Consider the following 57671-nt stretch of genomic DNA (forward strand, 5'->3'; position numbering starts at 1 on the left):
GTGCCGAAACTTTTTGTAAGTTATTGATAAAAAAGACGAGAAATTTATAGAAATCTCTTGTTTTTTCGGCACGTTTTTAGCGGTTCAAGCCTTTTAGATACTCACTTTTCTAGATTTTGCATAAAAAAATCTCTTTAAGGCTACAAGCGGTCGGTTTCGGCACGTTTTTTGCAAATGTATTATGTCGCTGCTGCACAAACTGCTTTTTCATCAAACCGTAGGGGGCATATATGCCCATACGGTAGTAATTGCTATTCTTGAACTACGCAGTGTGTTCCTAATCTATGAAGCCATTTTAGCTTTACGCAACAACGATATAATGTCGTAAATTTTGCTAACTGACCGCCTGTTCGGTTAAAAATAATCGGCTAACGGTTTATTGAGCTGCTGATTAAGCAGCACTAAGAGTTTAATGCGGGCTTTTTGACCGCTTAAACCGGTGGTAAAAATCACACCTTGTTGTTTGAGTTGCTTGCCGCCGCCGAGGTAGTCATACACATCTTGGGTTACGCCGTTAAAGGCGCGGGAAACTAGCACCACCGGAATGTTGGCATTTAAGAGCGCTGCCACGCCGGCTAGGCACGTTGGCGGTAAATTGCCCGCCCCAAGCGCTTCAATTACCACACCGTCGCATTGGCTCAACGCCAACTGTTCAAGCAGGAAACTGTCCATTCCGACATAGGCTTTGACTAACTGAACGTTGGCTTTTTCGATTTTAGCGATCGGATAGCGTTCGTATTGGTCAAGATGCTGAAAATAAATGACCCGATTTTTTGCCACTAAACCGCAAGGACCGAAGGTCGGCGTTTGAAAGGTCGCCACATTGGTGGTATGGGTTTTGGTAACAAATTTAGCATTATGGATTTCATCGTTCATCACTACCATAACGCCTTTGCCTTGGCTTTCGGGGCTGAGTGCGACCAAAATCGCACTTTGCAGGTTGATCAAACCGTCCGCGCCTAATTCATTACTGGAACGCATCGCCCCGGTCAGCACCACCGGCACATCAACATTCAAGGCAAGATCCAGGAAATAAGCCGTTTCCTCTAAGGTATCTGTACCGTGCGTAATCACTACGCCGTCAAAGCCTTGCTCGTTTACGCCTTTTTCAATACGGGCTTTGAGTAACTGCCAATGGCTTTGGGTAATGTGTGGAGAGGGCACGTTGAGCAACGCCTCTTGATAAAGCTCGGCAGGGTGGCTAAGTTTTTCAAGGGCGGCGAGTAGCGGATTTTTGGCTGAAGGCGACACTTTGCCGTCTTCGCCTTCGCTCATAGAAATTGTGCCACCGGTATGTAAAATAAGCAGTTTTTTATTCATATTGCTGAAATGTGAAGTTACAAGCGGGCAGTTCCAAGCCATTTTTTTACGAAATGCTACCGCAGTGGGGTAAACCTCTACGCATTAGCGATGACATATCTGTGTTTATAGATCATCGCATTTTGCACATTATCCGTTGCAACTGACCGCTTGTCGCAAGTTAATCACGGGGATCGGGATTATCTAATACGCTTTGCGTTTGTGCTTGACGGAACTGGTGGAGCTTTTGCGCTAATTCCGGCTGAAATGCCGCTAAAATTTGAGCCGCTAATAAGCCTGCGTTTGCAGCCCCCGCCGGCCCGATTGCCAGTGTGCCGACCGGAATCCCTTTCGGCATTTGGACAATCGAGTAGAGGCTGTCCACACCGCTGAGCATTGAACTTTTTACCGGTACGCCCAGCACCGGTACGATCGTTTTGGCGGCAATCATTCCCGGTAAGTGCGCTGCGCCGCCTGCACCGGCGATAATCACTTTATAGCCGTTTTTTTCGGCATTTTCAGCAAACGAAAAGAGTTTATCGGGGGTACGATGTGCAGATACCACTTCCGTATGATAGGGTAAACCAAATTGTTCAAGGATATTTACCGCTTCGGACATTGTTGCCCAGTCGCTTTTTGACCCCATTACAATCGCAATTTCAGGTTTTGTCGTCATTTTTTAACCTTTCAGGTATGTTCGAAAAAATCGGTTGAAAGCATAGCATAAAAGGCAAACGGTTGCTTTAAAAAATTATGTGAGCCGATTAACATTTCTCTTGGGGAAAAATGGACAAAAAAGGCGGTTTTTGTTATCTTGCCACTTAAATTTATCTACAAATTTTCAACATTTTTGAAGGTTTGGGTAAAAGCCTTTAAAAATCAATTAGATAAAATGAAGCTTTAGATAAGGATAGAGATGAGATATTTGTCCTTTCATCGTTTTTTTGATCTAAAACAAGGTATGTAAACCTGTTTGTGTTTAAAGTTTCAGCGGTTGGCAAAATTATTTACAATTTTGTAATGTTTTATTCACTCATAAAAGTAAAGGAAAAAGCTATGTCAGAAATTTTACGTAATGATGTAGATCCAATCGAAACTAACGATTGGTTGCTTTCAATTGATTCATTAATTCGTGAAGAGGGCGTAGAAAGAGCGCAATACATTATCGAGCAAGTGATGCAGCAAGCTCGTGGTCAAGGTGTTGCGGTTCAATCAGGCACTACAACAGATTATGTAAATACGATTTCTGTTGCCGAACAACCGGCATATCCGGGCGATTTAAATCTTGAACGCCGTATCCGTTCGGCTGTACGTTGGAATGCGATTGCAGCGGTATTGCGTAGCCAGAAAAAAGATTTAGATTTGGGCGGTCATATTTCAACCTACCAATCCGCAGCGACAATGTATGAAGTGTGCTTCAACCATTTCTTCAAAGCGGCAACCGAGAAAAACGGCGGTGATTTAGTCTTTTTCCAAGGTCACGCAGCACCGGGTATGTACGGTCGCGCTTATTTAGAGGGTCGTATTACCGAAGAGCAAATGGATAATTTCCGTCAAGAAGTGCACGGTAAAGGGATCTCATCTTACCCTCACCCGAAATTGATGCCTGAATTTTGGCAGTTTTCGACCGTTTCAATGGGGTTAGGGCCGGTAAATGCCATTTATCAAGCCCGCTTCTTGAAATACTTAGAACATCGTGGCTTAAAAGATACTTCAGATCAAAAAGTCTATGCGTTCTTAGGGGACGGCGAAATGGACGAGATCGAATCAAAAGGGGCATTATCCTTTGCCGGCCGTGAGAAATTAAATAACCTCATTTTTACTATCAGTTGTAACCTACAACGTTTAGACGGACCGGTAAACGGTAACGGTAAGATCGTTCAAGAGCTTGAAGGTCTGTTTAACGGTGCGGGTTGGGAAGTCATCAAAGTATTGTGGAGCAGCAAATGGGATAAACTCTTTGCGAAAGACACAACGGGCAAATTAACCCAGTTGATGATGGAAGTGGTGGACGGTGATTACCTCACCTTCAAATCGAAAGACGGTGCTTATGTGCGCGAACACTTCTTTGGTCGTTATCCTGAAACGGCGGCATTAGTTGCGGATATGACGGATGATGAAATTTGGGCGTTGAGCCGTGGTGGCCACGATCCGATGAAAATGTATGCGGCATACACAAGAGCGCAAAAATCTGATAAACCGGTGGTGATCTTAGCGCAAATGGTGAAAGGTTATAAAATTCCGGAAGCAGAAAGTAAAAATACGGCTCACCAATCGAAAAAAATGTCAATCGAAAGCCTAAAAGGTTTCCGTGATTACTTTGAATTGCCATTAACGGACGAGCAAGTCGAGAATTTAGAATACGTTAAATTCCCTGAAGGCAGCCCTGAATATAATTATTTACACGGTCAGCGTAAAGCTTTAAACGGTTATTTACCTGCACGTTCACCAAAATTCACTACTGAATATCAAGTGCCTGCGTTATCTGAATTTAGCGCATTATTAGAGGCTCAACCACGTGGCATTTCAACCACAATGGCATTCACCCGTGTTTTAAATACCTTATTAAAAGATAAAAATATCGGCAAAACCATTGTGCCGATTATTGCGGACGAAGCACGTACATTCGGTATGGAAGGTTTATTCCGCCAAATCGGGATTTATAACCCGTTCGGTCAAAACTATGTGCCGTCAGATCGTGATTTAGTGGCATACTACCGTGAAGCGAAAGACGGTCAAGTGCTACAAGAAGGGATCAATGAATTAGGGGCAACGGCATCTTGGGTTGCAGCGGCAACATCTTATTCTGTAAACAACCAGCCGATGATTCCGTTCTTCATCTACTACTCAATGTTTGGTTTCCAACGTGTAGGCGATATGATGTGGTTAGCTGGCGACCAATTAGCCCGTGGCTTTATGATCGGTGGTACGTCAGGTCGTACAACCCTCAACGGTGAAGGGTTACAGCACGAAGACGGACACAGCCATATTCAAGCAGGGGTTATTCCAAACTGTGTTACTTTTGATCCGGCATTTGCCTTTGAGGTGGCAGTGATTATACAAGACGGTATTGAGCGTATGTACGGTGAGAAACAAGAAGACGTATTCTACTATATCACCACATTGAACGAAATCTACGATCAACCGGCAATGCCTGAAGGGGCGAAAGAAGGTATCCGTAAAGGTATATATAAATTTGAAACCGTAGAAGGTAAAGGCAAAGGCTCAGTTCAGCTATTAAGTTCAGGGGCGATTATGCGTCATGTGCGTGAAGCGGCGCAAATCCTTGCGAACGACTACGGCATTACATCTGATGTGTATAGTGTAACATCATTCAACGAAGTGGCGCGTGATGGTGCGGATGTTGCCCGTTGGAACTTATTACACCCGACTGAAACGCCGAAAGTGCCTTATGTTGCACAAGTAATGAACGGCAATCCGGTAGTGGCTGCGACAGACTATATGAAACTCTACGCCGATCAAATCCGTGCGTTCTTACCAACTACAAACTACCACGTGTTAGGTACAGACGGCTTCGGTCGTTCAGACAGCCGTGCCAACTTGCGTGAACACTTTGAGGTAGATGCCCGTTACGTTGTGGTGGCAGCCTTAGCGCAGCTAGCAAAAGAGGGTACGGTTGAGACCAAAGTGGTCGCAGAAGCCATTGCGAAATTCGGCTTAAATGTAGATCGCATCAACCCATTATACGCATAATTAAAATCCCCCCCTTACCCCTTTGGCAACAGAGGGGTAACTTACAGAGGAAAACAAAATGTCAAAACAAATTCAAGTGCCGGATATTGGCAGCGATGAAGTTACCGTAACCGAAGTAATGGTGAAAGTGGGCGACACCATTACCGTTGATCAATCTATTATCAATGTAGAAGGCGATAAAGCCTCAATGGAAGTGCCAGCACCGGAAGCCGGCGTGGTTAAAGAAATTTTAGTGAATGTTGGTGATAAAGTCTCTACCGGTTCACCAATGTTGGTATTAGACGCAGAAGGAGCGGCTCCTGCTCCGGCAGCCGAAGCGGCACAGCCGCAAGCGGTTGCTTCTGCACCAAGTTCTGCAACTGCCGTTGTTGATGTGAACGTGCCCGATATTGGTAGCGATGAAGTCAATGTAACCGAAATTATGGTGAAAGTGGGCGATAAAGTTGAAGTTGACCAATCGATCATCAATGTCGAAGGTGATAAAGCCTCAATGGAAGTCCCTGCACCAATCGCGGGTGTAGTAAAAGAGATTTTAATCAATGTCGGCGATAAAGTGGCGACCGGTAAATTGATTATGAAATTTGAAGTGGCTGGCGCAACACCTGCAACGGCAGAAGTAGCAGCATCGGCAGTAGCGGCTTCAGCACCTGTGGCTGCTTCCTTACAAGATGTGAATGTACCGGATATCGGCGGTGATGAAGTTAATGTAACCGAAATTATGGTGAAAGTAGGCGATAAAGTTGAAGTTGACCAATCGATCATCAATGTCGAAGGTGATAAAGCGTCAATGGAAGTGCCAGCACCAATCGCCGGTGTGGTAAAAGAGATTTTAATCAATGTTGGCGATAAAGTTACGACCGGTAAATTGATTATGAAATTTGAAGTGGCGGGAGCGGTACCGGCTGTGACTGCGTCAGCGCCTGTTGCGGAAGCAGCACCTGCACCAGCAGGTAATGTGTCCGGCTTAAGCCAAGATCAAGTAGCGGCAAGTGCGACCTATGCCCACGCAACACCGGTTATTCGCCGCCTAGCCCGTGAATTTGGGGTAAACCTTGATAAAGTAAAAGGTTCTGGCCGTAAAGGGCGTATTGTTAAAGAAGATATTCAAGCCTATGTGAAAAATGCGGTACAGGTGTTTGAGGAAGTGAAATCCGGCAAAGCACCTGCAGGTTCAGCTGTGGCAAATGGCGCAGGCTTAGGCTTGTTACCGTGGCCGAAAGTCGATTTCAGCAAATTTGGTGAAACCGAAGAAGTCGAGTTAGGTCGTATCCAGAAAATTTCCGGTGCGAACTTGCATCGTAACTGGGTAATGATCCCGCACGTTACCCAATGGGATAAAGCCGATATTACCGCGCTTGAGCAATTCCGTAAGGATCAAAACGCACTACTGGAAAAAACCAAACAAGATGTTAAGGTAACGCCGTTAGTCTTCATTATGAAAGCGGTGGCGAAAGCGTTAGAAGAGTTCCCACGTTTCAATAGCTCATTGTCTGAAGACGGTCAGCGTTTAACCTTGAAAAAATACGTCAATATCGGTGTCGCGGTCGATACACCGAACGGCTTAGTGGTGCCGGTATTTAAAAATGTAAACAAAAAAGGCATTATCGAACTTTCCCGTGAATTATCGGAAATTTCGAAAAAAGCCCGTGCGGGTAAACTAACCGCATCGGATATGCAAGGCGGTTGTTTCACCATTTCCAGCCTCGGCGGTATCGGCGGTACACACTTTACGCCGATTGTAAATGCACCGGAAGTGGCTATCTTAGGTGTGTCTAAGTCTGAAATGACACCGGTGTGGAACGGTAAAGAATTTACCCCTCGCTTAATGTTACCATTATCACTTTCTTACGATCACCGTGTGATTGATGGGGCAGACGGGGCAAGATTTATTACCTACATCAACGGGGTACTTTCGGATATTCGCCGTTTAGTAATGTAATCGCAAGCGGTGGGATACTTGCAAATTTTTGCAAAAATCTCACCGCTTATTGTTAATTCTGTGATCTCTATCTCGTTATCAGAATGTTAAAAATGCTAAAATGGCAACGTTTAAACGAGATGAACTCTTCCAGAGGTAAAAATGAGCAAAGAAATTAAAACCCAAGTGGTTGTACTTGGTGCCGGTCCGGCAGGTTATTCAGCGGCATTTCGTTGTGCCGATTTAGGCTTAGAAACGGTTCTTGTTGAGCGTTATTCTACCCTTGGCGGTGTATGCTTGAATGTGGGTTGTATCCCGTCAAAAGCGTTGCTACACGTGGCGAAAATCATTGAAGAAGCCAAACACGCCGAGCATAACGGTATTACATTTGGCGAGCCTAAAATTGATTTAGACAAAGTGCGTGCCGGTAAAGAAGCAGTGGTGGCAAAATTAACCGGTGGATTAGCCGGTATGGCGAAAGCCCGCAAAGTAACTGTTGTAGAGGGTTTAGCGGCATTTACCGATCCGCACACCTTAGTTGCCCGTGATCGTGATGGCAATCCGACCACAATCAAATTTGATAATGCGATTATTGCGGCAGGTTCCCGCCCAATCCAATTACCGTTTATTCCGCACGAAGATCCGCGTATTTGGGACTCAACCGATGCATTAAAACTAAAAGAAGTACCGAAAAAATTACTCATTATGGGCGGCGGTATTATCGGGCTTGAAATGGGAACGGTTTACGAAGCATTAGGTTCGGAAGTGGAAGTGGTTGAAATGTTTGACCAAGTGATTCCTGCTGCGGATAAAGATGTCGTTCAAATCTTCACAAAACGCATTGAGAAAAAATTCAAATTAATGCTTGAAACAAAAGTTACCGCCGTTGAAGCGAAAGACGATGGTATCTATGTTTCAATGGAAGGCAAAGCCTGTAACGACACAAAACGTTATGATGCGGTGCTAGTGGCGATTGGTCGTGTACCTAACGGCAAATTGCTTGATGCGGGCAAAGCAGGCGTTGAAGTGGATGAGCGTGGCTTTATCAATGTCGATAAGCAAATGCGTACCAATGTTCCGCACATTTTTGCGATCGGCGATATTGTCGGTCAGCCGATGTTAGCGCATAAAGGTGTTCACGAAGGACACGTTGCGGCGGAAGTGATTGCGGGTAAAAAACACTATTTCGATCCGAAAGTGATCCCATCTATCGCCTATACAGAGCCGGAAGTGGCGTGGGTAGGTAAAACCGAGAAAGAGTGTAAGCAAGAAGGCTTAAACTACGAAGTGGCGAAATTCCCTTGGGCAGCATCAGGTCGTGCGATTGCTTCCGAATGTGCGGACGGTATGACGAAGCTAATCTTCGATAAAGACACTCATCGTATTCTCGGTGGAGCGATTGTCGGTACAAACGGCGGTGAATTGCTCGGTGAAATCGGCTTGGCGATTGAAATGGGTTGCGATGCGGAAGATATCGCACTGACGATTCACGCTCACCCGACCTTGCACGAGTCGGTAGGTTTAGCGGCGGAAGTATTTGAAGGTTCAATCACCGATTTACCAAATCCAAAAGCGAAGAAAAAATAATTCTGCACTACTAAAAAGGCTACCTTAGGGTAGCCTTTGTTTTAGCCAAATGTCTTTTAAGCTTGTTCTTGCGAGATGTGTTACCTTCATTGAGCTAGTGAAGAACCTTGTAATAGATTTATTACCTCACTGTAATCCTGTATTGTTTAATATTTGTCTGATTTGTTCTTCGCTAATATAGTAATAATTTATAAATCTGAAAAAGATATAGCACTATAAAATGCTTATTTCTTAGGTTTTGGGTGAGACTTTTTAGTCTTATTTTGAACATTAGGCGGATTTATCGGGTAAAAACGTATTATCCATAAAATCAGAATACCACCGAAGATAGGAAATAAGCCGATTAATGATAATAATATTTTCGTAGCGAATGTTTGTTCCCCTCGCCAAATTGGAATGAGGACTATCACCGAGAAAAGCAGAGAGACAAGTAATAGGGTATAAAGCCATTCTGGGCTTATCGGAAGGATTTTTGCACTGCCATTGTTAAAAGCGTGCCTAGCGTAAGCAAGGTTGCGGTGAGACATTATTTATTCAATCTTCTGTGTAATCCTATTTACAGTATCGGATTATTAAAATCAAGGTAATAAAAATCCCCCCAACAGGGAGGATTTTTCCATCATAAATTAGAACGCTACGCTTTCTTTTAAGCTGACGGTGAGATTAAACACAAGATTATCCGCAGAACCGTCTTTGCTGTCCAGACAGAAGTAGCCCTCACGCTCAAACTGGTAACCTTGTTCGGCTTTTGCATTGGCAAGGCTGACTTCCACAAAACCGTGCTTCACTACCAAGGAATTTGGATTGACAACCGCACAAATATCTTCCTCTGCGCCCGGATTTGCGACAGTGAACAGGCGATCGTAGAGACGAAATTCCGCCGGTTTGTTGTGTGAGGCGGAAACCCAATGAATGACGCCTTTCACCTTGCGACCGTCCGCCGGATTTTTGCCTAAGGTCTCCGGATCGTATGTGCAGAAAATGGTGGTGATCCGACCGCTTGCATCTTTTTCCACCCGCTCGGCTTTAATCACATAAGCATTACGTAGGCGCACTTCTTTACCTAACACTAAGCGTTTATATTGTTTGTTGGCTTCTTCACGGAAATCGGCTTCATCAATATAAAGTTCACGGGTAAACGGCAGTTGGCGTGTGCCGAGTTCTTCACGGTTAGGGTGATTTGGTGCGTTGAGCCACTCTTCGCCTTGGAAGTTTTCAATCACGACTTTTACCGGATTGATAACCGCCATTGCCCGTGGTGCGTTAGTGTTGAGATCATCACGAATACAGGCTTCAAGCGCACTGTATTCCACCACGTTATCCTGTTTAGTAACCCCGATTCTGCGGGCAAACTCACGCAAGGAGGCAGGGGTATAACCGCGGCGGCGTAAGCCGGAAATGGTCGGCATACGCGGGTCGTTCCAGCCGTCCACAATACCGTCTTGCACTAATTTTAACAGTTTACGTTTAGAGGTGAGCGTGCCTTCTAAATTGAGGCGTGAAAATTCATACTGATGTGGCAGCGGGCGTTCAATGCTGATATTTTCCAACACCCAGTCGTATAAACGGCGGTTATCTTGGAACTCAAGGGTACAGAGTGAGTGGGTGATCCGCTCGATCGCATCGGAAATACAGTGGGTAAAATCGTACATCGGGTAGATGCACCATTTATCGCCGGTTTGGTGGTGGCTGGCAAATTTAATCCGATATAAGACCGGATCACGCATTACCATAAACGGCGATGCCATATCAATTTTAGCTCGCAGGCTGGCTTTGCCTTCTGCAAATTCACCGTTTTTCATTTTCTCAAATAACGCCAAATTTTCTTCAACACTGCGATCACGGTAAGGGCTGTTTTTGCCGGCTTCGGTTAATGTGCCACGGTATTCGCGCATCTCTTCCGGCGAGAGCTCGTCCACATACGCCAAGCCTTTTTTGATCAATTCAATCGCATAGCCGTAAAGTTGGTCGAAATAGTCGGAGGCATAGCGCAATTCTGCCCATTTAAACCCAAGCCATTCCACATCTTGTTTAATGGATTCAACATATTCCACATCTTCTTTGACCGGATTGGTATCATCAAACCGTAAATTACATAACCCTTGGTAATCTTCCGCAATGCCGAAATTTAAGCAGATGGATTTTGCGTGGCCAATGTGTAAATAGCCGTTCGGTTCAGGCGGGAAACGGGTATAAACGTTTTGGTGTTTTCCGGCAGCTAAATCTTCATCAATAATATGGGTAATAAAATTGGCACGCATATCGGCGTGTTCAGGGGTCAATATCTCTGAATTGCTCATAGGGATTCCATTATCAGTAAAAATAACTCGCTATTCTACACGGTATTCGGCTTAACTTCAAAAGGTTAGCCGTACGGATAACATTGACGAGATAAGGTTTAGGCAATACAATGCCGTCCCGCACACTGCTTGCCGAGACAAGCGGTTACGTTATCCTGAATTTTTGCAACTCACCTCAAAAGGAAGCCAATATGAAACGATCCCTCTCCATTGAATTTTCTCGTGTTACTGAAGCCGCTGCACTTGCCGCTTTTGCTTGGCTGGGCAGAGGCAATAAAAATGCTGCCGATGATGCCGCCGTTAAAGCAATACGTTTTCTGCTCAATCAAATGGAAATTCAAGGGGAAGTCGTGATTGGCGAAGGGGAAATCGACCAAGCGCCGATGCTTTACATTGGCGAGAAAATCGGACTGTTCCGCCCTGAAGATGAAGAAGTCAGTATTGCTGTTGATCCGATTGACGGCACACGAATGACGGCAATGGGGCAGGCAAATGCGCTGTCCGTATTGGCTGCGGGCGGTAAAAACACCTTTTTACAAGCCCCCGATATGTATATGGAAAAATTGGTGGTCGGCAATGAAGCGAAAGGAATGATCGATCTCAATTTGCCGATTGAACAAAATCTGCGTCGTGTCGCATCGAAAAAGGGCAAATTGCTGTCGCAACTGACGGTTGCAGTGTTGGATAAACCCCGTCATCACGCAGTGATCGCTGAAATGCAGCAGTTAGGGGTCAGAGTAATGGCCATTCCCGACGGTGATGTGGCAGCAGCGGTGCAATGTTGTTTACCGGAAGGCGATTTAGATCTGCTTTATGGCATTGGCGGTGCGCCGGAAGGGGTTATTGCAGCGGCTGCCGTAAGAGCGTTAGGCGGTGATATGCAGGCACGATTGATCCCCCGTAATCAGGTAAAAGGCAATACGCTGGAGAATTTTGCGTTTGCGGAAAAAGAGATTGCCCGCTGTGAAGCCTTAAATGTGCCGATAAATACCGTCTTAAAATTGGAAGATCTGGTACGGGACGATAATCTCGTCTTTTCGGCAACGGGCATTACCAACGGCGATTTGCTCAAAGGTATTCAGCGTAAAGGTAACCTGGCAACAACGGAAACTTTGTTGATTCGGGGACGTTCCCGCACGATTCGTAAAATCCAATCTTCCCACTATCTCGATCGCAAAGACGCGGATTTATATCAGTTGATAAATGCTTAAAAAGACAGCAACTGTGATCTAAATCACAAAAAACAGTTGCATACTTTTTTTTAGTCTTTATAATGCACCACATCAGACGCGGGGTGGAGCAGCTTGGTAGCTCGTCGGGCTCATAACCCGAAGGTCGTTGGTTCAAATCCGGCCCCCGCAACCAGTTTTAAGGCTCATCGTTCTGTTTAGGACGGTGAGTTTTGTTTTATCCAAATTTCTTTTTTGCAGAAAATGGCATAAAACAAACCGCTTGAAAGCCTCAACTGTGTTTGGGGCTTTTTTGTGGCTCATAGTCAGCTTTGTTGTTTTAAGAGGACTTTTGAAGTCCTTTTTTTATATCTGTTAAATGGAGGTTTGCTTGGCAACTTTAGAACAAAAATTACAAACTCTGGTACAAGATTCCATTGACGCAATGGGATTTGAGCTAGTAGGGATTGAATGTCAGCGTGCCGGTCGTTTTATGACGGTTCGCCTTTATATTGATAAAGAAGGCGGCGTAACCATTGAGGATTGTAGCGATGTCAGCCGTCAGGTCAGTGCTATTTTTGATGTCGAAGATCCGATTGCGGATAAATATAATCTTGAGGTGTCATCACCGGGGTTAGATCGCCCGCTATTTACATTGGCGCACTATCAACGCTTTATCGGGCGTGAAGTGGTAATTCATTTACGCCTACCGATGTTTGATCGCCGCAAATGGCAAGGGGAGCTGGTCGGCGTTGAAGGGGAGTTTATCAGTCTTAATGTCGAAGGCAACGTACAAACCTTTGCTTTTAGTAACATTCAAAAAGCCAATTTAATTCCAGTTTTTAATTTCTAAGGATATTAAACGAATGAGTAAAGAGATTTTATTAGCCGCTGAAGCGGTATCAAATGAAAAATTATTGCCGAAAGAAGCGATTTTTGAAGCACTCGAAACCGCACTTGCCATTTCAACCAAAAAGCGTGCAGCGGCGGATCGGGAAGATCGCAAAGCAAGCAGCGGCATTGATATTGATGTGCGAGTGGTGATCGACCGTAAAACCGGTGAATTTACCACCTTTCGCCGCTGGTTAGTGGTGGAGAAAGTGAATAGCCACACCCGCGAAATTACGTTGGAAGCGGCGCAATTTGAAGATCCGAATATTCAACTCGGTGATTTTATTGAAGATGAAATTGAGTCCATTGCGTTCGACCGTATTACAATGCAAACGGCTCGCCAAGTCATCAGCACGAAAATTCGTGAAGCCGAACGCAATAAAATGATCGATGAGTTTCGCTCGGAAGAAGGCAAAATTGTTACAGCGACAGTGAAAAAAGTCTCCCGTGAAAGCATTATTTTAGAATTAGCCGGCAAGAGTGAAATTAAAGCGGAAGCGGTGATTTACCGTGAAGATATGTTGCCACGCGAGAATTTCCGTCCGGGCGACCGCGTGCGCGGCGTGTTATACCAAATTAAGCCGGAATCAAAAGGGACGCAATTATTCGTTACCCGTGCGAAGCCGGTGATGTTGGAAGAGTTGTTCAAATTGGAAGTGCCGGAAATCGGGGAAGAACTGATTGAAATCAAAGGCGCAGCACGTGATCCGGGTTCAAGAGCCAAAATTGCGGTGAAAAGCAACGATAAACGTATCGATCCCGTTGGCGCGTGCGTGGGTATGCGGGGCGCTCGTGTACAAGCGATCAGTAATGAATTAGGCGGCGAGCGGGTTGATATTGTATTGTGGGACGATAATCCGGCACAATTTGTGATCAATGCAATGGCACCGGCGGACGTGAGTTCGATTGTAGTCGATGAAGATAATCACTCAATGGATCTGGCAGTGGAAGCGACAGCCCTTGCTCAAGCGATTGGGCGTAACGGTCAAAACGTACGTTTAGCGACCCAATTAACCGGTTGGACGTTAAATGTAATGACCACCGAAGAGTTAGAGAAAAAACATCAAGCCGAAGATAACAAAGTGATCAATTTATTCATCAACAGCTTAGAAATTGATGAAGAATTTGCGCAATTACTGATTGATGAAGGCTTTACCAGCCTTGAAGAGCTAGCGTATGTGCCAATGGATGAATTGACGGCGATTGACGGCTTAGAAGACGAAGATTTAGTCGAAGAACTGCAAACCCGTGCGAAAAATGTATTAACCGCACAGGCGTTAGCCGAAGAAGAAGCCTTAAAACAGGCGGATATTGAAGAGCAATTATTAAACCTTGAAGGAATGGATCGCCACATCGCCTTCAAACTTGCCGAAAAACAGATTACCACCCTTGAAGAGCTTGCAGAACAGGGGGTGGACGACTTGGCCGATATTGAAGAACTGAGTGCGGAAAAAGCCGGTGAATTGATTATGGCGGCACGTCAAATCTGTTGGTTTAGTTAAGCAGTAGGGAGAACAGAGAATGAGTGATAACGAAATTAAATTAGATGCGCCGAAAAAGCTCAGTTTGCAGCGTCGTACCAAAACAACGGTGAGCGGCACAACCGCGGGCGGTAAAGCGAAAGCGGTGCAGGTTGAAGTGCGTAAATCCCGTAAAGTCGATACGGAAGCTGCTAAAAAAGCAGCGGAAGAAGCTAAATTAAAAGCTAAAGCAGAGGCGGAAGCAAAAGAGAGAGCGGAAAAAGAAGCCGCAGAGAAAGCCGCTCAAGCGGAAGCTGAGGCAAAAGCGAAAGCCGAAGCCGAAAAACAGGCACAACAAGCGGCCGAATCAGCGAAGAAAATTGCACCGCCGGTAATGCCGAATAAAGCAAAAATGGACAAACCGAAAGCAGACGCGGCTAAACCTGCGGTGAAAGTGGAAAAAGTCGTGGATGCGGAAAAAGAGGCGAAGAAAAAAGAAGAGGCCGAATTACGCCGTAAACAAGACGAATTAGCTCGCCAAAAAGCCGAAATGGACGCAAAACGTGCCGCAGAAAATGCCCGCCGTTTAGCTGAAATTGAGCGTGAGGAAAGCCAATCGTACAGTGATGATTTCGAAGATGACCGCTTTACCTCCAGTTATGCCCGTGAAGCAGAGCGTGATTCCGAACGTCGCAGCGAAGGCAACCGTAGCCGCAGTAGCAAGCCGGCGGTAGCCAAAGCGAAAAAAGGCGGCAGAGATGAAGAGAGCGGCAGCAAAAACGAACGCCAGTCTGATCGCCGTAATCAAAAAGATTTGAAAGGTAAGGGCAAGCATAAATCGGGCAAAAAAGGCAGTGCATTACAGCAAGGCTTTACCAAACCCGCCGCACCGGTCAGCCGCGATGTCGTGATTGGGGAAACCATTACCGTTGCCGATTTGGCAAATAAAATGGCAGTGAAAGCAACTGAAATCATCAAAACAATGATGAAGATGGGCGAAATGGTAACAATCAACCAAGTGATCGACCAAGAAACCGCACAACTGGTTGCCGAAGAAATGGGGCATAAAGTTATTCTGCGTAAAGAAAACGAGTTAGAAGAAGCGGTATTGGGCGATCGTGATACCGATGCGGAAAAAGTAACCCGCGCACCGGTGGTAACGATTATGGGACACGTTGACCACGGTAAAACCTCCTTACTTGACTATATCCGTAAAGCGAAAGTGGCAGCAGGCGAAGCGGGCGGGATTACCCAGCATATCGGTGCTTACCACGTTGAAACCGATGACGGTAAGATGATTACCTTCTTGGATACGCCGGGACACGCCGCCTTTACCTCAATGCGCGCCCGTGGTGCGAAAGCAACGGATATCGTGGTGCTGGTAGTCGCAGCTGATGACGGTGTAATGCCACAAACTATTGAAGCGATTCAACACGCCAAAGCGGCAAATGTGCCGTTAGTGGTGGCGGTAAACAAAATCGATAAACCGGAAGCGAATCCGGATCGTGTTGAAACAGAATTGTTACAACACGATGTGGTGGCAGAAAAATTTGGTGGTGAAGCACAATTTGTTTACGTTTCGGCGAAAAAAGGCACGGGCGTTGATGAGCTATTAGACGCTATTCTGTTGCAATCGGAAGTCTTAGAGCTTACCGCAGTGAAAGAAGGAATGGCAACCGGCGTAGTGATTGAATCTTACCTTGACAAAGGTCGTGGGCCGGTTGCGACAATCTTGGTGCAATCCGGTACGCTGAATAAAGGCGATATTGTTTTATGTGGCTTTGAGTACGGTCGTGTGCGTGCAATGCGTGATGAAAACGGCAAAGAGATCGAGGCTGCCGGCCCGTCTATTCCGGTCGAAGTGTTAGGCTTATCCGGTGTGCCGGCCGCCGGTGATGAAGCAACCGTTGTGCGTGATGAGAAAAAAGCCCGTGAGGTTGCTCTCTATCGTCAAGGCAAATTCCGTGAAGTGAAATTGGCACGTCAGCAAAAAGCGAAATTGGAAAATATGTTTACCAATATGGCAGAGGGCGATGTCGCAGAGTTGAACGTAATCGTGAAAGCGGACGTTCAAGGCTCGGTGGAAGCGATTGTTCAAGCGTTACACGAACTCTCAACGGACGAAGTCAAAGTCAAAGTGGTTGGTTCAGGCGTAGGCGGAATTACCGAAACCGATGCGACCCTTGCCGCAGCCTCCAATGCGATTGTGGTCGGCTTTAACGTGCGTGCCGATGCCTCTGCCCGCCGCATCATTGAAAATGAAAATATTGATCTGCGTTATTATTCCATTATTTATGAACTGCTTAACGAGATCAAAGCGGCAATGAGCGGTATGTTACAGCCTGAATTTAAACAAGAGATTATCGGCTTGGCAGAAGTGCGTGATGTATTCCGTCATCCGAAATTTGGTGCAATCGCCGGCTGTATGGTTACCGAAGGCTTGGTGAAACGGAATAACCCAATTCGTGTATTACGTGACAACGTAGTGATTTTTGAGGGCGAACTCGAATCGCTACGTCGCTTTAAAGATGACGTAGGCGAAGTGCGTAACGGTATGGAATGCGGTATTGGTGTGAAAAACTACAATGACGTCAAAGTCGGCGACCAAATCGAAGTCTTTGAAGTGGTGGAAATCAAACGCACGATTTAATTCAGCGTGCTAATGTCAGTAAGGCGAGCCTTTTGGGGTTCGCCTTTTTATTGTCAAAATCTCCCCCAACTCCTCTTTTTCAAAGAGGGGAGTTCGCTTTTTTCTAAAGGCTAATTTCCTACTCTTTTGTAAAGAGGACGGAGCAAGTCCCCCTTTGAAAAAGGGGGATTTAGGGGGATTTCAAAAATCAGGAACAGACGAGATTTTAAAACCCAATCCCATAAAACGGACGCAAGCATTGCGTCCTTAAAATTCAGAGGGGTCATAAATAGCTGGAGCAAAAACACTAAAAAATAATGCTGTTTTTGGAGTGATATTAAGAGGGCGGTTAGCCCTCTTTTTTATCCTAAAACAAGCGGGCTGTTCAGTGCTATTTTTTGCAAATTAACCGTTGTTATCATTAAAACGTAAGAGAAAGGTTATGATTTTTATCAACTTTTTTGTTGGAGTAACAGTAGTGTAACATTTGAGCGAAAGGATTTTGATCTGTATCAAATAAGGCGAATTTGTTCAAAATCTCGGGTAAAAATTCAGTAAAATAGGCTTGGAATTTATAATTATTTTGTTTTTAAAAATTATTCAAGCGATGTATTTTGAACGTATTTTTGCGCATAATCGTACGCATTTAACGGCGATTGAAGCCTTTCTCTCGGAAAATCAATTAAGCCTCGACACTCAAATCGAAGTGTTTGTGGTGGCGTATAATCATCAAGATCAGATTATTGCCTGCGGCGGTTTAGCCGGCAATATTATCAAATGTGTGGCGATTGCACCGGCTTGCCGTGGTGAAGGCGTTGCCCTGACTCTTGCCACTGAGTTAATCAATCTTGCCTATGAATTAGAGCGACCAAATCTGTTTATTTACACCAAACCCGAATACGAAGCCTTATTTAAAGCGTGCGGTTTTTATACGATTGCTGATGCTCGTCCGAATGTGGTACTGCTTGAGAACAGTGCAAATCGTTTAAAAAAACAGTGCGAAAAATGGCGGGCAATGGCGGTGAAAGGGGAGAAAATCGGTGCAATCGTGATGAATGCCAACCCGTTTACCCTTGGGCATCGCTATTTAATCGAACAAGCACTCGCACAGTGCGACCATCTGCATTTATTTGTGGTGGGCGAAAATGCCTCCCAACTCTCTTATCAAGACCGCTTTGATCTCGTGAAACAGGGCATCAGCGATCTCTCCCGTATTACCTTGCATCAAGGCTCGGACTATATTATTTCCCGTGCGACCTTTCCTCACTATTTTTTAAAAGATAAAGGCTTGGCGGACGATCTTTATTTGGAATTGGATCTCAAAATTTTCCGCCAATACATCGCCCCTGCATTAAATATTACCCACCGTTTTGTCGGCACAGAGCCGTTATGTCAGGTAACGGCGGCATATAACCACAAAATGCACCAATGGCTCGACAGTAGCAAGTTAGCCAGCCCTAAAATTCAAGTGGTGGAATTGGCTCGTAAGCAGTACCAAGATCAGCCGATTTCCGCCTCAAAAGTGCGGAAATTGTGGGGGGAGCAGAATTGGTCGGAACTTGCCCATTATGTATTGGAAAGTACCTTCCGCTACCTTGAACAAAATGCGCCGTCATTGGCAAGCAAAGGGTATCAAATGCAGAAATTCTGCCCTCGCTTGCGTGAAATGGCTGCCCGCAGCGGACACCATCTTCCCCAATAAACCCCTTTCTATTTTGAGCGATAAAGGAAACTTATGAAGATTAGCAAAATTGCATTAGCCGGCACATTGGAGTCGAGCGATGCACTGGTGCGTATCGCACCGTCGGACAGTGTTGAAATTGAAATCAACAGTTCGGTAGGCAAACAGTTTAGTGATGCAATTCTCGCCACCGTGCAAGCGGTGCTTTCCGAGCTAAATATTACCAAAGTGCAAGTAAATATTGAGGACAAAGGCGCACTCGACTGCGTACTGCGGGCAAGACTAAAAGCGGCACTGTTACGGGCAAGCGACGAAGCGGTCGAATGGGAGAAAATGCTATGAAATTAAGACGCAGTATGTTGTTTGTGCCGGGTTCAAATGCGGCGATGATCAGCAACAGTTTTATCTACCAACCCGATGCGATTATGTTCGATTTGGAAGATGCGGTGGCGTTGAAGGAAAAAGATAGCGCCAGAATGTTGGTCGCACACGCACTGCAACACCCGCTTTATCAGGCAATGGAAACGGTTGTGCGGGTCAATCCCCTTGATTCCGAATTTGGCTTAGCCGATCTCAATGCGGTTGTGCGTGCCGGTGTTGATGTGGTGAGAATGCCGAAAACCGATACGGCAGATGACGTGATCGCAATGGATAACGCCATTACCGAGATTGAACAACGCTGCGGGCGGACAATCGGTAGCACCAAATTACTGGCAGCGATTGAATCGCCCCTCGGCATTACGCAGGCAAACCAAATTGCGTTTGCCTCGCCACGTTTAATCGGTATTGCATTAGGGGCAGAAGATTATGTGCGTAATCTCAAAACCGAACGCTCGGCGGACGGCATTGAGTTACTGTTTGCCCGTTGCAGCATTTTACAAGCAGCACGAGCCGCCGGCATTCAAGCCTTCGATACCGTATATTCCAACGCCAATAATGAAGAGGGCTTTTTGCAAGAGGCTCGCTTGATCAAACAACTTGGTTTTGACGGTAAGTCGTTAATTAACCCACGCCAGATCGAGCTGATCCACAATTTATTTGCTCCGACTCAAAAAGAGGTCGATCACGCCCTCAAAATCATCAATGCGGCACAAGTGGCAGAGGAACAAGGCTTAGGGGTAGTCTCTTTAAACGGCAAAATGATTGATGCACCGATTATTGAACGGGCAAGATTAGTATTGGAACGGTCAAAATCCGGTATTCGTGAGGAGTAACAGAAATGAAAACGAGAGAACAACGCATTGCGGATTTTGCAAAAAACGGCACGGATCTCACCGCTTACCAAGCAATCCCGAAAGCCGAAGCACTCTTAAAAACCCGCAAAGATCGCAAATTGTGCCAAACTTTAGAGGAAGCGATAAGCCGAAGCGGTTTGAAAGACGGAATGACTGTGTCTTTCCACCACGCATTCCGTGGCGGCGATTTTATCGTCAATATGGTAATGGCGAAAATTGCCGAAATGGGCTTTAAGGATTTGATTTTAGCGTCTAGCTCCCTGATCGATACCCACGCGCCGTTGATTGAACATATCAAAAACGGTGTGGTGCGCAAAATCTATTCGTCAGGATTACGAGGTGAGCTTGCCGATGAAATTTCTAAAGGATTGATGAGCGAACCAGTGAATATCCATTCTCACGGCGGGCGGGTGCATTTAGTCAAAAGCGGTGAAATCAAGATTGATGTTGCGTTTTTAGGCGTGCCGGCGTGCGATGAATTTGGTAATGCCAACGGTTTTAGCGGCAAAAGCAAATGCGGTTCGCTCGGCTATGCCAAAGTGGATGCCGAGTTTGCCGACAAAGTGGTGCTATTGACGGAAGAGTTGGTTGCCTATCCACATCATCCAGCCAGTATTGCACAGGATCAGGTCGATCTTATAGTACAGGTCGAGCAAGTAGGCGACCCGAAAAAAATTGGCGGCGGGGCAACCCGAATGACGACTAACCCTCGTGAATTATTGATCGCCCGCAAAGCCGCCGATGTGATTTTCGCCTCCGGCTACTTTAAAGACGGCTTTTCATTGCAAACCGGTTCAGGCGGGGCAGCACTGGCGGTAACGCGTTTTCTTGAAGATAAAATGCGGGCTAAAAATATCACTGCCTCATTTGCGTTAGGCGGCATCACCGCCAGTATGGTGGCATTGCACGAAGCGGGGCTTATCAAAAAACTGATTGATGTGCAGAGTTTCGATAAAGATGCGGCGGAATCGCTGGAACGCAATCCGAATCACCTTGAAGTGTCGGCAAATCAATATGCTAATTTCAGCTCGAAGGGCGCATCGGTCGAGCGTTTGGACGTGGTGATTTTAAGCGCATTAGAAATCGATACCCAATTTAACGTCAATGTACTCACAGGTTCGGACGGCGTTATCCGTGGCGCATCGGGCGGGCATTGTGATACGGCGGCATCGGCGCAGGTGGCGATTATCGTTGCGCCACTGGTGCGGGGACGGATTCCAACCGTGGTGGACAATGTGATTACCTGCGTAACACCAGGCGAAAATATTGATGTGCTGGTTACGGATCACGGCGTGGCGGTTAATCCGAAACGACCGGATTTAATTGAGGCATTGACCCAAGCGAAGATCCCCTTATTCACCATTGAACAATTATGTGAACGGGCATATCAACTGACCGGTAAGCCGAAACCGATCGCCTTCACCGACAGACCGGTGGCAGTGGTGCGTTATCGGGACGGTTCAATCATTGATACAGTTTACCAAGTGGCAGAGTAGCGGACGGCAAGCGGTATGATCTCGGCAGATTTTTGCAAAACCGTTTCGCTGGCGGGAGCAACCGTCAGCCTTGACGCGTTACTTGCCGCCCGTGAGCAGAGGGCAGCGTTGCAGCAGCAATGCATTGCGGATTTCCGTCTGCCCGTATTGTCGGTAACGTTACTGGCAGTCGGCGCAGTGAAGAAAAACGGCTTGCTTGATACGATTTTTGCACACTGTTTGCAGGAATTAACCGCTTGTTTCGCCAAGCTAGGCGTTACGCCACGAGCCGAATTTATCCGCCCGCTGACCACAGGACACGAAGCGTTATTTGTTCTGCCTATCGCCGCCGATACACTCAAGCAGGCGATGATGATGTTGGAAGCACGTTCGCCGCTGAGTCGCCTATGGGATCTGGACGTATTTGACGAACAGGGCAGACTATTGAGCCGTAGCGACTTTGGCGGTTCGCCCCGCCGTTGTTTAGTCTGCGAGCGAGATGCCAAGATCTGTGCCAGAGAGCGAACCCATTCTACCGAGGCGATTTTAGCGGAAATGCAGAAACGGGTATTGGCGGAAACTATTGCCGATTTAGCCCGCCAAGCCTTGCTGGACGAAGTTTACCTGACCCCAAAGCCGGGCTTGGTTGATCGCCGAAATAACGGCTCGCACCGTGATATGAACGTGCAAACATTCGAGCGGAGCGCCGAAGCCCTTCGCCCCTATTTTGCCGACTGTGTTCGGATCGGCTTGGATCGTCTCGATCTCCCGCCGTTGCAACTTTTCGCGACAATCCGACCGCTTGGGCAACAAGCCGAGCAGACAATGTGGCGGGCAACGGGCGGGGTGAACACCCATAAAGGCGCTATTTTTGCATTCGGCTTAGTCTGTACGGCACTAGGGCGTTTACTCGGGCAAGGTCATTACTGTGCGGAGAATTGGCTGACGCAGTTATGCGATGGTGTGGCAGAGATGACGAAGGGCGTTTGTCGAGAATTGGAGATGACGGCTGAAAATCAGCCGCTTACCGCAGGGATGCGACTTTTTCGGCAATTCGGATTAACCGGCGCACGAGGTGAAGCAGCACAGGGTTTTCCTCTCGTGCGGCAGGCTTGGACATTTTGGCAAAATTTACCGAACATTGACGATGAACACCGTTTGCGGCTAACGCTGCTATTTCTGATGGCTCATAACCAAGATACCAACGTAGTGCACCGTGGCGGTTTAGCTGGCTTGACCTTTGTGCAACAGCAAGCGCAGCAGATTTTAGCCGATACTCAACGGCAGGATAAAGAGACTCTCATTGCAAAATTAACGGCATTCGATACCGCTTGCATTCAGCGGAATTTAAGCAGCGGCGGCAGTGCGGATCTGCTCGGTTTAACTTGGTTTTTTATTTTATTGGACAGAATTTTATTCACTTTTTAGAGGTTATTTTATGGCTTTATCGAAAGTCCAAAAATTAGCGATACTGGTTGCCATTCCGGTGATCGTGTTTTTATTGCCAGCACCAGAGGGGCTTTCTCTGATTGCGTGGCGTTTATTCGGTTTATATTTAGCGACCATTGTGGGATTGGTGCTGAAACCCTACGGTGAGCCGGTGATTTTATTAGCAGCGGTGGCAGCTTCGGCGGCGGTAATCGGCAATACGGACGGGGCGACCACATTGGTGAAAGTCAGCCAAACCTTAGCCGGTTATCAATCCGGTACAACTTGGCTAATCTTTACCGCCTTTACGTTAAGTTCCGCTTTTGTGATTACCGGATTAGGCAAACGGATTGCTTACCATATGATTGCGGCAATGGGCAGTACGACCTTACGTTTAGGTTATGTTACGATGTTTTTGGATCTGCTGTTATCGCCGGCAACGCCGTCTAATACGGCCCGTGCAGGGGGAATCGTGTTCCCGATTATCAACAGTGTAGCGGTGGCATTGGGGTCTGATCCGGAACAAAGCCCAAAAAAAGCAGGGCGTTATTTGCTATTGAATGTGTATATGGTGGTGAAAACCACGAGTTACATTTTCCTCACCGCAATGGCACCGAATGCGTTGGCGTTATCGCTAATGGCACCGATTTTGGGCTTTAATCTCAACTGGGTACAGTGGTTTTTAGCCGCCTCTGTGCCGGGGTTACTCTGCTTACTTTTAATCCCGCTCGTCTGCTACTTCATCTGCCCACCAGAAATGAAAACCGTTGATAACAAAGAGATAGCCCGCAAAGGCTTGGAGGAACTTGGGCCGATGACCTTCCGTGAAAAAGCGTTAGCCGTGTTGTTCGTGGTTGCATTACTGTGCTGGATTTTTGCCGATGTGTTGAATGTGAACGCAACTACCGTAGCGTTAGCGATAATGGTGCTGTGCATTGTGTTAAACATTGTTTCTTGGGACGATGTCCGCAAAAACAAAGCCGGCTGGGATACGCTAATTTGGTACGGCGGGATCATCGGAATGTCGGGTATTTTAGATAAAGCCGGCTTCTTCAAATGGTTGGCTGATGTATTGGGACAAGCGTTAAATTTCGGCGATCACGGCAATATTGCCTTATTAGCAATTTTGGTGGCAAGTGTCGCAGTGCGTTACTTATTTGCTTCTGGCGGCGCTTATGTGGCAGCGATGGTGCCGGTATTTGCAACTGTCGGTAAAGTAACCGGTGCGCCTGTCGAACTGCTGGCACTAGGACTGCTATTCTCTAATTCCTACGGTGGCTCGGTAACGCACTATGGCGGCGGCCCCGGCCCTATTACCTTTGGTGCAGGCTATAACGACATCAAATCGTGGTGGACAGCCGGCGCAATCGTTGCCTTCGGCAGCTTGATTATCCACTGCACATTAGGCATTGTTTGGTGGGAATTACTCTTTAGCCTCGATTGGTTACCGCTCGCCAAATAACAGATTAAAGGTTGAAAGGCACACTTAAACGTGTGCTTTTTTATCGTTATCGGTATTTAAAAATGATTAGGTTTTGGTGGAGAGTGCGGTGAAGTAAGGCGGTGGTATTGCGTTCGTTCAAATGCCTCTCGTTGCGCTTGATCTTGTTTCATTTTTTGTTGAGTGAGGCGCATTTTGCCGATAGCGTCTTTATCTGCTATGGCATCTGTGATTTGGCTATTCAGTCCGGTGGACGGTTCGCTGCTACAAGCGGTCAGAAAGAGCGGAAAAATGGCAAACAGGCGTTTCATATTTCTTCCTTTTAGGCTGATAAAAAATGGCTGATTGTATCTGTATCAGCCATTTTCGTTAAGGGTTAAAGAACTTTAACAATCGCTTCACAAAGGGCATCAATGTTATCATTTGTGATACCGGCGACATTGATTCTGCCGGAACGTACCGCATAGATCGCAAATTCATCTTTAAGGCGATCGACTTGCTCAGGGGTTAAGCCGCTGAATGAGAACATTCCGTTTTGGGCAATGATAAAATCAAAGTTTTGGGTTGCCCCTTTTTCTTTGAGAAGTTGAACGAATTTTGCCCGCATTTCTTTAATGCGATTACGCATTTCGGTAAGCTCGTCAATCCAAGAGGCTTTGAGTTGCGGATCGGCTAATACGGTTGCAACGGCACTTGCCCCGTGAGATGACGGGTTAGAGTAGAGCACACGGATAATCGATTTTACTTGGCTGAACGCGTTATTTGCCACTTCGGCATTCTCGGCAACTAACGTAAACGCCCCGACACGCTCGTTGTATAATCCGAAGTTTTTGGAGTAAGAGCTGGCAACCAACACTTCAGCGTGGTTTTGAACGAAAGTCCGTAAGCCGTAGGCATCTTCTTCTAAGCCGTTAGCAAAGCCTTGATAGGCGAAATCAAAGAGCGGCAGCCAACCTTTTTCCGCCGACATTTTCGCAAGGGTTTGCCATTGTTCAGGAGTCGGGTCGATACCGGTCGGGTTATGGCAACAGCCGTGGAATAAGACCACATCGCCTTTGTCGGCTTGGCTTAAATCGGCAATCAGATTGTCCCAATCCAATGCTTTAGTCTCTTTATTGTAGTAACGATATTCTTTGATGTTGATCCCGACGGCGTTAAAAATAGCATTGTGGTTTGGCCACGTTGGGGTTGAAATCCAGACATTTTGCGCGTTGGTTTGCCGTTTGATAAATTCGGCGGCAATGCGTAATGCTCCTGTTCCGCCCAAACTTTGAGCGGTTTTCGCCCGTCCTTGTTTAATTACATCCGCCCCTTCGCCGAAAAGTAAGGCTTGGGTTTGAGTGTTAAAATCGGCGATACCGTCAATGGTGAGGTAGTTTTTGGTCTTTTCATCGGCAAGTAAACGGGTTTCCGCTTCTTTTACCGCTTTAACAATCGGCGTTTGCCCGTTGGCATCTTTATACACGCCGATACCTAAATTGATTTTCTCAGCACGACTTTCTGCTTTAAACGCTTCACCTAAACCGAGAATCGGATCAGCCGGTGCCGCTTGGATATGGTTAAACATAGACATTGTGTTCCTCATAACTGTGGAGTGTAGAAAAATGGTGAATTTATACGGCGATTTTGGCTTTTTAGCAAGGGGCAAGCGGTCGGATCGGGCAGAAATTTTGTAAAAATGTGAGTTAGTTATCAGAGCAGTTACCGATTTACGCTTTTTTCTATTAAATCAACGCATTTTATGCTTTAATAGACGCAATTTTCTCAACACAAAATTAGGTGTAAAAATGAGCTGGATTGAAAAAATTTTAGGAAAAACCTCGTCTTCAAGCAGCGGAAAATCAAAAATTCCGGAAGGCGTTTGGACGAAATGCACACATTGCGAGCAGGTATTGTATAGCGAAGAATTAAAACGCAATATGCAGGTTTGTCCGAAATGCGATCACCATATGCGTATTGATGTACGTTCACGTTTATTGAATTTACTGGATACGGATACCGCCGAAGAGTTAGCCGCTGATCTTGAGCCGCAAGATGTGTTGAAATTCCGTGATTTAAAGAAATATAAAGATCGGTTAAGCGCTGCTCAAAAACAGACCGGCGAAAAAGATGCCTTTTTGGTGATGTCCGGTAAATTATTAGATATGCCGGTGGTTGTCGGGGCGTTTAATTTTGAATTTATGGGCGGATCGATGGGATCGGTTGTCGGGGCAAAATTCGTGAAAGCGGCTGAAAAAGCCCTTGAAGATAATATCCCGTTTATCTGTTTTTCCGCATCGGGCGGGGCGAGAATGCAGGAGGCATTGTTTTCACTGATGCAAATGGCGAAAACCAGTGCAATTTTAGCCAAAATGCGTGAAAAGGGTGTGCCGTTTATTTCGGTATTGACCGATCCGACCCTAGGCGGTGTATCAGCCAGTTTGGCAATGTTGGGCGATATTAACATTGCCGAGCCAAAAGCGCTTATCGGCTTTGCCGGCCCTCGTGTGATTGAGCAAACCGTGAGGGAAAAATTGCCGGAAGGGTTTCAACGCAGTGAATTTTTATTGGAAAAAGGGGCGATTGATATGATCGTTCACCGCAAAGATATGCGTGATACCCTCGCTCGCTTGTTGGCAAAATTAACCCGTCAAGCCACGCCGTTTAAAACGGGTGAATTGATTGATGCCGAAATTGAAGTGGAAGATCCAGCCTAATGTCCGTTTTAATCTCCCCAAAAGCCACGGATTCTTTGGAAACGTGGCTTTCCTATTTAGAAAAAAGCCACTTCAAACCGATTGATATGGGCTTAGAACGCATTCGCCTTGTCGCTGAACAGTTGGATTTATTAAAACCTGCACCTTATGTGATTACCGTTGCCGGCACAAACGGCAAAGGTTCAACCTGTAAATTGCTCGAAACCGCATTGTTGAAAGCGGGAAAACGGGTGGGGGTGTATGCGTCTCCCCATTTGATCCGCTATAATGAGCGGGTGCGGATTCAAGGGGAAATGGTCAGCGATGAAGCCTTGGTACGCACCTTTCATCATATTGAACAGCACAAAACCGCCTCACTCACTTATTTTGAATTTGGTACTTTGGCGGCATTGGATATTTTCCGCCGTGCCGAGTTAGATGTGGTTATTTTAGAGGTCGGCTTAGGCGGGCGGTTAGATGCGACTAATATTGTTGAGCCGAGTTTGGCAATCATCACCTCGATTGATATTGATCATATCGAATTTTTGGGCGATAACCGTGAGGCTATCGGGCGGGAAAAAGCCGGTATTTTCCGTCCTGATATTCCGGTGGTGATCGGCGAGCCGGATTGTCCCGATTCGGTATTGGAATACGCAAAATCGTTAAATTGTAACGTTTTTCAACGTGATCTAGATTGGCAATTTTCGCTACTATCCGACAGCTTGCAGTGGCAATCTGCCCAACATCACTTTGAATTACCGCTACCGCAAATCCCTGCGCCTAACGTTGCGACTGCCGTGGCAGCATTGACCCAGTTACCCTTTGCCGTAGATCAAGCGGTCATAAAGGAAGCCGTTTTTGCAACGGAAATGGTTGGTCGTTTTCAACGCTTAACCAAGCGTGATTTTGCAAAATTCAGCGGGAAACGACCGCTTGCACAGGTGATTGTCGATGTGGGACATAATCCGCACGCCGCCCGTTATTTAGCCGAGCGTTTACAGGCACAGACTTCGCAAGGTAAGGTTTACGCTTTATTCAGTGTGCTGGTCGATAAAGATTTGTCGGGCATTGTCGAGCCGTTAGATAAACGGATTGACGAGTGGCATTGTGCCGGTTTGAGCGGTGTTCGGGGGCAAAGCGGTGAGGCAGTATTGGCAAAGCTCACGGCAAAATTGCCGCAAGCAACAGCGGTCGGCTATCCTGATATGGCTACCGCAGCACAAGTGCTGTTTGGTCGGATGGGAGAGCAGGATACAGTGATTGTTTTCGGCTCGTTCCATACGGTTGCCGATTTTTTGTTATATTTGGAAAGATAGTCAAATCCCCGATGTATCGGGGATTTTTGGTTTATAGGCAGTTTTTCTCGCCTCTGGACAGGCTGATTACGCCGGATCGCACTATTTCGATGATGGTGGTTTCCGCTTTGACCGTCTCGATAAAGGCATTGAGTTTTTCACTCGTCCCTGCCAGTTGGACGGTATATTGTTTCGGGGTAATATCAACAATCTGCCCACGGAAAATATCCACAATCCGTTTCACTTCGTCCCGCGAACTGCCGACCGCACGGACTTTGAGCAGCAACACTTCACGTTCAACGTGTTCGCAATAACTCAAATTGATTACTTTAAACACGTCAATAAGTTTATGTAATTGCTTTTCAATCTGTTCTAGAACCTGTTCATCTCCTTGAGCGACAAGCGTCATTCTCGATAGGCTCGGATCGTCCGTTGGGGCAACGGTAAGGCTTTCAATATTAAAACCACGTTGGGAGAAAAGCCCGATAACTCGGGAGAGCGCTCCCGATTCATTTTCTAATAAGACCGATAATGTTCTACGCATCTGTTCGCTCCGTTTTGCTCAACATCATATCTTTCATTGATTCACCCCGAATTTGCATAGGGTAAACGTGTTCGGTTTCGTCCACACGAATATCGACAAACACTAATTTGTCTTTAATCGCAAAGGCTTGGGTAAGCTTACTTTCAAGCTCGGTAGGGTGGTCGATTTGAATGCCGACGTGTCCGTATGCTTCCGCCAATTTAACGAAATCCGGCAACGAGTTCATATAGGATTGGGAGTGGCGACCGGCATAAATAATATCCTGCCACTGTTTCACCATTCCTAAGAAACGGTTATTCAAATTCACTACGACGACCGGCGTATCGTATTGTTTGGCGGTTGAAAGTTCTTGAATATTCATTTGAATACTGCCATCGCCCGTTACGCAAACGACTGTTGCGTCAGGGTGGGCAAATTTCACCCCGATCGCTGCCGGTAATCCAAAGCCCATTGTGCCAAGCCCGCCGGAGTTGATCCAACGGCGAGGGAGATCGAAAGGATAGTGCAAAGCGGCAAACATTTGGTGCTGACCGACATCGGACGCTACATAGGCATCGCCGTTGGTTAATTTGTAGATCGTGCGGATCACCTCTTGCGGTTTAATAACATCGCCTTGTGTGTAAGCCAAACAATTTTTGGAACGCCATTGGGCAATTTGTTGCCACCAAGCGCTTAGATCCGCCTGATTTTTTGCAACATTTTCTTCACTGAGTAGCGCTAAAAATTCCTCCAGTACATTTTTGGCACTGCCGACAATCGGAATATAAGCCGGCACGGTTTTGGAGATAGAGGCGGGATCAATATCCACGTGAATCACTTTCGCATTCGGGCAATATTTTGCCAAATTATTGGTGGTGCGATCATCAAAACGTACGCCAATGCCAAGGATTAAATCGCTTTCGTGCATAGCAGTGTTCGCTTCAAATGTGCCGTGCATTCCGAGCATACCCAAAAATTGCTTGTCTGTGCTAGGATAAGCCCCCAAGCCCATTAACGAGCTAGTTACCGGCAAATTCAGTTTTTGCGCAAATTCGGTAACTTCTTGATGAGCTTCGGCACTGATCACACCGCCGCCGACAAATAAGATCGGCTTTTTTGCCACCATTATGGCTTTTAAGGCTTTTTTGATTTGCCCTTTATGTCCTTGTACGGTCGGGTTATAAGAGCGGAGAGAAATCTCTTTCGGGTATTCATAGTTAAATTTGTTCGCCGGATTAACCACATCTTTCGGCACATCAATCACAACAGGCCCCGGTCGTCCTGTTGCGGCGATATAAAAGGCTTTTTTCACGATTGCCGGAATATCTTCCGCCCGCTTTACTAAGAAGCTATGCTTAACAACCGGACGGGAAATGCCGACCATATCGCACTCTTGGAAAGCATCAGAACCGATCAAGCCGGACGGGACTTGCCCCGAAAAGATGACTAACGGAATGGAATCGGAATAGGCGGTGGCGATCCCTGTGATCGCATTGGTTGCTCCCGGCCCGGAGGTAACTAATACGCAGCCGACTTTGCCGGTAGCACGGGCGTAGCCGTCTGCCATATGTACCGCACCTTGCTCGTGGCGAACCAAAACGTGTTTAATGCCGCCGTGGGTGTGAATTGCATCGTAAATATCCAACACCGAACCGCCCGGATAGCCGAAAACATATTCCACCCCCTCATCACGCAGGGAGTGAACAATCATTTCTGCCCCTGAAAGTTTTTTCATTTTCTCCTCCAACTCAAAAGAAACGGATTGATAAAGTGCTTTGGATTGTGAAGAAAATTTAGGGGCTTGTCTAGCACTATTTCAAGCCTAAATTGTGATAAATTTAGATAAATAAACTAACATTTCATAAAATTTTAGTTTTTTATAAAGTAAAAAAAGGCTAACTATCGCACTTAATCTATATTTTCTTATATTTTTTGAAACATTAAATCATTTTTAAAATGTTATGATTTTGTGAAATATATCACGTTTTTGTTAGCCTATATCGTATAATAAAACGCCATTATGCAGAAAATGAGGGAATAAAATGGTAGATAAAGAGATAAATTTAGATCGTGCGGACTCGGCTTTAGCTATTTTCTGGATATTTTTAAAATTGGGTTGCACCTCGTTTGGTGGGCCGATTGCCCATTTAGGCTACTTTCATAATGAATTTGTTGTGCGACGAAAATGGTTGGCAGAGCAGGAATATGCCGATTTAGTTGCACTTTGCCAATTTTTACCCGGGCCGGCGAGTAGCCAAGTTGGTATTGCATTAGGGTTATCACGTGCCGGCTATTTGGGGGCATTAGCGGCTTGGGCGGGCTTTACGCTACCTTCTGCCGTGATGTTGATGTGCTTAGCGCAGGGCATTATTGCCTATGGGAATACATTGCCCATCGGTATGTTACAGGGGTTAAAACTTGCTGCTGTCGCTGTTGTGGCTCAGGCAGTATGGGAAATGGGCAAAAAGCTCTGTCCGGATAGATCACGCATAGCGATTATGCTGGCTGCTGCCTGTGGTGCGCTGTTTGTACCGTCAGTGTTGGGGCAAATCGGGGCGATAAGTGTGGCTGCTGTGATCGGTTTTTGCTGTTTTCAACCGCATATAAACACGGAACACCGCAATGTATCCGCTAATAGCAATCGAGTCGCTTTTTGTTGGTTAATCTTATTTTTCATCTTACTGATCGGTTTACCATTGCTGTCAATCCTATTGCCTAATGCGTATCTTACGCAGTTTGACCTCTTTTTCCGCAGCGGATCGTTAGTGTTTGGCGGCGGGCATACTGTTTTGCCGTTATTACAGGCTGAAACGGTTGCCAAAGGAGTCATTGATCACCAGACTTTTTTAGCGGGATATAGCGTGGCACAGGCAGTGCCGGGACCGCTGTTTACCTTTGCGGCATTTCTCGGTACAAGCATTGACGGCACATTCGCCGGTATGATTGCGCTTTTCGGGATTTTTCTTCCCTCGTTTTTGCTAGTATTCGGTGTCTTGCCTTTTTGGCAGCGATTACGTCAGAATATCAGAATACAGGCGGCATTGTTGGGGGTAAATGCGGCAGTCGTCGGGTTATTACTTGCCGTGCTTTATCAACCAATCTGGCTAACGACGGTTAAAGCCCCTCAGGATTTTGCACTTACACTGGTTGCATTCTTTATGTTAAGCGTGCAAAAACTACCGCCTTGGTTGGTTGTTGCTGTTTGCGGTGGCATTGGCTGGGGGATATTTGCCTAGAAAAAGCTCGGCATATCAAATATTCATCAAAATTTAGAACTATGTCACATATCTTTCTTAACATTTACAGTAAAATATTGACACCATTTTGTTATCACCGCTTTTGCAAAGGTTGCACTCAATCTGACCGCTTGCAAAAGGGGATATTAATTATTTCTCATCACGATATAGAAGGACTTTCCAATGGACGATAAAGCGCAATTACGCCAAGCCGCACTTGATTTTCACCAATTTCCGATTCCGGGGAAAATTGAAGTTGCCCCGACAAAATCACTCACTACCCAACGAGATCTTGCCCTTGCCTATTCCCCCGGGGTTGCCGAACCTTGTTTAGAAATTGAAAAAGATCCGGCAGCAGCCTATAAATATACCGCAAAAGGTAATTTGGTGGCGGTGATTTCTAACGGTACTGCTGTGCTGGGATTAGGCAATATCGGCGCATTAGCCGGTAAACCGGTAATGGAAGGGAAGGGCGTATTGTTTAAAAAATTCGCCGGCATTGATGTCTTTGATATTGAAATCAATGAGCGTGATCCGGAAAAATTGGTAGAAATTATTGCCGCTTTAGAGCCGACGTTTGGCGGGATTAACCTTGAAGATATTAAAGCGCCGGAGTGTTTTTATATTGAGCAAAAATTGCGTGAGCGGATGAATATTCCGGTCTTTCACGATGATCAACACGGCACGGCGATTATCAGTGCGGCAGCGGTTATCAATGCCCTGCGTATTGTCGGCAAAAAAATCGAAGACGTACGCCTTGTGGCATCAGGGGCGGGCGCGGCTTCCATTGCCTGTTTGAACTTATTGGTTTCGCTTGGAATGAAACGGGAAAATATTGTGGTGTGCGATTCCAAAGGGGTGATCTTCAAAGATCGTGATGATCGAATGGACGACACCAAAAAACTATACGCTATTGAGGATAACGGCTGGCGTACCCTTGGCGATGCAATGCCGAATGCAGATATTTTCCTCGGCTGTTCCGCTGCCGGTGCATTAACGCAGGATATGGTGAGAACAATGGCGGCACACCCGATTATTTTAGCGTTGGCAAACCCAAACCCTGAAATCACCCCGCCGGAAGCGAAAGCGGCACGTCCCGATGCGATTGTGTGTACCGGCCGTTCCGACTACCCGAACCAAGTCAACAACGTTTTGTGCTTCCCGTTTATTTTCCGTGGTGCATTAGATGTGGGTGCAACGGCAATCAATGAAGAAATGAAACGGGCGGCGGTTTATGCCATTGCGGATCTCGCCCTTGCCGAACAAAGCGATGTGGTTACCTCCGCTTATGGCGGCGAAGGCACCACATTTGGGGCGGATTACATCATTCCACGCCCGTTCGACCCTCGTTTAATTGTGCGGATTGCACCGGCGGTTGCGAAAGCGGCAATGGAGTCGGGGGTGGCAACCCGCCCAATCACCGATTGGGAAGCCTACCACGAAAAACTCACCCAATTTGTGTATAAAAGTAACCTGTTTATGAAGCCGATCTTCACCCAAGCGAAAGCGGATAAAAAACGGATCGTATTGGCGGAAGGGGAAGAGGATAAAGTCTTACACGCCACCCAAGAAATTGTTTCAATGGGGCTGGCTGCGCCGATTTTGGTCGGCAGAACCGCAATTATTGAAGCCAAAATTAAAAAATTGGGGCTACATTTAACCCTAGGGCAAGATATTGAAGTGGTGGATAACGAACAAAATCCGCATTATGAAACCTTATGGAAACGTTATTACGATCTGATGAAACGTAAAGGTATCAGTGAAGCAATTGCCAAACGGGTTGCCATTTCAAATACAACAGTGATTGCCGCCCTGTTAGTGGAAATGGGCTATGCGGACGGCTTGGTCTGCGGGCTGTTCGGCACTTATAGCCGCCATTTAGAAGCGATTAAAGATATTATCGGCGTGAGAGAAGAGGTAAAAGTGCCGGCGGCATTGAACAGTTTGGTTTTACCAATGGGCAATGTGTTTATGACAGATACCTATGTGAACGCCGATCCAAGCGCTGAAGAGCTGGCGGAAATTACCTTAATGGCGGCGGAAGAGATGAAACGCTTCGGCATTGAGCCGGCGGTAGCGTTGCTTTCACACTCCAACTATGGCGGTTCAAATGCGTTAGGTGCGCCGAAAATGCGTCAAGTGTTAGAATTGGTGCAGCAACGTGATCCGTATTTAATGATTGACGGTGAAATGCACGGCGATTTGGCATTATCGGAAAAACTTCGCCGTGATTATATGCCGGACAGCCCGCTGAAAGGTTCAGCCAATTTATTGGTAATGCCGAATATGGAAGCGGCGCGGATCAGCTATAACTTATTGCGTGCGACCACCACGGCAATTACGGTCGGCCCGATTTTAATGGGAATGAAAAAATCGGCACATATTCTCAATCCGGTTTCTTCCGTTCGCCGCATTATCAATATGGTTGCCTTTGCCGCTGTCAAGGCGCAAAGAAAAGCCTAATCACAGCCAATCCCCCTCTAGAAAGGGGGATTTTCATTTTACAAGCAGTGGGTTTACTGCCGTTTTTTGCTAAAATACCGCATAGCCCAAGCTGAAATGAAATGCTAGAATACCTACCTTTTCTGTTTTAAGGAAATTTAGTATGAAAAAACGCCCCTTTTTTTGATAACGTCATCGCTTTCTTTTTTATACTGGCAGGGTTATACAACCTGATCGGCATTCTCTATCCGACCCAATTTTTCTTTGACCAAACCATTGCCACGATTGACCCTGTTGTCTTTTCTTGGCTTGGGCAAGCGAATATTGTGTTATGGGGGCTAGCGTATTTAGCGGTGTCCTTTTCATTTTATAAAGTGCCGAAGTTGATTTTCGTTTTCTTCATCGAAAAAATGGTCTATGCGGTAACTTGGGGATTGTGGTATCTGGAAAACAGCGCGGTAATTCAGGAACTGGCAAGCAGTAAACCGCAACTGGCGACCTTTTTCCAATTTTACGGCGTGGGTGATTTATTTTTCGGGCTATTCTTTTTCGCCGTTGTGGTGCGTTGTTCAAAATCAGCAAAAAAGACAGAGAGCGAACCGCCAAAACCACGGATTGAACCGACACTCAACCCTGTTGAACAAAACCACGAGCCACAGCCGAACAACCAACCTTAATCATCAACAAATAGGCACATTGAGTGCCTATTTTTCTAGTTAATCTGCCAATTATGATGCAAAGACAGGTGATACGGAAAAGCGAGCTTTTTGTGATGCCTGCCATAAATCATAGTCAGCTTGTTGATGTAGCCAACTTTCAGGGCTTGGACTGTTTTCTCCCAGCCAAGCGTGCAAACGTAACGCCATATCGGCACTAATAGCGGATTTACCGTTTATAAGGCGGGAAAGCGTTACACGATTAACGCCTAGCTGTTTGGCGGCTTGAGTAACGGTTAAACCCAACGCAGGTAAAATATCATCTCGAATAATTTCTGCCGGATGTGGCGGGTTATACATTTGCATAAAAACTCCTAATGATAATCTTGATAGTCAACAATCTCTGCGTGCCCGTTCTCTAACTTAAAGGTTATACGCCAATTCCCGTTCACTTTTACACTCCAATGATTAACAAGATTGCCGCTTAACGGGTGTAAGTTCCAATCGGGAATGTTCATATCTTGGGCAGTTTTACTACTATTTAAACGTGCCAAAATCCATTTAAGTTTAGCAGAATGTGCAACAATAATGCCGGCAGTTGAACCCGTTTTATAGAATTTTTCCAGTCCCTTATGTTTGAATGACAGTATCATAGGCTAAGTCATCTTAATACACGAATAGCATTGTAGTTTTAAACACTACATACATCAATAACTTATTGATCATCTATGCAGGTAATCGCAGAGATTTCGATGTGTGTAAAAAATCCTACCGAACCGACCGCTTGCCTATGCTAGAATAGCAGCCCATTTTGCAAAGGAGTTTTTATGAGCAAGCAAGGTAAGCCTTTTATTTTACATTCTCCCTTTAAGCCATCGGGCGATCAGCCGACAGCAATTGCTAAATTAGTCGAAGGATTGAATGACGGGTTGGCCCACCAAACGCTGTTGGGCGTAACGGGGTCGGGCAAAACCTTCACCATAGCCAATGTGATTGCCACGCTTAACCGTCCGGCGATGTTGCTTGCGCCGAATAAAACCCTTGCCGCCCAGCTTTATGCGGAAATGAAAGCCTTTTTCCCTGAAAATGCGGTGGAGTATTTCGTCTCTTACTATGACTATTATCAGCCGGAAGCCTATGTGCCGAGTAGCGATACTTTCATTGAGAAAGATGCCTCCATTAACGAACAAATCGAACAAATGCGACTTTCGGCGACCAAATCTTTTCTTGAGCGGCGAGATACGATTGTTGTAGCGTCCGTCTCAGCGATTTACGGTTTGGGAGATGTTGATGCCTATATGCAAATGATGCTGCATTTGCAAGTGGGAGCAATGATTGACCAACGCACGATTTTGGCTCGTTTGGCGGAGTTGCAATATACCCGTAACGACCAAGCCTTTCAGCGTTCAACGTTCCGAGTACGAGGCGAGGTGATCGATATATTCCCCGCCGAATCGGACGAAGTGGCGTTACGGGTGGAACTTTTTGATGACGAAATTGAAAATCTCTCATTGTTCGACCCGCTCACAGGGCATAGCTTAGGCAAAGTGCCACGCTACACCATTTACCCGAAAACCCACTATGTTACCCCACGGGAGCGAATTTTAGAGGCGATCGAGCAGATCAAAACCGAGCTTGCCGAACGCCGCCATTACTTCATTCAAGAAAATAAATTGCTTGAGGAACAACGTATTGCACAGCGTACGCAATTTGATATTGAAATGATGAATGAACTCGGTTATTGCTCCGGCATTGAAAACTACTCCCGCTATTTATCGGGGCGAAAAGCGGGCGATCCTCCCCCGACCTTGTTTGATTATATGCCGAGTGATGGTTTGCTGATTATTGACGAATCCCACGTTACCGTGCCGCAAATCGGCGGAATGTATCGGGGCGACCGAGCCAGAAAAGAAACGCTGGTGCAATACGGTTTCCGCCTGCCGTCTGCGTTGGATAACCGCCCGCTACGCTTTGAAGAGTTTGAACGTCTTTCTCCGCAAACAATTTATGTGTCCGCCACACCGGGTGCTTATGAGTTGGAAAAAAATCCCGAAGTAGTCGATCAGGTGGTACGTCCGACCGGTTTGCTCGATCCGATTTTAGAAGTGCGACCGGTAGCCACCCAAGTCGATGATTTACTGTCAGAAATTCATAAACGGGTCGCCGTGGACGAGCGGGTACTGGTAACGACACTTACCAAAAAAATGGCGGAAGATCTGACCGATTATTTGGACGAACACGGCGTGCGAGTGCGTTATCTGCACAGCGATATTGACACAGTCGAACGGGTCGAAATTATCCACGATTTACGAATGGGAATGTTTGATGTATTGGTCGGGATCAACTTATTGCGGGAAGGGCTGGATATGCCGGAAGTGTCCCTTGTCGCGATTTTAGATGCCGATAAAGAGGGCTTTTTACGTTCGGAACGCTCGCTAATCCAAACTATCGGGCGGGCGGCGCGTAACCTGAACGGCAAAGCGATACTCTATGCCGATCGCATCACCAATTCAATGCAAAAAGCGATCCAAGAAACCGAACGCCGCCGAGAAAAACAACAAAAATATAACGCAGAACAGGGTATTACTCCGCAAGCACTCAACAAAAAAGTGGGCGAGTTGCTGGATATCGGGCAAACGGATAAGCCGAAACGCAGTAAACAAGCGGTCAAAAACAGCGATAATTTTGCAAATGACAGCAAACCGAAATCCCGCAAAGCGCTTGAAAAAGAACTCAAAACCCTCGAACAGCAAATGCGAGAATTTGCCCAAAACCTTGAGTTTGAAAAAGCGGCAGCGGTGAGGGATAAGATTGCCGAGCTCAAAAGTGCCTTATTGATTATGGAATAGAGAAAATACTTTATTACGACCTATTGCGACCATTAGGTTGTTGTATATTAGTTGTACAATAAATAATCTCCAATATGTAGGAACCCAATGCTTACGTCCATAAATGAAACGGCTAGTGCAGTTCCTTAAAAATCACTAAAAGTTAGTTTGATTTACGATAAAATCTTAAATTAAACTAGCTTTTTCTTTACTTTTTCACTTTTTTAGAGTTTAATTTACGATAATATCTTAAATTAAACTGAATTTTATGATCTTTTATCCGAGACAAATGTCGGTGTTGTTGGACACCTTAATTAAACAATTCCCCGCTGTTTTAGTAACTGGTCCTCGTCAAGTGGGGAAATCAACATTGTTACAACATATTGGGCAAGATTATCAATATGTAACCTTTGATGATCCTATGCTGCTCAATCAAGCGAAAAATGATCCTTCTCTGTTTATGCTTAATCATAGCGGCAAGTTAATTTTAGACGAAGTTCAGTATGTGCCCGAGTTGTTTTCCAGCCTGAAATTAGCGATTGATAGGCAGAAAACCTCAGGTTTGTTTTTGCTTTCCGGTTCGCAAGCCTTTGAATTGATGCAAAATGTAGCGGAAAGTTTAGCTGGGCGGATTGCAGTACTGAAATTACAGGGTTTTTCGCTGCGGGAAATTCACCAATTAGATTTCTATCTGCCATTCGTGCCGACATCAGACTATATTTCTGCCAGAGAAAAAGTTCTGAAACCGATTGAAAACCTGTGGAAAATTATTCATCAGGGCTATATGCCTCGATTGTATGAACAGGCAACGAATTGGGAGATTTACTATGCGTCCTACGTTTCCACTTATATTGAACGAGATGTGCGATCGTTAGCCAATATCAGCAGCATCACTGATTTCACTCGCTTTATGGTAGCTATCGCTGCTCACAGCGGTGAATTACTTAATTACAGCAACGTGGCACAAGAAGTTGGCGTGTCGGTCGATACGATTAAACGTTGGACAACTATTTTAGAAACCTCCGGCATCATATATTTACTTAAACCTTACAGTAATAATCACTTAAAACGAGCGATTAAAACGCCCAAAATATATATGTTGGATACAGGGTTGATGGCGTGGCTGACGAAATGGCTCACGCCCGAAACTATTCAACAAGGGGCTAAAAACGGGCAGTTTTTTGAAACATTTGTCGTGAGTGAAATTATTAAATCCTTTTATAATAACGGGATTGAACCGCCGATCTATTTTTATCGGGATACCAACCAAAAAGAAATCGATCTTTTGATTGAACATCAGCGTACGCTATACCCGATAGAAATTAAGGTTACCGCCAGTCCCGATAAAAAAATGGCAAAAGCCTTTGGCATTTTGAAAGCCAATTTGCAAGATACGGATATTCAGCTCGGCACGGGCGTGATTATCAATCAATATCCGCAAAAACTGTGGTTGGCGGAAGATTTGCTGGCATTGCCGATTTCAATGCTCTAACCTGTCGAAATAATGGCAAAAAATCCGTCTAAACCGACCGCTTGTTCGCCTTTCGGCAGGAAATTTTGTATAATCCACAATAAAATTAGCATATAGGAAACGAAAATGGCGAGAGAATTTAGCCGTGCCGATCGTGTGGCACAAGAGTTACAAAAAGAAATTGCAGTGATTTTACAGCGTGAGGTCAAAGATCCACGGATTGGAATGGTAACGGTATCCGATGTTGAAATCAGCCGTGATTTAGCCTACGCCAAAGTGTTCGTTACGTTTTTATTTGATAACGATGAGCAGGCGGTTGAGCGGGGATTAGAGGGTTTGAACAAAGCTGCCGGTTATATTCGTACCTTGGTCGGCAAAGCAATGCGGTTGCGGATTGTGCCGGAATTGCGTTTTGTGTACGACCAATCGTTAGTGGAAGGTATGCGAATGTCTAACTTGGTGACGAACGTGGTGCGTCAAGATGCTGCCCGTCATATTGAGGACGAATAATGGGTAGACCTCGCAAAAAAGGGCGTGATATTCACGGCGTTTTTTTGTTGGATAAACCGCAAGGGGTCAGTTCCAACGAGATTATGCAAAAGGTCAAACGCCTGTTTCAAGCCAATAAAGCCGGTCATACGGGGGCGTTAGATCCGCTTGCGACGGGAATGTTGCCGATCTGCTTAGGCGAGGCGACCAAATTCTCGCAGTTTTTGTTGGACGCCGATAAGCGTTATCGGGTAACGGCAAAATTGGGGGAGCGGACGGATACCTCCGATGCCGAGGGGCAAGTGGTACAAACCCGCCCCGTCAATATTGCGTTAGCTGATATTTTAGCGGCTCTGCCACAATTTCGAGGCGATATTCTGCAAGTGCCGACAATGTTTTCGGCATTGAAACATAACGGCAAACCATTGTATGAATATGCGAGAGCCGGTATTACGATTGAACGGGAAGCCCGCCCGATCACTATTTTTGAACTAATTTTTATTGATTACCAAGCTCCGTTTTTAACCTTGGACGTGCATTGCTCAAAAGGCACTTATATCCGCACCTTAGTGGACGATTTAGGCGAGGCATTGGGCTGTGGTGCACACGTTACCGTACTCCGCCGTTTAGCCGTGGCGGATTACCCTATTGAACAAATGATGACGATTGAGGCGTTGCAAAATCTCAGCGAAAACCAACCGCTTGCGGTACTTGATCGTCATTTATTAGCCATAGACAGCGCGGTTGCCCGGTTGCCGAAGTTGTTGCTGACCGAAGCACAGGGGCGGGCGATCAGCTTCGGGCAACGGGTAAAATTTGATAATCAGGACGGTCTTTTCGGGCAAGTTCGCCTATTTTCTGCCGCCGATGTTTTTCTGGGCGTGGCTGAAATTCGGCAGGATAATGTGATCCGCCCAAGCCGTTTAGTAAATTATGGACAAGCGGTCGGTTCGGCCGATAATATAACACAATGAAAAAATATTTAATTTCGCTCTCTTTTTTGAGCTTGTTGGCTGGTTGTAGCCAGCATTATCAGGATTTAGCTTTAGATGCTAAATATGACAAGCCTCGCACTTTAAATCATTTCTCCGATTATGTGCAGTTTTTGAAACAAAAAGCGGCAGGGACGGGGGTGTCCGACAAAGTGCTTAATTCGCACTTTAATATTACCTATGTGCCACGGGCGGTACAGCTTGACCGTGAGCAAGCCGCTAAACGCCGAGATCCGAATACTCCACCGCCTCCGCCAAATCCGCACGGCGTTACCCGGTATTTGAATAAAGTCTTGACCCAAGCGAAAGTGAATGCGGCGGTTGAGCGATGGTGGCAGGTTCAACCGCAGTTAGAGAGCGCTAGCCGCCAATACGGCGTACAAAAAGAGTACATTATGGCGTTATGGGGAATGGAAAGCAGCTTCGGGCGTTATCAAGGCAATTTTGATGTGCTTTCTGTATTAGCAACATTGGCGTTTGACGGTCGCCGTGAAGCACTGTTCAGCCAAGAATTTGTAAATGCGTTCAAAATGTTGGATAACGGCACAATTTCCCGCCGTGAAATGAAAGGCTCTTGGGCAGGGGCAATGGGGCAAACACAATTTATGCCGACCTCGTACCTAAAATATGCGGCGGACGGGGATAATGACGGCAAAAAAGATATTTGGCAGAACCATAGCGATGCGTTTGCCTCCATTGCCAATTACCTTTCTTCTGTCGGCTGGGACAAAACGCTCCCGTGGGGCATTGAGGTGAAATTGTCTCAACCGATTGATATGACGTTGTCCGGCATTGAAGTCAATAAAGCAAAACGCCTTGCCGAATGGCAGGCGTGGGGAATTTATGTGGCTTACCCTAACGGGCAGGAATTGGCAAAGATGAAAGCGCTCTCCCAAACAAAATTATGGCTGGTGCGACCGGATAAAGAGGCGGGCAGAGCTTTCTTAGTCTCCAACAATTTCCGCACGATTTTAGATTGGAATAAATCCAACAATTTTGCGATCAGTATCGGCAAATTTGCCGATCGCATTTTGCAAAGCGTAGATTAGTTTTACTTGCGAAAATTTCAGCTTGGGTTAGTATGAAATCTGCTTTTGAGTGATCAGAAGCAGATTTTTTTATGAGATAAACATAACAAGCGGGTGGTTTATCCGCATTTTTTGCAAACACAATCAAATAAGGTAATCCTATGCGTAATACAGAATTAGTCCAATGGTTTCGACAATCAACGCCCTACGTCAATTTACACAGCGGGAAAACCTTTGTGATAATGCTAGACGGCGAGGTGATGGAAAGCCCGAATTTTATCAATATAATCAATGATATTAGCTTATTACACAGTCTTAATATCAAATTGGTGATCGTATTTGGGGCAAGACCGCAGATCGAACATTTACTCGCCGTGCATCAAATTCCGTCCGATTACTATCAAAATATCCGCATTACCTCACCGGAAACCCTTGAGATTGTCAAACAAGCGGTCGGTAAGGTGCATTATGATTTATTGGCAAGGCTTTCGCTACGTTCCCCCAATGCGCCGGTCATCAACATTGTCAGCGGCAATATGGTGCTTGCCCAACCGATTGGGGTAGTCGATGGAGTTGATTACGGGCTAAGCGGCAAGATCCGCCGGATCAACCTTGAGAGCATCAAACAGCAACTTGCGACACAGTCAATCGTGCTACTAGGGCCGGTAGCCTCATCGGTAACAGGTGAAATGTTTAATCTTCCTTTTGAGGACATTGCCACCCAAGTGGCGATAAAATTGCGGGCAGATAAATTGATCGGTTTTTGTGAAACGCAGGGGATTTTAGACGAACAAGGCGATGTAATCGCCGATTTAATGCCGCAAACGGCAAAATATCACCTTAATCAGCGGATTGAACGGGGGCAGTACCACTCATCAGCCGCCCGCTTCTTGCAAGCCGCGATTGATGTGTGCCAAGCGGGCGTAAAACGGGCGCATTTAATCAGCTATCTCGCGGACGGCTCATTATTGCAAGAACTGTTTTCTCGGGACGGTATCGGTACACAGTTCTCAATGCAGGAATCGGAAACTATCCGCCTAGCGACAATTCAAGATATACCAAGCCTACTGGAATTGATTCGCCCGTTTGAGCAGCAAGGCATTTTAGTCAAACGCTCCCGTGAGCAATTAGAAATGGAAATCGACCATTACACCATTATCGAACGGGACGGTGTCGTGATTGCCTGTGCCGCGTTAAACCCGTATCCGGCAGAAAAAATGGCGGAGATGGCGTGTGTGGTTGTACATCCAGATTATCGAGATTCGGCACGGGGCGACATTTTATTGGCGGAAATCCAAAAACGCGCCAAAAAGCTCGGGGTAGAGAGGCTCTTTATCCTCACCACCCGCACGACCCAATGGTTTCAAGAGCGAGGCTTTAAACCGGCAGACATCGCCGATCTACCTCAAGCCAAACGGGAGCATTACAACTACCAACGCCGCTCGAAAGTGCTGGTGCAGGTTTTATGAATGTAAATGAAGAAACCCTAGCAGTAGGGTTTCAGGGCAAATATCACATTCCTTTCAACCGTTGATAAAGTGCTTTAAATTTTTCCCGCTTCATCTGATACTGTTCGTATCGTTGCAAATTAGGCTGATAAATGGCTTCCAAGGGTTGCGGTTGGCAAAATTGGGAAATGCTTTGGTTGGGATTTAATGCCATTTGTGCGAGTTTTGCCGCACCTAAGGCAGGACCAACCTCGCTACCTGTGCGGTATTCAAAGGTTTTTCCTGTAATATCCGCCAGTAGTTGCCGCCAGTAACGGCTTTTAGCTCCGCCACCAATCAGTGTAATGTGTTCCGCCGCTACGCCTGTTTCGTGTAGCACATCAATACCGTCAGCTAATGCGAAACTGACCCCTTCAATGACGGCTACTGCTAACGTTGCTTGATTATCATTGTGCGTTAATCCCCAAAACAGACCGCTTGCATAGGGATCATTATGCGGTGTTCTTTCCCCTGATAGATAAGGGAGAAAAATAGCGTCTGATGAGCGGGAATTATGTTCGATATGCTGGAATAAAGTCTGAACATCGGGCATACCGGTAATATTTTTGATCCAATCAACCGAGGACGCCGCACTTAAAATCACTGACATTAAATGCCAGCGATTTGGTAAAGCGTGGCAGAAACTATGCACGGCTTTTTGAGGATTTGCAGTAAATGTATCGGTAACAACAAAATAAACGCCGGAAGTACCGAGAGAAAGCATTCCTTGTCCGGCTTGACATAAACCGACACCGATAGCGCCTGCGGCATTATCGCCTCCTCCCGCAACAACAGGCACTTCCTTCATTCGCCATTGCTGTGCAATAGTTTTACGCAAGTATCCGGTAATTTGGTTTCCTTCAAATAGTTGCGGCATATTATCTAGTTCCAGATGGCAAGCCTCAAGCAGGGTTTTATCCCACGCACGTTTCCCGACATCAAGCCACATTGTGCCTGAAGCGTCTGACATATCTGAAGCATATTCACCTGTCATCAGTAATCGTAAATAATCTTTGGGGAGTAAGACTTTGGCGATCTGTGCTGCTCGTTGAGGCTGATGTTTGTTGAACCATTTGAGTTTTGGGGCGGTAAAGCCCGGCATCATTATATTGCCGGTAATCGCTCGGCTATTGGTTACCAACTGTTCCAATTCTAGACATTCTGCGTAACTCCGACCGTCATTCCATAAAATAGCCGGTGAGAGTAGGTTATTGTCCTTATCTAGCAATGTTGCTCCGTGCATTTGTCCGGTTAAACCAATGGCTTTCACCTCGCTTAAATCGTGTTGTTCAGCAAGACTTTTCATTGCTTGGTCTGTGGCATTCCACCAATCTGTCGGATTTTGTTCCGACCACAGCGGTTGAGGCCGAGAAAGAGTGAGAGGACGTGTTACTGTGGTAATGATTGTCTGATTTTCATCCAATAAAACCGCTTTAACTCCCGATGTACCCAGATCGATTCCAATATACATATAGTATTTCCTCAAGTCAGAAAGCGGTGCGTTTTCGCAAGAAATTTGCAAAATCCCACCGCTTGTCAATTAACGATAAATGTAGCTATTGACAATGTTTTCAAGGTATTCCTGTTGCCCGGAGATCGTCTTAGGTTCGGTGTCTTGTGTTTCTACCCATTTTGTCAGCGCTTCTAAAGAGCTGTCCCCAGTTAGGATTTTACGTCCAAATTCACTCTGCCAGCTCGCATAGCGCTGTTCAACGATACTGCTGAGTACCTTATCTTCTAGCATTTGGGCTGCTCGCTTTAGCGAAAGGGCAAGTACATCGATTGCGCCGATATGGGAATGAAAGAGATCGTAAGGATCGGTGCTTTGGCAGCGAATTTTCGCATCAAAGTTAAATCCGCCTGTTGTAAAACCGCCTGCTTTCAGAATTTCATAAATGACCAGAGTGTTTTCCTCTACACTGAAAGTGTTTAGAGAGAAGCTACTATAATAATTGTGAGGAAAACGGCTGGAAGTACCAGCCGTTAGGGGCGTTAAAAATTCGCATTTCTTGGGGCACGAGGGAAAGGAATGACCTCGCGGATATTTTGTAAGCCGGTTACATAGACAATGAGTCGTTCAAAGCCTAAGCCGAAGCCGGCGTGCGGTACTGTGCCGTAGCGGCGTAAATCACGATACCACCAGTAATCTTCCGGATTTAAGCCCATTTCTTGCATTCGTTGATCTAAGACTTCTAAACGTTCTTCACGTTGTGAACCGCCGATAATTTCGCCGATACCCGGTGCAAGTACGTCCATTGCGGCAACGGTTTTACCGTCATCATTTAAGCGCATATAGAAGGCTTTGATGTCTTTCGGATAATTTTTCACAACCACCGGTGATTTGAAGTATTCCTCCGCTAAATAACGCTCGTGTTCGGAGGAGAGATCAATGCCCCATTCCACAGGAAATTCAAAGGTTTTACCGGATTTTAATAAAACCTCGATCGCATCGGTATAGTCGATTTGGGCGAAATCGGAAGTAATAAACTGTTCCAAACGGTTAATGACGTTGCTATCAACGTGTTTGGCAAAAAACGCCATATCATCTTTGCGCTCTTCCAATACCGCTCGGAAAACATATTTGAGCATATCTTCGGCGAGTTTTGCATTATCCGCTAACGTTGCGAACGCAATTTCCGGTTCAACCATCCAAAACTCGGCTAAATGGCGAGTGGTGTTGGAATTTTCTGCACGGAAAGTCGGGCCGAACGTATAAATTTTGCTTAATGCACAGGCGTAAGTTTCACCATTTAATTGACCGGATACGGTCAAAAACGCTTCTTTGCCGAAGAAATCTTGGCTGAAATCCACTTTGCCGTTTTCACCACGAGGCAGATTTTCTAAATCAAGGGTAGAAACACGGAACATTTCACCTGCACCTTCGGTATCCGAGGCGGTAATCAGTGGGGTAGCGACCCAGTAAAATCCTTGTTCGTGGAAAAAGCGATGAATAGCTTGCGCTAGGCAATGGCGTACACGAGCCACTGCACCAATCAGGTTTGTGCGAGGGCGTAAATGTGCCACTTCACGCAAATATTCGATTGAATGGCGTTTTGCTGCCATTGGGTAAGTATCCGGATCTTCAACCCAGCCGACCACTTCAACATTTTTTGCTTGTAATTCGACCGCTTGTCCCTGTGCCGGCGATTCAACGATAGTGCCGGTTACGATAACGGAGCAACCTGCGGTTAAGCGTAATACTTCATCTTGATAATTATTAAGATCGTTATTGACAATAGCTTGAATTGGGTCGAAACACGAGCCGTCATAAACGGCTAAAAAGGATAAACCTGCTTTGGAGTCGCGGCGGGTACGTACCCAGCCACGGACAGAAACCTCTTGCCCAACGGCAATTTTGCCGGCAAGAATTTCTGAAATTGAAGAATATGTTGACATAATGTGCCTCTAATAATCAGATTTGAATCGGTTTTTCAGTGAAAATTTATCGCATTTTACTCGAAATACACGCTAAAGATAAGGGAATTTTCGTTTTTGTAAACCTAAATTAACACCCCAGCTTTTCTTTGTAGTGCGCACGGCAGACCGATAAATAGTGATCATTACCACCAATTTGGATTTGATCGCCGTCTTTTATCGCTTCACCCTGTTCATTCATTCGGATCACAAAGTTAGCTTTGCGCCCACAATAACAGATGGTTTTTAATTCCTCGAGTTGATCTGCCCACGCCAACAAATAGCGGCTGCCTTCAAACAGTTCGGCTTGGAAATCGGTACGTAACCCATAACACAGCACCGGAATTTTTAGTTTATCGACCACTTCAGTGAGTTGATAAACCTGCGTTTTGGTGAGGAATTGGGCTTCATCAATTAAGATACAGTGTAACGCTTTTTGTTGCTGTGCAGTGCGGATTGCCGAAAAGAGATCGCTTTGTTTATCAAACAGATTTGCCTGTTGTGAAATGCCGATACGGGAAGCCACTTTACCGACCCCATAGCGATCATCAATCGCCGCCGTATAAACCAGCGTATTCATACCACGTTCTTGATAATTATAGGAAGATTGAAGCAGGGTAGTGGATTTACCTGCATTCATTGATGAGTAATAAAAATAGAGCTTTGCCATAGTTGATAAATAAAAAACGGCTAATCAAGTTAGCCGTTTGGGGATAAACCGTGAGATTAAACGTTGTCGATTTGACCTAACAATGAACGTAAACGCTCTTGGAAGTTTTGATGTTCCGTTTTGAGTTGCTCGTGTTCTTGGCGTAATGTATCGTTTGCCTGCTGTGCCGCATCGTTTTTACTTTTTAATTCTTCCACTTCCAATTGTAATAATTGAATGGTTTCAACGGCTTGTTTAATTTTTTCTTCTAACTGGTCAAGAATAGTAACTGACATAATTTGCCCTCGCATATTGTAATTCAAAAGTGTGAAAGATTTTACCTTAGTCGGACAGCTTTTTCATCATAAAGTTTTGAAATAACGAAAAAAAATCCTCTCATCTGAGGAGAGGATTTTATCTGCCGATTTTTTAATTACTTCACGCGTGAAACATATTCACCGGAACGGGTATCGACACGAATAACTTCACCGATTTGAACGAAAAGTGGCACACGCACGACCGCACCGGTACTTAATGTAGCCGGTTTTCCACCTGTACCCGCCGTATCGCCTTTTAATCCCGGGTCAGTTTCCGTTACTTCCAATTCCACAAAGTTTGGTGGTGTTACGGCAATCGCCGAACCGTTCCATAAGGTGATGATACACTCGGCTTGATCAACTAACCATTTGTCGTTGTCGCCCAGCGCTTTTGCATCAACGGAAATCTGCTCAAATGTTTCCGGGTGCATAAAATACCAGAAATCTTCGTCTTTGTAAGAGTATGTATAGTTGTAATCGACAACATCTGCCGCTTCAACAGATGTACCGGATTTGAAGTTGATTTCTAATACTTTGCCTGAAATCAATTTACGAATTTTGGTGCGGGTGAATGCCTGACCTTTGCCCGGTTTCACAAATTCATTTTCAACGATCACGCAAGGTTCGCCATCTTGAATAAATTTTAAACCCGGTTTGAAATCATTAGTGCTGTAACTCGCCATTGTATCCTCAAATATAAAAACGCCCATCGGGCTGATAATGAAAGGTGTATATCATACACAAAATCACTCAAAATTTAAAAATTTTTCTTTGTATCAGCCTCCTTTTATTTTTTGTTTTTACGGTATAATCTACGTTTTTCAACCATAAGGAAAAGCAATGAAAAAATTAATCACACTCGGGGCGATTTTCGCCTTATCGGTTTCAACAGTAGTCGAAGCGAAAAAAGGCGGTATGCGTATGAGCGGTAAAAAAAGTACGCCGGCAGTTCAAACTAAACCGCAAACACAGCAAAATGATGCAACCTTTAATAATACGCCATCAATGCCAAATGCAGGGGCTCAAGCCGCGCAAAGTAACCGTTTAGGCAATTTTGTTACCGGCGCAGCGGCAGGTTATCTATTAAGCGAAGCCTTAGCACCGAACGAAGCACAAGCACAGCAACCGGCACAAGCTGAACCGATGGCGCAGCTTAATCAGCAAGTTCAAACGGCTGCTCCGACTATTCCGAGCTTTAAAGCGGTCGATCCACAAAATGATCCGAATTTAATCGAAAAAACACCCGGCTATTTACGTTACTGCTTAAATGGTGTGCAATATTTAGTCAGCACGGCTAATCCGCAATTAGCGCCGACATTGATGGTGGATAGACAAAACGCACCGGCAGCGTGTGTGATTTCACAATAATCACGAAAGGAAAGGGCAGTGGAGCGTATTGCAATTCGGACGCAAAGGGAAGATTGGCTGGTTGATTTAGCCGAAGCCTTTCGTGATCCACTTGAATTGTTGGCGTATCTTGAACTGGATAGCCACGAGTTTCAACAAGATATACAGGCACGCAAACTGTTTGCACTGCGTGTACCACGCCCTTTTGCCGCCAAAATGCAAAAAAAAGCACGGAACGACCCGCTTTTTTTGCAGGCAATGTCTCATCAAGACGAATTTTTAGCGGCGGAAGGTTTTGTGCAAGATCCGCTAGCAGAGCAACAGTCGCCCGCACCGAATATTTTGCATAAATATCATAACCGTTTGCTGTTTATGCTTAAAAATAGTTGCGCGATCAACTGCCGTTACTGCTTTCGCCGCCATTTTCCTTATCAGGTGGTTAAAAGCGGGAAAGCCTCGTGGCAGCAAAGTCTTGATTATATTGCTGCTCATACGGAATTGGAGGAAGTGATCCTCTCCGGTGGTGATCCACTAATGGCAAAAGATCACGAATTAGATTGGGTCATCACTGCTTTAGAGCAGCTACCGCATATCCGCACCTTACGCATTCACAGTCGCCTACCGGTCGTGATTCCCAATCGGATTACGGACACGTTGTGTCAGCGATTGGCAAGTTCTCGGCTCAATATCGTATTGGTTACGCATATCAATCACGCAAATGAAATTGATGATATTTTTCAGCATAAAATGCAAAAATTGAAACAGGCGGGCGTTACGTTACTTAACCAATCGGTGTTGCTCAAAGGGGTAAATAATGATGCGGAAATCCTTAAAGCCTTGAGCGACAAGCTATTTCAGTATGGTATTTTGCCCTATTATCTGCATTTATTGGATAAAGTGGAAGGCGCAAGCCATTTTTATATTGATGATGCGCAAGCCTTTGAAATCTACAAAAGGTTACAACGTATTAGCTCCGGCTATCTTGTTCCCAAATTGGCGAGGGAAATCCCATTTGAGCCGAATAAAACGCTAATGGGGTAGGGGAGTAGAAGCAAGCGGTCAGATTGTCAGGGATTTTTGCACTGTTATCTCGCTAACCGAAAGAATAAAAAAGGCGATGAATAATATCGCCTTTTTATTTTCATTAGATTTTGCACTTTTTAGGCAAAATCCGACCGCTTGTGATTACTGGGTCGCTTGAATTGCGGTTAATGCAATGGTGTAAACGATGTCATCAACTAATGCACCACGGGAGAGGTCATTAACCGGTTTACGCATACCTTGTAGCATTGGGCCGATAGACACTAAATCCGCAGAACGTTGTACCGCTTTATAGGTGGTATTACCGGTATTCAAATCAGGGAAAACAAATACGGTCGCTTTACCTGCAACTGGTGAGTTCGGTGCTTTAGACCGAGCCACATCTTCCATAATCGCTGCATCGTATTGTAATGGGCCGTCAATAATTAAGTCAGGGCGTTTTTCTTTCGCAATACGGGTTGCTTCTGCGACTTTCTCCACATCGGCACCGCTGCCCGATGTGCCGGTAGAGTAGGAAATCATTGCCACACGAGGATCGATGCCGAAAGATTTCGCCGATTCGGCCGATTGAATAGCAATTTCCGCTAATTGCTCGGCATTTGGATCAGGGTTTACCGCACAGTCGCCGTATACCAATACTTGATCCGGTAGTAGCATAAAGAAGACGGAGGAAATAATCGAGTTACCCGGTGCGGTTTTGATAATCTGCATCGGTGGGCGGATCGTGTTAGCCGTTGTATGCACTGCACCGGAGACTAAGCCGTCCACTTCGTTTGCCTCCAGCATCATTGTGCCGAGAACCACCGTATCCAATAATTGCTCACGGGCAACGGCTTCCGTCATTCCTTTGTTTTTACGTAATTCAACAAGGCGATCAACATAATTTTCACGCACTTGTTCAGGGTCGATTACCGTAATCCCTTTGCCTAATGTAACACCCTGTGCATCAGCAACCCGTTGTACATCAGTCGGGTTCGCCAATAAAATACACTCGGCAATGCCACGCTCGGCACACAATGCCGCAGCTTTAATCGTTCTTGGCTCATCACCTTCCGGTAACACAATGCGTTTTTTCGCTTCGCGGGCTAACTCGGTTAATTGATAGCGGAAAGCAGCAGGGGAGAGGCGGCGAGCACGCACTGCACCTTTTGAAATGCTTTCAATAAAGCCGACATCAAATTGTTCAGAAACATACTGCTGAATTTTTGCGATACGCTCTTTATCATCAACCGGTACTTCAAGGCTGAAACTTTGTAAATTCAAGGCGGTTTGCCAAGTTGTGCCTTCTACACGGAAAATCGGTAAGCCGGTTTCAAAGGCTTGTTCACACAATTTAGCAATTTGTCCGTCAATTTTATAACCGCCGGTTAAGAGTAATGCGCCTAATTCAACACCGTTCATTGCAGAAAGTGCCACGGCAACAATGACATCAGGGCGATCCGCTGAAGCCACTAATAAGCTGCCGGCTTTAAAATGCTCAACCATATTCGGCAAACTTCTGGCGCAGAATGTTACACTGCGGATACGGCGTTGGTGAACTTCGCCTTCTTTAATAATGGAAGCACCTAAATGTTTCACTAAGTCAATCGCGCGAGGCGCAATTAAATCGGCTTTCCACTGTACGCAAGCTAACAGTTTAATCGGGCTGTCTTTGAATAAACGCTCTAACTCTGACACATTATTGGCACTGTGTTGGAAAGAGTCGAAAATTTCGGTGAGATCCGGACGGGTACGACCGGATTCATCGACCGGCGCATTAAATTTATTAACCACAACACCCAATAAATTCGGGTTATGACGCCCCCCAAATTGGGCGGCAGCGGCATCGATACGTTCTTTCAATCGGGCAGGGGAGTCCGCAGACGGTGCAGCAACTAAGATAATTTCCGCATCTAATGCTTGTGCGATCTCATAGTTCACTTTATTAGCATAGGCGTGTTTGCGGTTCGGAACTAGACCTTCCACCACCACAATTTCGCTATTTTTTGCCAGACGTTGATGACGCTCAACCACTTTTTCAAGTAATACATCCGTTTGGTTTTGACCGATTAACGTTTCGGCGGCACTTAACATAAACGGTTCGCCGACTTCGGTGGTTTTTGAGGTGCGGATAATGGTAGTGGAGCGGTCTAAGACATCTTCGCCACTCACCGGTTGAGAAATCGGTTTTAAGAACCCGACCTTCATTCCTTTTTGTTCTAAAGAGTGAACGAGACCGAGGCTGATACTGCTCAAACCAACGCCGGTGCTGATAGGGATTAAAATGATTGTTCTAGACATTTTTCGTTTCCAGTGTTGTATAACAAGCGGGGAGTTATGGTTCATTCTTTGCAAAAAAAACGTCATTTATCAACCGCTTGTTAATTCCAAAATAAAACCTGCCGCAAAGGGCAGGCTTGAGATTATAACGCTAAGCGTGCTGTATCTTGTGCGATGACAAGTTCTTCATTTGTTGGGATCACAAATGCACGGAATGCGGAATCGTCAGCCGTGATTTCGCCCGATTTACCGAAACGTGCCGCAAGGTTTTTCTCGCTATCCACTTTAACGCCAAATAATTTTAAGTGTTTTAAGGTTAATTCACGCACCGGCCCTGCGTTTTCACCGATACCGCCGGTAAAGACAATCGCATCTAAATGATCGCCGATTACCGCCATATATGAACCGATATATTTTGCTAAACGGTAGCAGAATACATCCATTGCACGTTTGGCTTCCGGTTTTTCTGCATAATTGTCTTCAGCATAGCGACAGTCGCTGGTAACTTCCGTTAAACCTAATAAACCGGATTTTTTCACTAATGTGTCTTCGATCTCTTTTACAGACATACCAAGGGTATTGTGCATAAAGAAAATGATTGCCGGATCTAAATCACCGGAACGTGTCCCCATTACTAAGCCTTCAAGCGGTGTAAAGCCCATTGAGGTATCAATACATTCACCGTTACGGATAGCGGCGATAGACGCCCCGTTACCGAGATGGCAGGTAATAATATTCGCTTTCTCAGGCGCAATACCGACCGTTTTTGCTGCTTCACGGCTGACATAATAATGGCTTGTACCGTGGAAGCCGTAACGGCGAACGCCGTGTTCTTTATAGAGTGAATAAGGCAGCGCATAGAGATAAGCGTGTTCCGGCATTGTTTGGTGGAATGCTGTATCAAATACCGCAACATTTTTCGCTTTTAATTCAGGGAAAGCTTTGAATGCTTCTTCAATCCCGATCAAATGTGCCGGATTGTGGAGTGGGGCATAGGCTGCCGCTTCTTTAATGCCTGCAATAACATCATCATTAATCACGATAGATGAGGTATATTTCTCACCGCCGTGAACGATACGATGACCGATAGCACCGATACTGTCTTTTAATTCAGCACTTAAAATGTGCGATACGATGTAATTTAGTGCTTCGCTATGCGCCGCACCTGCGCCTAAATCAGCCGCACCTTTCTCACCGTTTAATTTCCATTTAATCCGAGCATCTTCAAGGTTAAAATTTTCTGCTAGACCCGATAATTTTTCATCGCCCGAGATAGGATCAAGGATAGCAAATTTTAAAGAGGAGCTACCACAGTTAAGGATAAGAATATTTTTTGACATTGTCGAAACACCTATACAGTTGTTATTGGAATAAAAAGTAACACATTTTTTTACAATATGTTTAGCCTGCTATGATACGCTTTTCGGCTTAGAAAATAAATTCCTAAACGGAGGATAATCATACGAAAGCGGCTGATCTTATCGTTTTTTTATTTAACATAATATACATTATGCGAAATTTATAATGGATTTTAGCCTCCGGCTAATTTGACTTTAAAGCCTTTTTGTTCAAGCATCTGCTTTAATTGATCACGGTTATCACCTTGAATTTCAATGATGCCGTCTTTAACCGAGCCACCGCAGCCGCTACGGCGTTTAAGCTCGGAAGCAAGGGACATTATCCCTTTATCATCTAAATTCAATCCGGTGATAATGCAAACACCTTTGCCTTTACGGCCGCTGGTTTGGCGTTGAATTCGTACAATGCCATCACCTTTAGGTCGTTCTGCTTTTGGTGCTTCGCTTTTTATTCTGCCGATTTCCGTTGAATAAACTAAGGTCATTTACAAAATTCCTGTTTAAACTGACCGCTTGTTAAGCAATGGATTGGTTGATAGCGGTTAAAACTGACAATGGATCTTGTGCTTGTGTGATCGGTCGACCGATAACAAGGTAATCAGAGCCTGTTTCGATGGCTTGTTTTGGTGTCATTACACGGCGTTGATCGCCAAAATCGCTGCCTTCTGGGCGAATCCCCGGTGTTACCAGTTTAAAATCTTTGCCACAGTGCGTGCGTAATACTTCAACTTCTTGAGGGGAACACACAACACCGTCTAAACCGGCACGTTGGCATAAATGAGCTAGTCGGATAACTTGCTCCATCGGTGAGGCGTTAATACCAATCTGTAATAAATCGAGATCTTCCATACTGGTTAATACAGTTACGCCAATCAATAATGGGGCGTCTTTGCCATATGGTTCAAGAATTTGTTTTGCGGTTTCCATCATTCTTAATCCGCCGCAAGCGTGTAAGTCCACCATCCAAACGCCTAAATTGGCAGCTGAACGTACTGCTCTTGCCACCGTATTTGGTATGTCGTGATATTTTAAATCCAAAAAAACATCAAAGTTGCGTGCTTGCAACTGTTTGACAAAATGTGTCCCTAAGGTTGTAAACATTTCTTTGCCGACTTTCAAACGACATAAAGACGGATCGACTTGATCCACAAAATTAAGCGCTTCACGCTCAGTTTCATAATCTAATGCAACAATAATTTTATTATCCATTTCGGACTCCTTATTAAATAACGTCCACAATACTGTGGAGCGGTTTAATCGTTTCCCATTTTCGACAAGACGGGCAATGCCAGCTTAGCCGATAGCTTTGGTAGCCGCAATGTGTGCAGCGGTAATGAAAACTTTTTTGAATACGATCACCAACCATTTTATGCAGTAGTGTTAAACTTTCCTTACCTCTACCCTGCTCGGCTTCGTGCATTTGGTAATAGATAAAGCGATGAAAGGTAAATAAATTAGGATATTGGCGAACTTGTTGATATAAACGGGTTTGTGCTGCCTCCATACCGTCTTTTTGTTCAATCCATTCGGCTAATGCTAAATCAATACTGCTGTTATGTTTAATTTGATTTGCTCGGATGAGAAACAGCTCAAAGTGCTCTAATTGATTGAGCTGCTGATAGCACAGTTTAATTTTGTCTAACACTTCGCTAATGTAGTCAGGATCTTGACTCAGTATCTGTTCAAAATGCGTAAGTGCTTGTGAAAACTGTTGGTTTTGCAGTGCATACTCCCCTAATAAAAGGGAGGCTCTTGCACAATTTGGCGCATAAGTTACCGCTTGTTGTAAGGCTTCTATGCGTTTTTGCTGTTCGCCCTCTTTAAAGGTGTCGACATATTCGCAATAAAAATGAGCCAAAGGTGTTCTATCGGTATTCGGAGCAATTTTGAGCAGTTTTTCTGCCACATTGATCGCTTTGCGCCACTCTTTTGTCTTTTGATAAATAAGGCTTAGTTGCTTTAGCGAGTTGATCGCAAAATCCGGCTCGTCTAAAAGTTGAATATAATAGTTTTCAGCACGATCAAAAAAACCGGCAGCCATAAAATCTTTGGCAAGTTGTTGTTTAGCAAGCAGTTTTTGTTCAAAGGTATAATCGGGGTTACTCTCTAATCCTTGATGAATACGGAGCGCACGATCGACCTCTCCCCTTGAGCGAAATAGATTACCTAAAGTTAATTCCGCTTCAAATTGGGAATCGTGCGTAATACGATGTTCGGTTTCCTGCTTTTGCAGCATTGAGAGAAAAATATCAACCGCTTTTTCGTGTTGATTAGAAAGAAGAAAATTCAATCCCGTAACATAATCACGGGAGAATTGATGATGAATGGCATCTTGATCCTTTTTTGCACTACGCTGCCCCATATACCAACCATATAATGCAGCAATGGGTAATAAAAGGAACAATAATTCCAGCATTACTCAACCTTTGGTAAAGTCAGTTCACTGATTTGTTTTGCTTGACGTTTAAGTTTGCGATTTAATGCGATATTTTGCAGTTTCACTTTTAAATAGAAAAATGCGGTAATAAACCAACCTAAAATTAACCCAAAGCCAAATAAGATAGCAACTAAGCTGGATAAACGTAATTCACTTTTTGCGATTAAGTAGTTAAATGTAATAAGTTGATCGTTATTTGCACCAATCGTAACACCAACAATAATAATCGCTAAGATAATTACCGCACTAAAGATATATTTCATAAAGACTCCGTTTATTACATTAAGGGCGACTATGCATCAACACGTTCTTTTAGTTCTTTGCCGGCTTTAAAGTGAGGCACATATTTTGCACCTAATTTCACCGTTTCCCCTGTTTTAGGGTTACGACCCATTCGAGGCTGGCGGTAATGGAGAGAGAAGCTGCCAAATCCTCTGACTTCAATGCGCTCATCTTTTGCCAAAGAAACGGTCATTTGCTCCAAAATTTCTTTAACGCTGTCATCGACAATTTTCATTTGTAATGAAGGAAATTTAATTACTAAATTTTCAATTAATTCGGACTTAGTCATTTTTTCTCCTTTATTTTGATAAATCTAGGCGGATATGCCTAATACATATCCGCCTTAAGTCAAAGGATTAATTATTCACCTTTTGCAGCTTTAAACGCTTCAGCCATTGCATTTGGAATAGCTTCTTCTTGTTTATTCACTTGCGCAAGTGCGGCAGACTCCTCTGCTTCATCCTTAGCACGAACAGACAAATTAACGACACGTGCTTTACGATCTACACCGGTATATTTCGCTTCAAGCTCATCACCTACGTTGATAACCGCTGTAATATCTTCTACACGATCACGTGTAGCTTCCGCTGCACGAATGTAGCCTTCAACACCATCAGCCAGTTCTACTTTTACGCCTTTTGCATCAACATCGGTTACTTTACCTTTAACGATAGCACCTTTCTTAGTACCATCAACAAAGTTAGTGAAAGGATCAGATTCCAACTGTTTGATACCTAAAGAGATACGCTCTTTCACTGCATCAACTTGTAAAACGACTGCCTCTACTTCATCGCCTTTTTTGTATTGGCGAACCGCTTCTTCACCGGACATATTCCAAGAAATATCGGATAAGTGAACTAAACCGTCAATACCGCCTTCTAAACCGATGAAGATACCGAAGTCAGTGATTGATTTGATTTTACCTTTCACTTTGTCATTTCTGTTGTGTGTTTCAGCAAAGTGTTCCCACGGATTTGGTTTGCATTGTTTTAAACCAAGGGAAATACGGCGACGCTCTTCATCAACTTCAAGCACCATTACTTCAACGACATCGCCTACGTTAACAACTTTAGACGGGTGGATATTTTTGTTTGTCCAATCCATTTCTGAAACGTGAACTAAACCTTCAACACCATCTAAAATTTCAACGAAACAACCATAGTCGGTTAAGTTGGTTACTTTACCGCTTAATTTGCTGTTTACCGGGTGATTTTGTGC

General features: G+C 45.3%; 49 protein-coding genes, 1 tRNA gene and 1 pseudogene (1 of these 51 running past the window's edge). 28 read left to right on the forward strand and 23 right to left on the reverse strand.

Annotated features, from left to right (window positions below; genetic code table 11):
* The first annotated feature begins 181 nt into the window (after positions 1-181).
* Entirely contained in the window at positions 182-328 is a 147-nt protein-coding gene (locus tag E4T80_RS12955; RefSeq protein WP_194186379.1) for a hypothetical protein, read from the forward strand.
* A gap of 26 nt (positions 329-354) precedes the next feature.
* On the opposite strand, the gene E4T80_RS03690 is transcribed toward E4T80_RS12955, so the two are convergent.
* Both E4T80_RS03690 and purE read right to left on the reverse strand, forming a co-directional pair.
* Positions 355-1320, reverse strand: coding sequence for an asparaginase (locus E4T80_RS03690; RefSeq protein WP_047976604.1), 966 nt, complete (start codon positions 1318-1320; stop codon positions 355-357).
* A gap of 160 nt (positions 1321-1480) precedes the next feature.
* Positions 1481-1975, reverse strand: coding sequence for a 5-(carboxyamino)imidazole ribonucleotide mutase (purE, locus tag E4T80_RS03695; RefSeq protein WP_047976603.1), 495 nt, complete (start codon positions 1973-1975; stop codon positions 1481-1483).
* Between the two features lie 380 nt (positions 1976-2355).
* On the opposite strand from purE, the gene aceE reads away from it, so the two are divergent.
* The 3 genes from aceE (at position 2356) to lpdA (ending at position 8518) form a co-directional block, all read left to right on the forward strand.
* Positions 2356-5013 carry a pyruvate dehydrogenase (acetyl-transferring), homodimeric type gene (gene aceE / locus E4T80_RS03700; RefSeq protein ID WP_135055073.1) on the forward strand — a complete coding sequence of 886 codons (2658 nt, stop codon included), beginning with the start codon at positions 2356-2358 and terminating at the stop codon, positions 5011-5013.
* A gap of 58 nt (positions 5014-5071) precedes the next feature.
* Complete coding sequence (aceF, locus tag E4T80_RS03705; protein ID WP_135055075.1) at positions 5072-6952, forward strand: pyruvate dehydrogenase complex dihydrolipoyllysine-residue acetyltransferase; 1881 nt, start codon at positions 5072-5074, stop codon at positions 6950-6952.
* Positions 6953-7093: 141 nt separating this feature from the next.
* Entirely contained in the window at positions 7094-8518 is a 1425-nt protein-coding gene (lpdA, locus tag E4T80_RS03710; RefSeq protein WP_135055077.1) for a dihydrolipoyl dehydrogenase, read from the forward strand.
* A 626-nt stretch (positions 8519-9144) separates the two neighbouring features.
* Here lpdA and glnS read toward each other — a convergent pair.
* Positions 9145-10818 (reverse strand): glutamine--tRNA ligase, encoded by a 1674-nt coding sequence (gene glnS / locus E4T80_RS03715; protein ID WP_135055079.1) that lies wholly within the window; start codon positions 10816-10818, stop codon positions 9145-9147.
* 191 nt (positions 10819-11009) lie between these two features.
* Between glnS and glpX the strand changes: the two genes are divergently transcribed.
* The 11 genes from glpX to E4T80_RS03770 all read left to right on the forward strand — a co-directional run bounded on the left by glpX (position 11010) and on the right by E4T80_RS03770 (position 24248).
* A complete protein-coding gene (gene glpX / locus E4T80_RS03720) occupies positions 11010-12029 on the forward strand; it encodes a class II fructose-bisphosphatase (protein ID WP_135055081.1) in 1020 nt (339 codons plus the stop codon).
* Positions 12030-12106: 77 nt separating this feature from the next.
* Positions 12107-12183: transfer RNA gene (locus tag E4T80_RS03725), tRNA-Met, on the forward strand.
* 195 nt (positions 12184-12378) lie between these two features.
* Positions 12379-12840 (forward strand): ribosome maturation factor RimP, encoded by a 462-nt coding sequence (rimP, locus tag E4T80_RS03730; RefSeq protein WP_135055083.1) that lies wholly within the window; start codon positions 12379-12381, stop codon positions 12838-12840.
* A 13-nt stretch (positions 12841-12853) separates the two neighbouring features.
* Positions 12854-14380, forward strand: a complete 1527-nt coding sequence (gene nusA, locus E4T80_RS03735) for a transcription termination factor NusA (RefSeq protein ID WP_135055085.1) — start codon at positions 12854-12856, stop codon at positions 14378-14380.
* A gap of 19 nt (positions 14381-14399) precedes the next feature.
* Positions 14400-16988, forward strand: coding sequence for a translation initiation factor IF-2 (gene infB / locus E4T80_RS03740; RefSeq protein ID WP_135055087.1), 2589 nt, complete (start codon positions 14400-14402; stop codon positions 16986-16988).
* Between the two features lie 586 nt (positions 16989-17574).
* Positions 17575-18669: a [citrate (pro-3S)-lyase] ligase gene (gene citC, locus E4T80_RS03745; RefSeq protein ID WP_135055089.1), complete on the forward strand. Its 1095-nt coding sequence runs from the start codon at positions 17575-17577 to the stop codon at positions 18667-18669.
* A gap of 33 nt (positions 18670-18702) precedes the next feature.
* Positions 18703-18990, forward strand: coding sequence for a citrate lyase acyl carrier protein (citD, locus tag E4T80_RS03750; protein ID WP_135055091.1), 288 nt, complete (start codon positions 18703-18705; stop codon positions 18988-18990).
* Entirely contained in the window at positions 18987-19862 is an 876-nt protein-coding gene (citE, locus tag E4T80_RS03755; RefSeq protein ID WP_194186378.1) for a citrate (pro-3S)-lyase subunit beta, read from the forward strand. Before citD ends, citE begins: the two co-directional genes overlap by 4 nt.
* A 5-nt stretch (positions 19863-19867) precedes the next feature.
* Entirely contained in the window at positions 19868-21379 is a 1512-nt protein-coding gene (gene citF, locus E4T80_RS03760) for a citrate lyase subunit alpha (protein WP_135055093.1), read from the forward strand.
* A gap of 15 nt (positions 21380-21394) precedes the next feature.
* Positions 21395-22786, forward strand: a complete 1392-nt coding sequence (gene citG / locus E4T80_RS03765) for a triphosphoribosyl-dephospho-CoA synthase CitG (protein WP_135055095.1) — start codon at positions 21395-21397, stop codon at positions 22784-22786.
* A 10-nt stretch (positions 22787-22796) separates the two neighbouring features.
* Positions 22797-24248: an anion permease gene (locus E4T80_RS03770; RefSeq protein WP_135055097.1), complete on the forward strand. Its 1452-nt coding sequence runs from the start codon at positions 22797-22799 to the stop codon at positions 24246-24248.
* A 56-nt stretch (positions 24249-24304) separates the two neighbouring features.
* Here E4T80_RS03770 and E4T80_RS03775 read toward each other — a convergent pair whose 3' ends face one another.
* Positions 24305-24538, reverse strand: a complete 234-nt coding sequence (locus tag E4T80_RS03775; protein ID WP_135055099.1) for a hypothetical protein — start codon at positions 24536-24538, stop codon at positions 24305-24307.
* Between the two features lie 65 nt (positions 24539-24603).
* A complete protein-coding gene (locus E4T80_RS03780) occupies positions 24604-25794 on the reverse strand; it encodes an amino acid aminotransferase (protein WP_194186388.1) in 1191 nt (396 codons plus the stop codon).
* A 220-nt stretch (positions 25795-26014) separates the two neighbouring features.
* Here E4T80_RS03780 and accD point away from each other — a divergent pair, with 220 nt between their 5' ends.
* Together accD and folC are read left to right on the forward strand one after the other, a co-directional pair.
* Positions 26015-26923 (forward strand): acetyl-CoA carboxylase, carboxyltransferase subunit beta, encoded by a 909-nt coding sequence (gene accD / locus E4T80_RS03785; protein WP_135055103.1) that lies wholly within the window; start codon positions 26015-26017, stop codon positions 26921-26923.
* Positions 26923-28218: a bifunctional tetrahydrofolate synthase/dihydrofolate synthase gene (gene folC / locus E4T80_RS03790; RefSeq protein ID WP_135055105.1), complete on the forward strand. Its 1296-nt coding sequence runs from the start codon at positions 26923-26925 to the stop codon at positions 28216-28218. The genes accD and folC overlap by 1 nt, the downstream gene beginning before the upstream one ends.
* A 31-nt stretch (positions 28219-28249) precedes the next feature.
* Here folC and ilvN read toward each other — a convergent pair whose 3' ends face one another.
* The gene (gene ilvN / locus E4T80_RS03795) at positions 28250-28741 is read right to left on the reverse strand and encodes an acetolactate synthase small subunit (RefSeq protein ID WP_047976578.1); all 492 of its coding nucleotides are present in this window, start codon (positions 28739-28741) and stop codon (positions 28250-28252) included.
* Positions 28734-30455 (reverse strand): acetolactate synthase 3 large subunit, encoded by a 1722-nt coding sequence (locus E4T80_RS03800; protein WP_135055107.1) that lies wholly within the window; start codon positions 30453-30455, stop codon positions 28734-28736. The genes ilvN and E4T80_RS03800 overlap by 8 nt, the downstream gene beginning before the upstream one ends.
* Positions 30456-30762: 307 nt before the next feature.
* On the opposite strand from E4T80_RS03800, the gene chrA reads away from it, so the two are divergent.
* The 3 genes from chrA to E4T80_RS13095 all read left to right on the forward strand — a co-directional run bounded on the left by chrA (position 30763) and on the right by E4T80_RS13095 (position 35075).
* The gene (chrA, locus tag E4T80_RS03805) at positions 30763-31956 is read left to right on the forward strand and encodes a chromate efflux transporter (protein ID WP_135055109.1); all 1194 of its coding nucleotides are present in this window, start codon (positions 30763-30765) and stop codon (positions 31954-31956) included.
* A gap of 183 nt (positions 31957-32139) precedes the next feature.
* Positions 32140-34419, forward strand: a complete 2280-nt coding sequence (locus tag E4T80_RS03810) for an NADP-dependent malic enzyme (RefSeq protein WP_135055111.1) — start codon at positions 32140-32142, stop codon at positions 34417-34419.
* Positions 34420-34772: 353 nt separating this feature from the next.
* A complete protein-coding gene (locus tag E4T80_RS13095; RefSeq protein ID WP_228064883.1) occupies positions 34773-35075 on the forward strand; it encodes a hypothetical protein in 303 nt (100 codons plus the stop codon).
* 51 nt (positions 35076-35126) lie between these two features.
* On the opposite strand, the gene E4T80_RS03820 is transcribed toward E4T80_RS13095, so the two are convergent.
* Positions 35127-35420, reverse strand: a complete 294-nt coding sequence (locus E4T80_RS03820) for a HigA family addiction module antitoxin (protein ID WP_047976574.1) — start codon at positions 35418-35420, stop codon at positions 35127-35129.
* 8 nt (positions 35421-35428) lie between these two features.
* A complete protein-coding gene (locus E4T80_RS03825) occupies positions 35429-35707 on the reverse strand; it encodes a type II toxin-antitoxin system RelE/ParE family toxin (protein WP_135055113.1) in 279 nt (92 codons plus the stop codon).
* Positions 35708-35881: 174 nt separating this feature from the next.
* On the opposite strand from E4T80_RS03825, the gene uvrB reads away from it, so the two are divergent.
* The 6 genes from uvrB (at position 35882) to argA (ending at position 43331) form a co-directional block, all read left to right on the forward strand.
* Positions 35882-37903 carry an excinuclease ABC subunit UvrB gene (gene uvrB, locus E4T80_RS03830; RefSeq protein ID WP_135055115.1) on the forward strand — a complete coding sequence of 674 codons (2022 nt, stop codon included), beginning with the start codon at positions 35882-35884 and terminating at the stop codon, positions 37901-37903.
* Between the two features lie 247 nt (positions 37904-38150).
* Positions 38151-39374, forward strand: a complete 1224-nt coding sequence (locus E4T80_RS03835) for an ATP-binding protein (protein ID WP_135055117.1) — start codon at positions 38151-38153, stop codon at positions 39372-39374.
* A 105-nt stretch (positions 39375-39479) separates the two neighbouring features.
* Entirely contained in the window at positions 39480-39863 is a 384-nt protein-coding gene (gene rbfA, locus E4T80_RS03840) for a 30S ribosome-binding factor RbfA (RefSeq protein ID WP_047976570.1), read from the forward strand.
* On the forward strand, positions 39863-40816 hold the full coding sequence (gene truB, locus E4T80_RS03845) for a tRNA pseudouridine(55) synthase TruB (protein WP_135055119.1): 954 nt from the start codon (positions 39863-39865) through the stop codon (positions 40814-40816). The genes rbfA and truB overlap by 1 nt, the downstream gene beginning before the upstream one ends.
* Positions 40813-41883 (forward strand): lytic murein transglycosylase, encoded by a 1071-nt coding sequence (locus tag E4T80_RS03850; protein WP_135055121.1) that lies wholly within the window; start codon positions 40813-40815, stop codon positions 41881-41883. The genes truB and E4T80_RS03850 overlap by 4 nt, the downstream gene beginning before the upstream one ends.
* 140 nt (positions 41884-42023) lie before the next feature.
* On the forward strand, positions 42024-43331 hold the full coding sequence (argA, locus tag E4T80_RS03855) for an amino-acid N-acetyltransferase (protein WP_135055123.1): 1308 nt from the start codon (positions 42024-42026) through the stop codon (positions 43329-43331).
* Positions 43332-43374: 43 nt separating this feature from the next.
* Here the strand turns inward: argA and xylB are convergent, their stop codons facing one another.
* The 6 genes and pseudogenes from xylB to efp all read right to left on the reverse strand — a co-directional run bounded on the left by xylB (position 43375) and on the right by efp (position 48412).
* A complete protein-coding gene (gene xylB / locus E4T80_RS03860) occupies positions 43375-44820 on the reverse strand; it encodes a xylulokinase (protein ID WP_135055125.1) in 1446 nt (481 codons plus the stop codon).
* A 69-nt stretch (positions 44821-44889) separates the two neighbouring features.
* Positions 44890-45270 (reverse strand): annotated as a pseudogene (locus E4T80_RS03865) (xylose isomerase); the annotation flags it as partial.
* Positions 45271-45341: 71 nt separating this feature from the next.
* Positions 45342-46745 (reverse strand): asparagine--tRNA ligase, encoded by a 1404-nt coding sequence (gene asnS, locus E4T80_RS03870; RefSeq protein ID WP_047976566.1) that lies wholly within the window; start codon positions 46743-46745, stop codon positions 45342-45344.
* A 109-nt stretch (positions 46746-46854) separates the two neighbouring features.
* The gene (locus tag E4T80_RS03875) at positions 46855-47433 is read right to left on the reverse strand and encodes a thymidine kinase (protein WP_135055127.1); all 579 of its coding nucleotides are present in this window, start codon (positions 47431-47433) and stop codon (positions 46855-46857) included.
* 56 nt (positions 47434-47489) lie between these two features.
* Positions 47490-47708, reverse strand: coding sequence for a cell division protein ZapB (gene zapB, locus E4T80_RS03880; protein WP_047976564.1), 219 nt, complete (start codon positions 47706-47708; stop codon positions 47490-47492).
* A gap of 137 nt (positions 47709-47845) precedes the next feature.
* On the reverse strand, positions 47846-48412 hold the full coding sequence (efp, locus tag E4T80_RS03885) for an elongation factor P (protein WP_047976563.1): 567 nt from the start codon (positions 48410-48412) through the stop codon (positions 47846-47848).
* 157 nt (positions 48413-48569) lie between these two features.
* Between efp and E4T80_RS03890 the strand changes: the two genes are divergently transcribed.
* The gene (locus E4T80_RS03890) at positions 48570-49097 is read left to right on the forward strand and encodes a hypothetical protein (RefSeq protein WP_135055129.1); all 528 of its coding nucleotides are present in this window, start codon (positions 48570-48572) and stop codon (positions 49095-49097) included.
* A gap of 18 nt (positions 49098-49115) precedes the next feature.
* The gene (gene epmB, locus E4T80_RS03895) at positions 49116-50117 is read left to right on the forward strand and encodes an EF-P beta-lysylation protein EpmB (RefSeq protein WP_135055131.1); all 1002 of its coding nucleotides are present in this window, start codon (positions 49116-49118) and stop codon (positions 50115-50117) included.
* Positions 50118-50261: 144 nt separating this feature from the next.
* Here epmB and pta read toward each other — a convergent pair whose 3' ends face one another.
* The 8 genes from pta to rpsA all read right to left on the reverse strand — a co-directional run.
* A complete protein-coding gene (gene pta / locus E4T80_RS03900; RefSeq protein ID WP_135055133.1) occupies positions 50262-52397 on the reverse strand; it encodes a phosphate acetyltransferase in 2136 nt (711 codons plus the stop codon).
* 122 nt (positions 52398-52519) lie between these two features.
* The gene (locus E4T80_RS03905; RefSeq protein ID WP_135055135.1) at positions 52520-53716 is read right to left on the reverse strand and encodes an acetate kinase; all 1197 of its coding nucleotides are present in this window, start codon (positions 53714-53716) and stop codon (positions 52520-52522) included.
* A 191-nt stretch (positions 53717-53907) separates the two neighbouring features.
* Positions 53908-54219 carry a stress response translation initiation inhibitor YciH gene (gene yciH / locus E4T80_RS03910; protein WP_047976558.1) on the reverse strand — a complete coding sequence of 104 codons (312 nt, stop codon included), beginning with the start codon at positions 54217-54219 and terminating at the stop codon, positions 53908-53910.
* A gap of 31 nt (positions 54220-54250) precedes the next feature.
* Positions 54251-54943 (reverse strand): orotidine-5'-phosphate decarboxylase, encoded by a 693-nt coding sequence (pyrF, locus tag E4T80_RS03915; protein WP_135055137.1) that lies wholly within the window; start codon positions 54941-54943, stop codon positions 54251-54253.
* A gap of 13 nt (positions 54944-54956) precedes the next feature.
* Positions 54957-56150: a lipopolysaccharide assembly protein LapB gene (gene lapB, locus E4T80_RS03920; protein WP_135055139.1), complete on the reverse strand. Its 1194-nt coding sequence runs from the start codon at positions 56148-56150 to the stop codon at positions 54957-54959.
* Positions 56150-56434, reverse strand: a complete 285-nt coding sequence (locus tag E4T80_RS03925) for a LapA family protein (RefSeq protein ID WP_135055141.1) — start codon at positions 56432-56434, stop codon at positions 56150-56152. Before E4T80_RS03925 ends, lapB begins: the two co-directional genes overlap by 1 nt.
* Before the next feature lie 29 nt (positions 56435-56463).
* Positions 56464-56742 (reverse strand): integration host factor subunit beta, encoded by a 279-nt coding sequence (locus E4T80_RS03930; protein WP_135055143.1) that lies wholly within the window; start codon positions 56740-56742, stop codon positions 56464-56466.
* 71 nt (positions 56743-56813) lie between these two features.
* A protein-coding gene (rpsA, locus tag E4T80_RS03935; protein ID WP_135055145.1) for a 30S ribosomal protein S1 crosses the window boundary here: on the reverse strand, positions 56814-57671 show its 3' portion. It continues 810 nt past the right edge of the window; only the last 858 of its 1668 coding nucleotides appear in the window; its start codon lies beyond the right edge, outside the window; it ends in the stop codon at positions 56814-56816.

The organism is Muribacter muris, from assembly GCF_004569585.1.
In the GTDB taxonomy this organism is placed as follows: domain Bacteria; phylum Pseudomonadota; class Gammaproteobacteria; order Enterobacterales; family Pasteurellaceae; genus Muribacter; species Muribacter muris.

Excerpts from the sequence above, each read along its gene's own strand:
- asnS (WP_047976566.1), bottom strand. The coding sequence starts at position 46,745 with ATGTCAACATATTCTTCAATTTCAGAAATTCTTGCCGGCAAAATTGCC.
- E4T80_RS03800 (WP_135055107.1), bottom strand. The coding sequence starts at position 30,455 with ATGAAAAAACTTTCAGGGGCAGAAATGATTGTTCACTCCCTGCGTGAT.
- lapB (WP_135055139.1), bottom strand. The coding sequence starts at position 56,150 with ATGCTGGAATTATTGTTCCTTTTATTACCCATTGCTGCATTATATGGT.
- truB (WP_135055119.1), top strand. The coding sequence starts at position 39,863 with ATGGGTAGACCTCGCAAAAAAGGGCGTGATATTCACGGCGTTTTTTTG.
- aceE (WP_135055073.1), top strand. The coding sequence starts at position 2,356 with ATGTCAGAAATTTTACGTAATGATGTAGATCCAATCGAAACTAACGAT.
- E4T80_RS03850 (WP_135055121.1), top strand. The coding sequence starts at position 40,813 with ATGAAAAAATATTTAATTTCGCTCTCTTTTTTGAGCTTGTTGGCTGGT.
- citE (WP_194186378.1), top strand. The coding sequence starts at position 18,987 with ATGAAATTAAGACGCAGTATGTTGTTTGTGCCGGGTTCAAATGCGGCG.
- citF (WP_135055093.1), top strand. The coding sequence starts at position 19,868 with ATGAAAACGAGAGAACAACGCATTGCGGATTTTGCAAAAAACGGCACG.
- E4T80_RS03925 (WP_135055141.1), bottom strand. The coding sequence starts at position 56,434 with ATGAAATATATCTTTAGTGCGGTAATTATCTTAGCGATTATTATTGTT.
- xylB (WP_135055125.1), bottom strand. The coding sequence starts at position 44,820 with ATGTATATTGGAATCGATCTGGGTACATCGGGAGTTAAAGCGGTTTTA.
- citD (WP_135055091.1), top strand. The coding sequence starts at position 18,703 with ATGAAGATTAGCAAAATTGCATTAGCCGGCACATTGGAGTCGAGCGAT.
- chrA (WP_135055109.1), top strand. The coding sequence starts at position 30,763 with ATGGTAGATAAAGAGATAAATTTAGATCGTGCGGACTCGGCTTTAGCT.
- argA (WP_135055123.1), top strand. The coding sequence starts at position 42,024 with ATGCGTAATACAGAATTAGTCCAATGGTTTCGACAATCAACGCCCTAC.
- E4T80_RS12955 (WP_194186379.1), top strand. The coding sequence starts at position 182 with ATGTCGCTGCTGCACAAACTGCTTTTTCATCAAACCGTAGGGGGCATA.
- E4T80_RS03780 (WP_194186388.1), bottom strand. The coding sequence starts at position 25,794 with ATGTTTAACCATATCCAAGCGGCACCGGCTGATCCGATTCTCGGTTTA.
- pyrF (WP_135055137.1), bottom strand. The coding sequence starts at position 54,943 with ATGGATAATAAAATTATTGTTGCATTAGATTATGAAACTGAGCGTGAA.
- citC (WP_135055089.1), top strand. The coding sequence starts at position 17,575 with ATGTATTTTGAACGTATTTTTGCGCATAATCGTACGCATTTAACGGCG.
- glpX (WP_135055081.1), top strand. The coding sequence starts at position 11,010 with ATGAAACGATCCCTCTCCATTGAATTTTCTCGTGTTACTGAAGCCGCT.
- E4T80_RS03890 (WP_135055129.1), top strand. The coding sequence starts at position 48,570 with ATGAAAAAATTAATCACACTCGGGGCGATTTTCGCCTTATCGGTTTCA.
- glnS (WP_135055079.1), bottom strand. The coding sequence starts at position 10,818 with ATGAGCAATTCAGAGATATTGACCCCTGAACACGCCGATATGCGTGCC.
- E4T80_RS03875 (WP_135055127.1), bottom strand. The coding sequence starts at position 47,433 with ATGGCAAAGCTCTATTTTTATTACTCATCAATGAATGCAGGTAAATCC.
- E4T80_RS03775 (WP_135055099.1), bottom strand. The coding sequence starts at position 24,538 with ATGAAACGCCTGTTTGCCATTTTTCCGCTCTTTCTGACCGCTTGTAGC.
- E4T80_RS03930 (WP_135055143.1), bottom strand. The coding sequence starts at position 56,742 with ATGACTAAGTCCGAATTAATTGAAAATTTAGTAATTAAATTTCCTTCA.
- E4T80_RS03820 (WP_047976574.1), bottom strand. The coding sequence starts at position 35,420 with ATGCAAATGTATAACCCGCCACATCCGGCAGAAATTATTCGAGATGAT.
- infB (WP_135055087.1), top strand. The coding sequence starts at position 14,400 with ATGAGTGATAACGAAATTAAATTAGATGCGCCGAAAAAGCTCAGTTTG.
- uvrB (WP_135055115.1), top strand. The coding sequence starts at position 35,882 with ATGAGCAAGCAAGGTAAGCCTTTTATTTTACATTCTCCCTTTAAGCCA.
- E4T80_RS03770 (WP_135055097.1), top strand. The coding sequence starts at position 22,797 with ATGGCTTTATCGAAAGTCCAAAAATTAGCGATACTGGTTGCCATTCCG.
- nusA (WP_135055085.1), top strand. The coding sequence starts at position 12,854 with ATGAGTAAAGAGATTTTATTAGCCGCTGAAGCGGTATCAAATGAAAAA.
- E4T80_RS03835 (WP_135055117.1), top strand. The coding sequence starts at position 38,151 with ATGATCTTTTATCCGAGACAAATGTCGGTGTTGTTGGACACCTTAATT.
- pta (WP_135055133.1), bottom strand. The coding sequence starts at position 52,397 with ATGTCTAGAACAATCATTTTAATCCCTATCAGCACCGGCGTTGGTTTG.
- efp (WP_047976563.1), bottom strand. The coding sequence starts at position 48,412 with ATGGCGAGTTACAGCACTAATGATTTCAAACCGGGTTTAAAATTTATT.
- zapB (WP_047976564.1), bottom strand. The coding sequence starts at position 47,708 with ATGTCAGTTACTATTCTTGACCAGTTAGAAGAAAAAATTAAACAAGCC.
- E4T80_RS03825 (WP_135055113.1), bottom strand. The coding sequence starts at position 35,707 with ATGATACTGTCATTCAAACATAAGGGACTGGAAAAATTCTATAAAACG.
- E4T80_RS03690 (WP_047976604.1), bottom strand. The coding sequence starts at position 1,320 with ATGAATAAAAAACTGCTTATTTTACATACCGGTGGCACAATTTCTATG.
- E4T80_RS03810 (WP_135055111.1), top strand. The coding sequence starts at position 32,140 with ATGGACGATAAAGCGCAATTACGCCAAGCCGCACTTGATTTTCACCAA.
- lpdA (WP_135055077.1), top strand. The coding sequence starts at position 7,094 with ATGAGCAAAGAAATTAAAACCCAAGTGGTTGTACTTGGTGCCGGTCCG.
- folC (WP_135055105.1), top strand. The coding sequence starts at position 26,923 with ATGTCCGTTTTAATCTCCCCAAAAGCCACGGATTCTTTGGAAACGTGG.
- rbfA (WP_047976570.1), top strand. The coding sequence starts at position 39,480 with ATGGCGAGAGAATTTAGCCGTGCCGATCGTGTGGCACAAGAGTTACAA.
- aceF (WP_135055075.1), top strand. The coding sequence starts at position 5,072 with ATGTCAAAACAAATTCAAGTGCCGGATATTGGCAGCGATGAAGTTACC.
- yciH (WP_047976558.1), bottom strand. The coding sequence starts at position 54,219 with ATGACCTTAGTTTATTCAACGGAAATCGGCAGAATAAAAAGCGAAGCA.
- purE (WP_047976603.1), bottom strand. The coding sequence starts at position 1,975 with ATGACGACAAAACCTGAAATTGCGATTGTAATGGGGTCAAAAAGCGAC.
- citG (WP_135055095.1), top strand. The coding sequence starts at position 21,395 with ATGATCTCGGCAGATTTTTGCAAAACCGTTTCGCTGGCGGGAGCAACC.
- E4T80_RS03905 (WP_135055135.1), bottom strand. The coding sequence starts at position 53,716 with ATGTCAAAAAATATTCTTATCCTTAACTGTGGTAGCTCCTCTTTAAAA.
- accD (WP_135055103.1), top strand. The coding sequence starts at position 26,015 with ATGAGCTGGATTGAAAAAATTTTAGGAAAAACCTCGTCTTCAAGCAGC.
- ilvN (WP_047976578.1), bottom strand. The coding sequence starts at position 28,741 with ATGCGTAGAACATTATCGGTCTTATTAGAAAATGAATCGGGAGCGCTC.